At 40.4% G+C, this 57,671-nt stretch carries 47 protein-coding genes and 1 other RNA gene (1 of these 48 running past the window's edge); 33 read left to right on the forward strand and 15 right to left on the reverse strand.

Features of this window, described 5'->3' with window-relative positions; translation table 11 throughout:
* Positions 1 to 127 precede the first annotated feature (127 nt).
* Positions 128 to 979 (reverse strand): aldo/keto reductase, encoded by an 852-nt coding sequence (locus HMPREF1504_RS04895; protein ID WP_038123913.1) that lies wholly within the window; start codon positions 977 to 979, stop codon positions 128 to 130.
* Positions 980 to 1,147: 168 nt separating this feature from the next.
* On the opposite strand from HMPREF1504_RS04895, the gene HMPREF1504_RS04900 reads away from it, so the two are divergent.
* The 5 genes from HMPREF1504_RS04900 (at position 1,148) to HMPREF1504_RS04920 (ending at position 6,263) form a co-directional block, all read left to right on the forward strand.
* The gene (locus HMPREF1504_RS04900) at positions 1,148 to 2,272 is read left to right on the forward strand and encodes an efflux RND transporter periplasmic adaptor subunit (RefSeq protein WP_009660742.1); all 1,125 of its coding nucleotides are present in this window, start codon (positions 1,148 to 1,150) and stop codon (positions 2,270 to 2,272) included.
* A gap of 31 nt (positions 2,273 to 2,303) precedes the next feature.
* Positions 2,304 to 3,248, forward strand: a complete 945-nt coding sequence (locus HMPREF1504_RS04905; RefSeq protein ID WP_038123922.1) for a DUF2156 domain-containing protein — start codon at positions 2,304 to 2,306, stop codon at positions 3,246 to 3,248.
* Between the two features lie 143 nt (positions 3,249 to 3,391).
* A complete protein-coding gene (gene eis / locus HMPREF1504_RS04910) occupies positions 3,392 to 4,585 on the forward strand; it encodes an enhanced intracellular survival protein Eis (protein WP_005379581.1) in 1,194 nt (397 codons plus the stop codon).
* 1 nt (position 4,586) lies between these two features.
* Positions 4,587 to 5,474, forward strand: coding sequence for an RluA family pseudouridine synthase (locus tag HMPREF1504_RS04915; protein WP_005375266.1), 888 nt, complete (start codon positions 4,587 to 4,589; stop codon positions 5,472 to 5,474).
* 426 nt (positions 5,475 to 5,900) lie between these two features.
* Complete coding sequence (locus HMPREF1504_RS04920; RefSeq protein WP_005375251.1) at positions 5,901 to 6,263, forward strand: hypothetical protein; 363 nt, start codon at positions 5,901 to 5,903, stop codon at positions 6,261 to 6,263.
* A gap of 182 nt (positions 6,264 to 6,445) precedes the next feature.
* On the opposite strand, the gene bioB is transcribed toward HMPREF1504_RS04920, so the two are convergent.
* Positions 6,446 to 7,471 (reverse strand): biotin synthase BioB, encoded by a 1,026-nt coding sequence (bioB, locus tag HMPREF1504_RS04925; RefSeq protein WP_005375253.1) that lies wholly within the window; start codon positions 7,469 to 7,471, stop codon positions 6,446 to 6,448.
* Positions 7,472 to 7,655: 184 nt separating this feature from the next.
* On the opposite strand from bioB, the gene HMPREF1504_RS04930 reads away from it, so the two are divergent.
* The 16 genes from HMPREF1504_RS04930 (at position 7,656) to HMPREF1504_RS05000 (ending at position 31,048) form a co-directional block, all read left to right on the forward strand.
* A complete protein-coding gene (locus HMPREF1504_RS04930) occupies positions 7,656 to 8,921 on the forward strand; it encodes an exonuclease SbcCD subunit D (protein WP_038123923.1) in 1,266 nt (421 codons plus the stop codon).
* Positions 8,911 to 11,766 carry an AAA family ATPase gene (locus HMPREF1504_RS04935; protein ID WP_038123926.1) on the forward strand — a complete coding sequence of 952 codons (2,856 nt, stop codon included), beginning with the start codon at positions 8,911 to 8,913 and terminating at the stop codon, positions 11,764 to 11,766. Before HMPREF1504_RS04930 ends, HMPREF1504_RS04935 begins: the two co-directional genes overlap by 11 nt.
* A gap of 140 nt (positions 11,767 to 11,906) precedes the next feature.
* Positions 11,907 to 12,953, forward strand: a complete 1,047-nt coding sequence (gene hemE, locus HMPREF1504_RS04940) for a uroporphyrinogen decarboxylase (RefSeq protein ID WP_038123929.1) — start codon at positions 11,907 to 11,909, stop codon at positions 12,951 to 12,953.
* Positions 12,940 to 13,836, forward strand: a complete 897-nt coding sequence (gene hemH / locus HMPREF1504_RS04945) for a ferrochelatase (protein WP_227068369.1) — start codon at positions 12,940 to 12,942, stop codon at positions 13,834 to 13,836. Before hemE ends, hemH begins: the two co-directional genes overlap by 14 nt.
* The gene (gene hemG / locus HMPREF1504_RS04950) at positions 13,833 to 15,341 is read left to right on the forward strand and encodes a protoporphyrinogen oxidase (RefSeq protein ID WP_005375264.1); all 1,509 of its coding nucleotides are present in this window, start codon (positions 13,833 to 13,835) and stop codon (positions 15,339 to 15,341) included. Before hemH ends, hemG begins: the two co-directional genes overlap by 4 nt.
* 294 nt (positions 15,342 to 15,635) lie before the next feature.
* Positions 15,636 to 16,367: a hydrogen peroxide-dependent heme synthase gene (gene hemQ / locus HMPREF1504_RS04955; protein WP_038123935.1), complete on the forward strand. Its 732-nt coding sequence runs from the start codon at positions 15,636 to 15,638 to the stop codon at positions 16,365 to 16,367.
* Positions 16,368 to 16,724: 357 nt separating this feature from the next.
* The gene (gene gltB, locus HMPREF1504_RS04960) at positions 16,725 to 21,308 is read left to right on the forward strand and encodes a glutamate synthase large subunit (protein WP_038123937.1); all 4,584 of its coding nucleotides are present in this window, start codon (positions 16,725 to 16,727) and stop codon (positions 21,306 to 21,308) included.
* 111 nt (positions 21,309 to 21,419) lie between these two features.
* Positions 21,420 to 21,519, forward strand: an RNA gene (ffs, locus tag HMPREF1504_RS10210) — signal recognition particle sRNA small type.
* Positions 21,520 to 21,698: 179 nt separating this feature from the next.
* Complete coding sequence (gene dnaX, locus HMPREF1504_RS04965) at positions 21,699 to 24,113, forward strand: DNA polymerase III subunit gamma/tau (protein ID WP_038123940.1); 2,415 nt, start codon at positions 21,699 to 21,701, stop codon at positions 24,111 to 24,113.
* 69 nt (positions 24,114 to 24,182) lie between these two features.
* Positions 24,183 to 24,512, forward strand: coding sequence for a YbaB/EbfC family nucleoid-associated protein (locus tag HMPREF1504_RS04970; RefSeq protein ID WP_005377304.1), 330 nt, complete (start codon positions 24,183 to 24,185; stop codon positions 24,510 to 24,512).
* Complete coding sequence (gene recR, locus HMPREF1504_RS04975; RefSeq protein WP_005384103.1) at positions 24,513 to 25,109, forward strand: recombination mediator RecR; 597 nt, start codon at positions 24,513 to 24,515, stop codon at positions 25,107 to 25,109.
* Between the two features lies 1 nt (position 25,110).
* On the forward strand, positions 25,111 to 25,371 hold the full coding sequence (locus tag HMPREF1504_RS04980; RefSeq protein ID WP_038123946.1) for a hypothetical protein: 261 nt from the start codon (positions 25,111 to 25,113) through the stop codon (positions 25,369 to 25,371).
* Between the two features lie 17 nt (positions 25,372 to 25,388).
* A complete protein-coding gene (locus HMPREF1504_RS04985; RefSeq protein WP_038123947.1) occupies positions 25,389 to 27,974 on the forward strand; it encodes a 3'-5' exonuclease in 2,586 nt (861 codons plus the stop codon).
* A complete protein-coding gene (locus tag HMPREF1504_RS04990) occupies positions 27,974 to 28,981 on the forward strand; it encodes an RluA family pseudouridine synthase (protein WP_005379585.1) in 1,008 nt (335 codons plus the stop codon). Before HMPREF1504_RS04985 ends, HMPREF1504_RS04990 begins: the two co-directional genes overlap by 1 nt.
* A gap of 218 nt (positions 28,982 to 29,199) precedes the next feature.
* Positions 29,200 to 30,324 (forward strand): cation diffusion facilitator family transporter, encoded by a 1,125-nt coding sequence (locus HMPREF1504_RS04995; protein ID WP_005379649.1) that lies wholly within the window; start codon positions 29,200 to 29,202, stop codon positions 30,322 to 30,324.
* A 157-nt stretch (positions 30,325 to 30,481) separates the two neighbouring features.
* A complete protein-coding gene (locus HMPREF1504_RS05000) occupies positions 30,482 to 31,048 on the forward strand; it encodes an immunity protein YezG family protein (RefSeq protein WP_005379655.1) in 567 nt (188 codons plus the stop codon).
* Between the two features lie 47 nt (positions 31,049 to 31,095).
* Here HMPREF1504_RS05000 and HMPREF1504_RS05005 read toward each other — a convergent pair whose 3' ends face one another.
* Positions 31,096 to 32,541 (reverse strand): amino acid permease, encoded by a 1,446-nt coding sequence (locus HMPREF1504_RS05005; protein WP_005377297.1) that lies wholly within the window; start codon positions 32,539 to 32,541, stop codon positions 31,096 to 31,098.
* Positions 32,542 to 32,827: 286 nt separating this feature from the next.
* On the opposite strand from HMPREF1504_RS05005, the gene HMPREF1504_RS05010 reads away from it, so the two are divergent.
* Both HMPREF1504_RS05010 and HMPREF1504_RS05015 read left to right on the forward strand, forming a co-directional pair.
* Positions 32,828 to 33,340 (forward strand): pyridoxamine 5'-phosphate oxidase family protein, encoded by a 513-nt coding sequence (locus HMPREF1504_RS05010; RefSeq protein WP_038123949.1) that lies wholly within the window; start codon positions 32,828 to 32,830, stop codon positions 33,338 to 33,340.
* A gap of 235 nt (positions 33,341 to 33,575) precedes the next feature.
* Complete coding sequence (locus HMPREF1504_RS05015; RefSeq protein WP_038123950.1) at positions 33,576 to 34,901, forward strand: hypothetical protein; 1,326 nt, start codon at positions 33,576 to 33,578, stop codon at positions 34,899 to 34,901.
* A 136-nt stretch (positions 34,902 to 35,037) separates the two neighbouring features.
* Here HMPREF1504_RS05015 and HMPREF1504_RS05020 read toward each other — a convergent pair whose 3' ends face one another.
* Entirely contained in the window at positions 35,038 to 36,405 is a 1,368-nt protein-coding gene (locus HMPREF1504_RS05020) for an NCS2 family permease (RefSeq protein ID WP_038123951.1), read from the reverse strand.
* A 145-nt stretch (positions 36,406 to 36,550) separates the two neighbouring features.
* Here HMPREF1504_RS05020 and HMPREF1504_RS05025 point away from each other — a divergent pair, with 145 nt between their 5' ends.
* The 3 genes from HMPREF1504_RS05025 (at position 36,551) to aroD (ending at position 39,158) form a co-directional block, all read left to right on the forward strand.
* Entirely contained in the window at positions 36,551 to 36,970 is a 420-nt protein-coding gene (locus HMPREF1504_RS05025; RefSeq protein ID WP_005377450.1) for an Rrf2 family transcriptional regulator, read from the forward strand.
* A gap of 93 nt (positions 36,971 to 37,063) precedes the next feature.
* Positions 37,064 to 38,296, forward strand: coding sequence for an MFS transporter (locus HMPREF1504_RS05030; RefSeq protein ID WP_038123957.1), 1,233 nt, complete (start codon positions 37,064 to 37,066; stop codon positions 38,294 to 38,296).
* A 67-nt stretch (positions 38,297 to 38,363) separates the two neighbouring features.
* Entirely contained in the window at positions 38,364 to 39,158 is a 795-nt protein-coding gene (gene aroD, locus HMPREF1504_RS05035; RefSeq protein ID WP_038123959.1) for a type I 3-dehydroquinate dehydratase, read from the forward strand.
* A 24-nt stretch (positions 39,159 to 39,182) separates the two neighbouring features.
* Here the strand turns inward: aroD and HMPREF1504_RS05040 are convergent, their stop codons facing one another.
* The 8 genes from HMPREF1504_RS05040 to aroF form a co-directional block, all read right to left on the reverse strand.
* Positions 39,183 to 39,485, reverse strand: coding sequence for a type II toxin-antitoxin system RelE/ParE family toxin (locus HMPREF1504_RS05040; protein WP_038123962.1), 303 nt, complete (start codon positions 39,483 to 39,485; stop codon positions 39,183 to 39,185).
* 14 nt (positions 39,486 to 39,499) lie between these two features.
* Entirely contained in the window at positions 39,500 to 40,108 is a 609-nt protein-coding gene (locus HMPREF1504_RS05045; RefSeq protein ID WP_016476418.1) for a type II toxin-antitoxin system RelB/DinJ family antitoxin, read from the reverse strand.
* Between the two features lie 262 nt (positions 40,109 to 40,370).
* Positions 40,371 to 41,606, reverse strand: coding sequence for a shikimate kinase (locus HMPREF1504_RS05050; protein WP_038123963.1), 1,236 nt, complete (start codon positions 41,604 to 41,606; stop codon positions 40,371 to 40,373).
* A 123-nt stretch (positions 41,607 to 41,729) separates the two neighbouring features.
* Positions 41,730 to 42,869 carry a bifunctional chorismate mutase/prephenate dehydratase gene (locus HMPREF1504_RS05055; protein WP_005379588.1) on the reverse strand — a complete coding sequence of 380 codons (1,140 nt, stop codon included), beginning with the start codon at positions 42,867 to 42,869 and terminating at the stop codon, positions 41,730 to 41,732.
* Positions 42,856 to 43,950, reverse strand: coding sequence for a chorismate synthase (aroC, locus tag HMPREF1504_RS05060; RefSeq protein WP_038123967.1), 1,095 nt, complete (start codon positions 43,948 to 43,950; stop codon positions 42,856 to 42,858). The genes HMPREF1504_RS05055 and aroC overlap by 14 nt, the downstream gene beginning before the upstream one ends.
* Complete coding sequence (gene aroA, locus HMPREF1504_RS05065; protein WP_038123969.1) at positions 43,940 to 45,208, reverse strand: 3-phosphoshikimate 1-carboxyvinyltransferase; 1,269 nt, start codon at positions 45,206 to 45,208, stop codon at positions 43,940 to 43,942. Before aroA ends, aroC begins: the two co-directional genes overlap by 11 nt.
* A 19-nt stretch (positions 45,209 to 45,227) precedes the next feature.
* Positions 45,228 to 46,280 carry a 3-dehydroquinate synthase gene (gene aroB, locus HMPREF1504_RS05070; RefSeq protein ID WP_038123972.1) on the reverse strand — a complete coding sequence of 351 codons (1,053 nt, stop codon included), beginning with the start codon at positions 46,278 to 46,280 and terminating at the stop codon, positions 45,228 to 45,230.
* 74 nt (positions 46,281 to 46,354) lie between these two features.
* Positions 46,355 to 47,368: a 3-deoxy-7-phosphoheptulonate synthase gene (gene aroF, locus HMPREF1504_RS05075; protein ID WP_038123974.1), complete on the reverse strand. Its 1,014-nt coding sequence runs from the start codon at positions 47,366 to 47,368 to the stop codon at positions 46,355 to 46,357.
* A 423-nt stretch (positions 47,369 to 47,791) separates the two neighbouring features.
* Here aroF and HMPREF1504_RS05080 point away from each other — a divergent pair, with 423 nt between their 5' ends.
* On the forward strand, positions 47,792 to 48,208 hold the full coding sequence (locus HMPREF1504_RS05080) for a GNAT family N-acetyltransferase (protein ID WP_038123977.1): 417 nt from the start codon (positions 47,792 to 47,794) through the stop codon (positions 48,206 to 48,208).
* A 76-nt stretch (positions 48,209 to 48,284) separates the two neighbouring features.
* The gene (locus HMPREF1504_RS05085) at positions 48,285 to 48,743 is read left to right on the forward strand and encodes a DIP1984 family protein (RefSeq protein ID WP_038123979.1); all 459 of its coding nucleotides are present in this window, start codon (positions 48,285 to 48,287) and stop codon (positions 48,741 to 48,743) included.
* 232 nt (positions 48,744 to 48,975) lie between these two features.
* On the opposite strand, the gene HMPREF1504_RS05090 is transcribed toward HMPREF1504_RS05085, so the two are convergent.
* From HMPREF1504_RS05090 to HMPREF1504_RS05100, 3 genes are all read right to left on the reverse strand, one after another.
* Positions 48,976 to 49,404, reverse strand: coding sequence for a hypothetical protein (locus HMPREF1504_RS05090; protein ID WP_232203321.1), 429 nt, complete (start codon positions 49,402 to 49,404; stop codon positions 48,976 to 48,978).
* 110 nt (positions 49,405 to 49,514) lie between these two features.
* Positions 49,515 to 50,543, reverse strand: coding sequence for a ribonucleotide-diphosphate reductase subunit beta (locus HMPREF1504_RS05095; RefSeq protein WP_038123980.1), 1,029 nt, complete (start codon positions 50,541 to 50,543; stop codon positions 49,515 to 49,517).
* Positions 50,544 to 50,640: 97 nt separating this feature from the next.
* A complete protein-coding gene (locus tag HMPREF1504_RS05100) occupies positions 50,641 to 52,923 on the reverse strand; it encodes a ribonucleoside-diphosphate reductase subunit alpha (protein WP_038123981.1) in 2,283 nt (760 codons plus the stop codon).
* Positions 52,924 to 53,228: 305 nt separating this feature from the next.
* Between HMPREF1504_RS05100 and HMPREF1504_RS05105 the strand changes: the two genes are divergently transcribed.
* The 5 genes from HMPREF1504_RS05105 to HMPREF1504_RS05125 all read left to right on the forward strand — a co-directional run.
* Positions 53,229 to 53,741, forward strand: a complete 513-nt coding sequence (locus HMPREF1504_RS05105; protein WP_038123983.1) for a flavodoxin family protein — start codon at positions 53,229 to 53,231, stop codon at positions 53,739 to 53,741.
* 117 nt (positions 53,742 to 53,858) lie between these two features.
* Positions 53,859 to 55,031, forward strand: coding sequence for an iron-containing alcohol dehydrogenase (locus HMPREF1504_RS05110; protein ID WP_038123985.1), 1,173 nt, complete (start codon positions 53,859 to 53,861; stop codon positions 55,029 to 55,031).
* 24 nt (positions 55,032 to 55,055) lie between these two features.
* On the forward strand, positions 55,056 to 55,883 hold the full coding sequence (locus tag HMPREF1504_RS05115; RefSeq protein WP_038123987.1) for a hypothetical protein: 828 nt from the start codon (positions 55,056 to 55,058) through the stop codon (positions 55,881 to 55,883).
* Positions 55,884 to 55,924: 41 nt separating this feature from the next.
* Positions 55,925 to 56,791: a hypothetical protein gene (locus HMPREF1504_RS05120; RefSeq protein ID WP_038123990.1), complete on the forward strand. Its 867-nt coding sequence runs from the start codon at positions 55,925 to 55,927 to the stop codon at positions 56,789 to 56,791.
* A 201-nt stretch (positions 56,792 to 56,992) separates the two neighbouring features.
* Positions 56,993 to 57,671: the 5' portion of a dicarboxylate/amino acid:cation symporter gene (locus tag HMPREF1504_RS05125; protein WP_038123993.1), read on the forward strand. Its footprint extends 644 nt past the window's final position; 679 of the gene's 1,323 nt are visible here — the first part of the coding sequence; it begins with the start codon at positions 56,993 to 56,995; its stop codon lies off the right edge, out of view.

Consider the following 57,671-nt stretch of genomic DNA (forward strand, 5'->3'; position numbering starts at 1 on the left):
GTGTTCGTCAAACGACTTTGGCCCTGCGGAGCCCGCAGGGCGGAGTCAGACCTGGCCGGTGGAGGCTTGACGGAAGGGGGATTTCTTTACAATGCAATGAATGATTTCTTAAAAGCAATTCAGCAAGTTATTTTAGTTTTAAAATTCTTTCAAGCCCCGCAGCAGTATGATGATTTTCCAAAAACGCTCTTTGATCAAGTAGCTCCATGAGATCCATATCTGTAATGGATAATTTGAAGTCAAAGACGTCAAAGTTAGACTTCATATGCTCTAAGCTTGTTGCCTTTGGCAATGGAATGATGCCTCGTTGGATGTGCCAACGTAAAATAATTTGGTGCTTACTAACGCCGTACTTTTCAGCCAAGCTCTTGATAATAGGGTGGTCAAATACAGGTTGGCGATCACGAGTAAATGGAGACCACGCCATACCTACTACTTGATGCTTACGCATTAATTGTAATAAGGATTGACGTTGGTTAAACGGGTGGCACTCGATTTGGTTGACCACAGGTTTTACATTGCAGTGGTACAGCAAGTCGATGAGGCGATCTTCGTAGAAGTTAGAGAGACCTAGACCACGCAGTACGTTTTGGTCGTATAACTCCTCCATGGCGCGCCAAGAGCCGTAGTAATCACCTATTGGTTGGTGAATAAGCATGATATCTATATAATTAGTATTTAACTTCGTTAGAGAACTTTCAACAGCGCGCATCGTAGCATCGTAACCGGCATTGGTATGCCAAATTTTAGTGGTTACAATGATGTCGGACCGATTAATACCAGATGCACTCATGCCCTTGCCGACGGCTTCTTCGTTATCATAATAAGCTGCCGTATCGAGTAAACGGTATCCAGCCTGTAAGGCATTCGTTACAGCTTGCTCCGTTTCCTCCGACGTTCCTGTTTTGTAGGTGCCAAATCCGATGGATGGCACAAAGCTACCATTATTTAAAATTCTAAAATCCATACGTTCTTCCATGAGAAACCTCCATGCGTATACTTGTTTATATATATTATAGCAGATATTATTTTTGACTAGTAATATCTAATCATATAGGGAATTAGCTTTCATACAATTCTTATTGATTTTGTGATATACTAAGGTATTGATAAAAATCAATACAATGGATAGAGATAAGGTGAAAGTATGAACAAATTTCGACTTGGTGCTGTAATGGCACTATTGGTCATTGTTGTATGTGCGATTGCAGGTTGTGGTACATCTACAGTATCCGTTGCCGATGTTACTTATAAAGATATGCCGTTACAAATTCATAATGAAGCGAATGTAACAGCTCTTAATAAGTCCACTATTACGCCCGCTGTATCAGGTGCGGCTACGTATGCTGTGAAGGTAGGCGATAAGGTAACACAAGGTCAAGTGGTGGCGACGATTGATACGTCGGCATTGCAACAACAATTAGCGTCCTTACAAGGTCAGCTTAGTGCGGCCCAATCCTATACGCCTGCTGTTGAAACAACGACGACAACGACGGCGCCTACGGTTAGCAGTGCTCAGCTTGAAAGTGCTCGCCAAATGCGCGAGGCTGGTAATATTACAGAAAAGGAATATAATCGTATTCTAGAACGGTCTCGACCTCAAACTGTGACAACCACAACTGGTGGTGGCGGTGGTGGCAACGGTGCTAGTGTTGCTGCTATTGAGGCACAAATTGCTCAGGTGTCCGCACAAATAGCTGCCGCTAATATTACGGCTCCTATAGCTGGTGTGGTGACTGCTATTTACAATGAAGATCGTCAAATGGCGATTGCAGATCGTCCATTTATGTTGATACAACAAGAGACGCCTATGGTAGCATCCTTGAGTATTCCTCGTGATGCGGCTATGAAATTAGCTAGCCCAGAGGCAAAATCAAGTATTAAAGTGTCTTTGCATGTCGGTGATTCAGATATTCCAGGTGAGTTGACCTATATAGATACAAACCAGCCTGAAAATGTACCAAGTGTACTAGTTAAGGCTACTTTCAACAACGAAAAAGGAACTATTAAGGCTGGTGAATTTTATAGTTTGACCATCGAATCTAGTGCTCAAGCTAAGATGCTCGTTGTTCCTGCTGCGGCAGTACGTGAAAATCAAGATGGTAAATATGTATATGTATTAACCGCTGATAATACGGTAGACGTACGTGTCGTTGAAGTAGGGGATGAACAAGATGGGTATGTGTCCATCATGACAGGCCTCAATGAAGGCGAACAAGTTATTACAACCAAGGGAACCTTTGAACTAGGTGAAAAGGTGAAGGTTCAATAAATATCTTATGAGTAGCTAGAAACTAGCAACCATGAATGTTAAAAAGGAGGAGATTATTATTTTAGAATTTAAACGTTTTGAATTAAGAAATAAACCATTAATCGATAAATATTTTGAACAACATCATTACGAAGCGTCGGATAATTGCTTTACTACATTGTATATGTGGCAAGAAGCCTATGGCATTCGTTGGGCTGAAGAAAATGGCGTATTGTACATCCAAGGTGGTGGTAAGCGCGATCCATTCCTATTACCTCCATTTGCTGGTAAGGATGCGAAGTTCCTCGATGGTTTATTGCGTGCAAAAGAATGGTTTGTAGAAAATAAATTACCATTCATTTTCAAAGGTGTTAGCAAGGTTGTGAAAGAACGGATGGAGGAACTATGCCCAGGCCGTTACGTATTCACACCTGACCGTGATAACTACGAATATATTTATAAGTCTGAAGATCTTATTAATTTGTCCGGTAAGAAATTCCGTCAAAAGAAAAATCACTTGAATCAATTCCGTATGCAATATTCCAACTATGAATATGTGCCAATTACAGAAGACATCATTCCATTGTGCCGTGAGACAGCAGCGTCTTGGGTGGAAACTCATCACGAAGAAGGTATTGAAGATGAATTAGTGGCTATTAATTTACTCTTTGATCATTGGGATGTCTTGGGCTTAAAAGGCGGCGCTATTAAGTTGTTTGGTCGCGTAGAGGCTTTCAGTATCGGCGAATTAATGAATGATAGAATGGCTTTAATTCACATCGAAAAAGCCAATCCGGATATTCGCGGTTTGTATCAAGCAATTAATAATGAATTCATCCGCCATGAATTTAGCAATGTAGAGTTTATCAATCGTGAAGAAGATATGGGCTTGCCTGGTCTTCGTCAAGCGAAGGAATCCTATAATCCTGATCATTTTGCAGAAAAATATGATGCTGTATATGCTAATGAAGCAGATAATGCAACGGGCGGTAAATAATCAGGTCAATTTAATAATGAATGTGAGAGTGGTACTGTATGGTGCCACTCTTTTCCGTTATAATAAAGGGTAGAGTGTGTGAAATACATTCTACTACATGAAATATATAGCTCTAGAGCTATTTAGGATAGAAAGGAAATCGTATGGATTTTAGAATTGCTACATCACAAGATACCCCTCAAGTTGAAGCGCTATGGGCGTATTGCTTTGAACCAAAAGAAGATCCCTTCTTTCAATATTATTTTTCTAACTGTTATGAACCGGAGAATACTGTCATAGGTACCCAAGAAGGTCAATTGCTCTCCACTGTTCATTTGCGTCAATACAACATCAATGTGCGCGGAGCTATCTTGCCTACTAGTTATATGGTTGGTGTTGCTACTCATCCAGCTGCACGTCGTGGTGGCGTAGGTGGTGCATTATTGTTGCACTCCTTAGAAGAATTGCGCCGTCGTGGTCAAGGCATTACCATTTTAATGCCTTCTAAAGCGGGATTTTACCAACAATATGGCTGGGATTTGTACGCTCATCAATGGGTACAGACCATGCCATTAGAAAGTTTGCGTCCTTTGACGGATAAAACAGTATCCTTTGGATTGCTAAATGATGTAGAGCAATGGACATTGCTTGATCCTGTTTACAAAGCCTATACGAAGGATTTATGTGGCTATGCGGAACGCGGCGAGAAGGAATGGAAACGTCTATTAGGCAGTTTCTTTGCTGAAGGTGTGAATATTGCGGTCGTGAAAAACGATGAAGGTCAAATCGAAGGTTACGCTGTATATCGTTTGGGGGCCCCTGAAATTCCTGTTACAGAATTTGTATATACAACGCGTCGTGCTCAACGTGGTTTGCTTAATTATTTTTATAACCATCGTTCTCAAGGTGAAAGCATTCGCTGGAATGAAGGGTTGCATGATACGGGTTATAGATTTGTTCCTGATGGAAAAACAGGTCATACAACGATGCCGTATATGATGGCGCGTATCGTAGACGTAGAAACAGCGTTGACTACGGTACCTGTTAATCCAGAAGCCGTTATGATGCCAATTACCTTAAACATTAAGGTTACCGATACATTATGCGATTGGAATAATGGCGTGTTTGCCCTTAGCTTAGGTGAAAGCACTTTACCTAACGTAAAACGCGTTTCTGCTGAATCTGTGGATGAAATCGATATCACTATAGACATTGGCGGTCTAACAGTCCTGTTGATGGGGGCTGTATCAGCTAAAGATCTTGTGTTTGAAGGTAAATTACAAGGCGAATCTCATTGGATTGATTATCTAGATATGGTATATCCTAAACAAAATACATATATCAACGAATGGTGGTAATATGAGCTGGAGAACATATACAGTAAAAGAAGAGGTAGATACAACAGTATCTGCTTATGTAAAAGAGCGATTTTCTTTATCCTCTCGAAATGTGCAGATGATATTCCGTAAGAAACGGGTGAAGGTCAATAGCCGCGTTGCTCATTCCAAGCGTATGCTAAGAAAAGGGGATGTTATTACTATTGAGTTACCACAAGATAAGGATTATGGTGTAGAGGTTGAAAAAGGACCTATAGAGGTTCTCTATGAGGATGAACACACACTTGTGGTGTATAAGTCTCCATTTATGCTAGTTCATCCAGCAGGTCAAACGAAATATCATACATTGAGTAATCTGGTGGCTGGCTATTATGCTAAACGCGGCGAAGTTCATAAAATTCGGCCTGTTCATCGCTTGGATCGAGATACAACAGGTGTTATTATGTTTGGCAAAACCCGTGAGGCAGAACAATATTACACTAAACAGCTACAAGAAGGTCGAATTCACCGTGTCTATCGCGGTCTCGTAGAAGGAAAGATTACATCTGATGGTGTGGTGAATGAACCTATCGGTGTGGATCCGGTATTTGATAATCGCCGCTGTGTTGATGAATTTGGTCAAGATGCTGTAACCGAATATCATGTGATTGAATATGATGATGTACAATCGTTGTTAGAGTTTACATTGCTAACCGGACGAACTCATCAAATTCGCGTTCATATGGCTCATATTGGTCACCCTATCATTGGCGATGCCATGTATGGTATGCGGAAAAAACCGTATACGAGACAGGCCTTACATGCCTATTCGTTGACATTTATACCATATGGACAATCTGAACTGGTGACTGTTATCGCACCTGTACCATCTGATTTAGGTCGTGAACTACAAAATAAAAAGCTGCCCTAGGGCAGCTTTTTGTATAAGTGTATAGGTTTGACAACGAAAAAAGGACTCCTGATGGAGTCCTTTTTCATGTAAGGGGAGTGTTAGTATTAACATCAAATGACCTATGTATTTAAACAAGTAGTAGGTTTGGGGTTAGTATTACTTGTCGGGAGATAAATACATTAAGTAATCAGGGAATATTTACTTATAATTATCATTTGATGTAGTAATTATAAGTAAATACTATGAAGATAAAATGAACTTCTAAAAAATATTTTATGAAATTTAGATGAAATGTAAAATTCGTTTATTAAATGTTGATAAATGCCATACTTCTTGATATGATAATAGAGGAGGATAATATCTTCTCTTTATTTTTTTTAAAAATATTTAAAAAAATCGTTCTAGTTATAAGACTTTTGTTGTTGGGTTAGAAAGGGGGCCACTATGAAGTTGCTTATAGCTTTGATGGCCTTTTTTTGCCTCATAACATATTCGAATACAGCACAAGCGACTGATTGGTACTATGTAAGTCCTGATGACAAAGGTAATCAACTCTTTATAGATAATGATAGTGTTCAAAAAAGCGATTATGATGCTGTTCTTTGGCTAAAGGTTAATGAACCAGGTGGCGATGAACTTCGCTATAAGGTATATATTAGCCGTTATAATCGGACCATGGAAATTCTAGAAGTAGATGCGTATATGCCAAACGGCACTCAATATGATAATGTTGATTATGATAAAGATCCTGAACCGATTGAAGGCAATACAAATGGTCAAGCCATCTATAGATTGTTATGGCAATAAATAGCTTGAATTTAATATTTTAGATATAAATTTAAAAAATTAAATATAAAAATACCTAGCTAGACAGCAACTAGCTAGGTATTTTTTGTGTGTAAATGTATTGTAAACACGCAGAGGTGTTACAGTCTTTGTAGATAGGTAAAATTTAAGATATCCACTAGTGATTGGTAACAACCGTTAGTTTATAGCTGAGCGGCTGTACGGGTTAATTCCAAATCATTAATCATTTGTAAATCGTCTTGCGGGGATCTACCGCCAGTTGTTAAGTAACCGCCTACCATGATGCCATTAAGACCACCTTTTAGTGCGTACGATTGTAAATCACGTAGATTTACTTCTCGACCGCCTGCGGTGCGAATTAATGCATGAGGTAAAATGAAACGAAATACAGCGAAGGTACGTAAAATTTCCATCGGTTTTAACGCTTTGTTATGTTCGAATGGAGTACCCTTAATCGGATTTAATATGTTTAATGGAATGGAATCAATGTTAAGGCGTTTAAGTTCAAACGCCATTTCTACGCGTTGTTCTAGAGTTTCGTTTAGACCTAAGATACCGCCAGAGCAAACGCGAATGCCAGCTTTTTTGGCATTTTCTATGGTAGACATCTTGTCCTCATAGGAATGTGTGGAGCAGATGTCAGGGAAATGACTTGGTGCAGTTTCGATATTGGAATGATAACGAGTAACACCAACTTCTTTTAATTGAAGAGCTTGTTCATAGGTTAACAAACCAAGGGAACAACAAATTTCTAAACCAATTTTTTCGCGAATTTCTTTTAATACGCGTAAGATTTGGTTGAATTCATTAGGGTTGGAAGTGTTGCGACCGCTTGTAACAATAGAGAAGCGAATAGCACCAGCTTCTTTTGCTTTTCTAGCAGCCTCTAAAATCGATTCATCATCCATAAATGGATATTCTTGAACACCTGTATTGTGGTGTGCCGACTGTGCACAGAATTTACAGTTTTCAGGACATTTACCAGAACGAGCATTTACAATCGCGCAAATGTCAACGGAATTATCGTTGAAATGTTGTTTTATTTTATCTGCCATAGCCAATAGAATCATGGTATCTTCATCGGATGTATGGATTAAATCGATGGCTTCCTCTTTAGTGATTTCCCCACCATGTAATATACGATTGGCAATGGTTAATATTTTTTCATAAGAACCCACCTGGGTTTGTTGCTCTACTGGAAGTGCCATTATAGCCTCCTTGTTATTGTTAACTTATAAAAACGAATATATTTACAATGTAATTGTAGTATTCTTGTATACTAATTGTCAACTGTATAAATTAATTAGTTTACAATATGATATCTTACATATTATATAGAAATATATAGTATAATTAGATATTAGTATTCTATAAGTTAGGAAAGGAGACAATATGCAACCCTTTCGTTTTATACATTGTGGAGACCTTCATTTAGGGGCTCCTTTTCAATATGCTATGGGGATGAGTCGGCATGTAGATCGTGCTGTCGCAGAAGCAACTTATGAAGCTTTCAATAATATCATTGAAATCGCTGTGCGCGAACGCGTTAATGCAGTTGTGATTAGCGGTGATGTTTATAATAGTGAAGATCATAATTTAGAGGCTCAGGTCCGATTTGTGCGTGCTATGTATCGCTTGTGGGAGGCGCATATTCCCGTATATATGGTGCAAGGTAATCATGATCCTGCTGAAAGCTGGCGCGCTGGCTTATCAATGCCTGATAATGTACATGTGTTTTCGGATACACAGGTACAACGATTTCCGTTGATGGTTAATAATATTGAAGTTGGTGGTGTTTACGGCATCAGTTGTGGTCATGGCAATGAACAATCTAATTTTGCTGCACAATATAAAGCCTTTGAACGAGATGAGTTTTCCCTTGCTGTCATGCATGGAACAGTTGGATCTAGTGTGGGCAGTGAACATCATGATGTAACAGGGCCTTGTAATTTGACGGATATCATGCAAGGCGCTATGGACTATTGGGCACTAGGTCATATCCATAAATCACAGGTGATTTCAGAAGACCCTATGGTCGTATATGCGGGCAATCCTCAAGGATTACATCGGAAGGAATCTGGCGCTAAAGGATGCTATATGGTCAACGTATCACATAATGGACATTGTGAATTAGAATTTATTGAGACTAGTGCCATTCGTTTTGAAGATATAAAGATTGATATTGCAGGCATACAAACTGAACGTGATTTATTAGATTTGTTGAGCCATAAAAAGCAGTCCTTACGTAAAAAATATAATAAGAATACATTGGTATCGGTCCATTTAGTAGGAACTGGTCCAATGCATCGCTTATGCGTGGATGAGTCCGTTCGAAAATTATGGCTACGGGAGACGCAGGCAGAGGAAAAGAGTAAATCTATTTTTGTTATGCCATACCGCATGATTGCTAAAACGCGTCCTACTGTTAATTTGGCAGAACGCCGTTTATTGTCCGACATGGTAGGCGATTATCTACGTGCCTATGATGAAACCGTTACTGATATTGAGGCCGTACGTCAAATCTTGGTCGATCGTCCTGAGTCTAAACGACTTGGCAGTTATTTAGATTTATTATCAGACGATGTATTGAAACGAGTTATGGAACGCAGTGAAATGGAAGGGGTTACGGTGTTAATGGGGGTAAACGATGAACATTAAACAGATTCGACTCGACTCATTTGGGCCGTATGAAAACTGGACATTTAAATCCGGTCCTAACGGTGTACAGCTTGTATATGGCGCTAATGAAAGTGGGAAAACCTCCTTATTAGAAGGTATGCGTTCTCTTTTATTTGGCGGTAAACATAAAAAATATGGTTATGTAAGTGGATCTCTTGAGCTCGACAAAGAGGGGACGGCTTATCATTTAGGCCGACAAAACAAGAATTTAGATTTTTATTCTCCTGGTGAGCCTAGCATAAAGGACGAGCCGAATCAATTGTGGTGGCATGGGCTCGATAAAAAAACGTATAACCGCATATTCGGCCTTACGTTAGAGGACCTTCAAGGCGTAGATATACTCAATGAAGTAGATGTACGAGCTAGATTCTTTGGCGCCGAAGGGGGCGAGCAACTCGGTGGTGTAGTAAAAAGCATTGAAACCAATGCTAATGACTTACTGGTTGCGTCTGCATCAGGCAAACGCCGCATCAATGTTTTGATAGATCAATTACAAGAAAATAAGGTTCGTTTATCCGCACTGGGTGAACATGAAACGCAATATGTAGAATTACAACAAGCGTTAAAGGCTTCCGAGGATACAGAAGCAGAAATTCAGAATCAAATCAAAGAATGGCAAGATTATCGTGAAGGCGTAGAGATGGTGCTTCGTGCATGGGATACGTATCGACGTAGCGAAGAGGCGCGTCGTCGTATGCAACAGTTTACATCTCCTGATACACTAGATCGCGATGCGTTTTTGAGTATCGATGAGGGCCTTCGTGAAGCTCGTCAGAATATGCAGCTTTGGCTTGATAAAGAAGAAGCACTAAAACCGGAAAATTTTGATCCAAATAGTCCATTTACTACCTATGGCCAAGATATAGAGGATTTGATTCAACAAGGTGCGAAGTGGGAACAATTGCGCCGTGAGTGTGAAGAAGGCGAAGCCTACATTGCTAAGGTTAAAGAGCAACTTGATTTCTCGAGAGGGTTACAATCTTCATGGCGCAAGGATGAATCGGTGCCAACTGATGTGAATTGGTTTGAAGGGGAACGTTTATCCAAACGATTGCGTACCGCAAAGGACCAATTATTATATTGGCAAAGCCAAGCACCATCCTTGCAAAAAGAACCAAAAATAAGTGAAGATAGTTCATCTGTTGACACTGGTGAAAATAGCCCTGTTAACACCTGGGCTCAGCAAGAGTTGCAGGCCGTTATGACCGATATTGCAGATCTAGAGTCTCGACTTGGAGAACATGGTTCCATACGTATGGCCGCGATGCCGATTTGGTTGCAACGTATTGGAGGGATTGGAGCCGTTATTGGTGTATTGATGTCGCTAGCAGGCCTCATTGCGCTGGAATCTGTACTATATAGCATCGGTGGTATTATTCTATTAATACTTGGACTGGGATTGTTCTGGTATGGATGGCGCCTTCGCCATGTAGATGATTCCGATGTAGCTCGGTTGATGCGTGAACTAGAACGCTTACAGCAACGTAAGTCGTATTTAGAAACACAATTGGATGCACCTTTACCTGTGGCGTCAGATGTACCGAACTTGGAAACGGCAGCTATTGAGCAACGTTACAATGATGAAGGTAAACAATTACAGGCTAATTATGAAAAAGCCTTGGCTGAATGGCAAGCATGGATTCCTGAAGGGGCTGCCAAGAGTCTCGATGAAGATGATTTCTTTAGTATGAAGCATGAATATGACCAGTACTCTGAACAATTGCGGACTATTGAAGGATATGAGAAACGCTTAGATGAACATAAGGAATCTTTGCGCCTTATAGAGGACCAAGCTGTTACCTTATGGTATAACCTTGGTGTTGAAGCCCCTGTGTCTCCTACTGAGCTAAAACGTATTTATAACCAATATAAAAACTTTCAACAACAAATGATTCGTTGGGAACAAAAAGAATCACAGCGTAAGAGCTATCGTATGGAGTATGATAATTGGCATCGCAAGGAAAAAGAGCTTTTGCTAGAACAAAAAGCATTGCTTGAAAAAAGCGGATTATCCGGCGCCAATGAATATCGTCAAAAACTCATTGATGAAGATCAGTTTAAGCAATGGGAAACGATTTACAAACAAAGCCAAGTACAGCTTGATTTGTTAACTCCAGATGGTGAAAATAAAGATTTATTCTATCGCCGCTTGCGTGAGGGGAATAAAGAGAATTGGACTGATGAATTAGCCCATGCAGATCAAGAGCTGAATGCGCGCAAGGATGCGATGGCTAACCTCTATGAGAAACGAGGCCAAATCGTGGAAGCTATGCGTGCATTGGGTTCAGATCAGGAGCAACGGGAAGCCATTCAACAACGACAAGAGTTAGAATCTGAATTGGAATCTGCCTTGGAAGATTGGGCCACTCAAGTTGTCATCGCTCATTGTATGGAACGAGCGCAACAATCATACGAAGAAGAGTCACAACCAAAGATGTTAGAATTAGCATCTCAGTATATTAAACGATTAACGAATGGTGCTTATACATTTGATATGTGGGGATTGCAAGACGGTTTAGCCCTTTTGAATGAACGGGGTGAACGATTACCGATTTATCATTGGTCTAGTGGTTTAGCGGATCAGGTGTATCTCGCGTTGCGTTTGGCACTAGCAAAGGTCTTTTCGTACCAAGTGGATGCATTGCCAATCATATTAGATGATATCCTAGTCCGCTTTGATGAAGATCGCCAAAAGAGTGCACTTGAGTTGTTAGCTGAACTTGGTGAACATCAACAAATTTGGTTGTTTACATGTCAGCAACAAGTGTATTACATGGGTCAAGCTATTGCTGGTATAGATACGCATATATTACAACGTGCATAAATTTCTATCCCTAAAAATATAGATAATAAGTGGTTTTGCATATTCATCACTTTTGGGGTACACTTTTAATATAAGCGTGACATTCTAATATAAAATCTTATATACATGTATGGGTGTGTTTTGTAGAAAGGGGTGGAAGTTTGAATACTGCTTATTTAGATATGATTCAGGGCAAGAACCCTGGCATAACACCGGTATGGTATATGCGCCAAGCAGGGCGCAGTCAGGCTGCATATCGTAAGATAAAAGAGAAGTACACATTGTTCGAAATTACCAAACAACCAGAACTTTGCGCACAAGTGACAGAACTGCCTGTTAAAGAATATGGCGTTGATGCGGCTATTCTTTATAAGGATATTATGAGCCCTATGGTGGCTATTGGCGTGAATGTGGATATTAAACCTGGTGTAGGTCCTGTATTTGATACTCCAATACGCCGTATGGAAGATATTGAACGATTATATGCGTTTGATGCAACAAAGGTAGAGTATATTTCCAAAACTATTGAGTTGTTGACTACTGAGGTGCTTGATGTACCTCTTATTGGCTTTTGTGGTGCACCATTCACTATCGCGTCTTACCTTATTGAAGGAGGTCCTACGAAAAGTTATAACAAAACTCGTGGGATGTTAATCAGCGAACCCGAAATTTGGAATAGACTAATGGAAAAACTAGCGGATATGTCCATCGAGTATTTGTCAATGCAAGCGCGCGCTGGTGCTAATGCTTTACAAATCTTTGACTCTTGGGTGGGGGCCGTTAATAGTACAGAATATGAGCAAGCTATTTTCCCTCATATGAAACGTATTATTTCCACAGTAAAATCTAGATTCCCTAACTTGCCGCTCGCTATGAATGGTGTCGGTACAGACCACCTTGTTTCTACTTGGGCTAAATTACCTCTTGATGTTATCGCCTTAGATTGGCGAAGCTCTCTTGGAGCGGCTAAGGATAGAGGTGTTACACAAACAGTACAGGGAAACCTTGATCCGGCTTATTTATACGGGGATACAAAAACAATAGCCAAGGTGGTAGATGAAATCTTAATGGATGGCGTTCGCCATGGTAAACATGTATTTAACTTAGGGCATGGCGTATTCCCTGAGGCAGACCCAGCAAAATTACATTGGTTGACAGACTATGTTCATGAAAAGAGCCGTGAATTGTGGACTCGTGAAAGCCGATAATATGAGGCAGGCTATACTGTTATTATCTTTTGGTACACCTCGTCAACCATCTGATTTATTACCCTATTTGACGAGCATTCGACGCGGAAAAATTCCGACAGAACGAGAATTGAAGGTTCTAACTGCTCGTTACGATGCCATCGGACAATGGGATAATAAGCTGTTGCAAACGATGGGGGAAGATCAAAAGAAAACTCTTAAATCCCTATTGGCAATAGACGCGATGTATTTGGCCTATCTTCATATGCCTAATAGTATGGAACAAGCTGTAGAATCCATAGCAGCTGCAGGATATACTTCTATTTTATGCATTGTCACATCGCCGTTTTATTCTATGGTTGGAACGGGCGCGTATGAACGGAAATTACATTCTATATTACGAGCGTATCCGGATATATCTTGTGAAATTATCAAATCTTGGTGGAATAGACCACAGTTTTTTGAATACTGGCGTTCACAGTTGATGGCCGCGAATCCATTACAAGCTGATACAGCCTGTATTTTCTCTGCCCATAGTGTACCTACTTCAACGGTTGGTAGCTATGAAGATGAAGTCATGTCCGCATCAAATCAAATTGCAAAAATGGTAGGCCTTAATCACTGGTATCAGGCATGGCAAAGTGCGGCGCCCTATGGTGAATGGTTAGGTCCTACCATTGAAAGTGTCATTGAACAGGCTCTTATAGATGGAGCAAAACGGATTGTATGTATTCCTTTTGGGTTTGTTAGCGATCATGTAGAAATTTTGTATGATAATGATATTATTTGTCGGAATATCGTTGAAAATGCTGGGGCTACATATGAACGTCTGCCTATGCCCAATGGAAATACCCTATTTATGGAGGCCATGGCAAAGGCTATACGAGAAAGGATTAATAAGTGAAGGTAACGATTGTTGGTGGTGGCCTTACGGGGCTTACTGCAGCCTATTATTTAGGCCATGCCAAACCAGATTGGCAGATACAATTATATGAACAGGCCCCTCGATTTGGCGGTAAAATTCAAACGCAACAAGTAGATGACTTTGTTGTTGAGTTAGGCCCGGATTCCTACTTGGGCCGCAAAACGGAAATGACGGATCTCATTACAGATCTTGGTCTAGCAGATACGCTTGTATCCAATGAAACGGGGCAGGCCTATGTGTATGACCGCGGTAACATTCACCCAATTCCAGGTGGTTCCATCATGGGCGTTCCTACGGAAATGATGCCTTTTGTGAAAGCGACCTTAATTTCCTGGGCTGGTAAAGTGCGTGCTGGTCTTGATTATTTTAAGAAACCGTATCCCTTAGATGCTCACGGTGATGTATCGATTGGTCATTTCTTCCGCTATCATTTAGGTCAAGAAATGATGGATAAATTAATTGAGCCATTATTGGCGGGTATTTATGGTGGCGATATTTATAAAATCAGTCTATTATCTACGTTTCCGCATTTTATTCAAGTAGAACAAAAATATGGCAATATGGTTAAGGGCATGATTGCTGCTAAGATGAGCCATCAAAAGGCAGGTGTCTCTAAGGCTGCCAAAGGTGCTGTTAATGAAGGCGACGTTCCCCGTGCTGGTAAAGGAACGATGACGGATGCTCAATTTGATAAGAAACAATCTAGTATTCAGCGAACGAATGGAAATCTAAAAGCATCAAAAGGAACCGCATCACAATCCGGTATGTTTAGACAATTAACGGGTGGTCTTGAAAGCGTGGTAAGTGCGATTGTGGAACAAATGCCATCTAATGTTACATTGACTACTAAGGCCCTTGTTCGAGATATATCGTATGCTGATGCAGTGTATCGTTATAATGTGAATGGTCGAGAAGAAACCTCCCATATGTTGGTTATCTCTACACCACCAGCTACGTATAAAGATTGGTTTATTAGAGATACTGGATTTGATGGCGTACGCAATATGGAACAATCCAGTTGTGCTATTGCAATCATGGCCTTTGATAAAGCGACCTTTGATGGCGAACTAAAAGGCTCTGGCTTGTTGATTACTCGTAAAACGGATACACCATTAACGGCGTGTACCATATTAAATCAAAAATGGCCACAAACAACGCCAGATGATAAAATCGTTCTTCGCGTTTTTATCGGTAAACCTGGTAATGATGTGGTGGAGCGCTATAGTGATGAAGAACTTTCTGCATTAGCTCTTAAAGAAATTCAACGTATTATGAACTTTAAAGCTAATCCAGAGTGGATTAAGATCAATCGTTTAATACATTGTATGCCTCAATATAATGTGGGCCATCGTGCTGCTATTGCAGCCGTTCGGGAGCATGTGAAAGAACATTATCCTAATTTGTATCTCATTGGGACACCGTTTGATGGGATTGGGATACCGGATGGGGTGAAGCAGGCTAAGGAACTTGTGCAACGGTTGTAATTCTACGTAGCCGATTCGGTATGGGCGTCAATAGGTTGTTGGTATAAGTACTACGTTGCCGGCGATGGATAAGTCTCCTTCAGCTCCAGCTAGCTTAACGGTCTTCGGCCTAGGGCCTCGACTTACTAAAGTCGCTTCAGAAGGCTTATCCATTGCCTACTGTAGCGGATTTTAGTCTCTAGCTAGTACAAGGTCCTTTAGCCTAGGTTAGAGGAAAACGGTCTTCGGGCTAGGGGCTCGATTTTGTAATTGTAAATTGTGTTTTATATATTTTATGTGAAAAGGAGTGGTATTATGGGTAAGGCAATTCCTACTGTTGAGGGTTGGCATAGTCAACATATGGTGTTTTCCATGGATTTTAGTGCTTGGAATTGTTTTGATGCAGAGGAGAAGGCTGAGGCTCGCGGTGAGTTAAAGGCGTTTTTGGCTGAGTTGGAGTCTATGCACCAAGCTAAAGAAGGCAGTTATGCATTCTATGATGTGAATGGTTATAAGGGCGATCTTTTGTTGTGGATTTTGGCGCCGTCTCTTGAGGATTTGGCGAAATGGGAACGCAAATTCCGTCGTTTAACGATTGCGTCTGTGCTTGTTCAAACGTATTCTTATACGTCTGTAACCGAGGTTAGTGCATATGTGAAAGCTAAGCTTGATACGCCTGAGGTGGATGCGAAATTGTATCCAACTGTACCAAAGGATAAATATATTTGTTTTTATAATATGACGAAGAAGCGTGAAGGCAATGATAATTGGTATATGTTGCCTCCAGAGGAACGCGGTCGTATGATGCGTGAGCATGGCATCACTGGTAGACCATATTTAGAGGTACTATCTGAGTACACTACAGGTGGTGTTGGTCTTGATGATTGGGAATGGGGCGTTACTATTTTTAGTAATGATGACATCCAATTCAAGAAAATTGTTTACGATATGCGCTTTGAAGAAGCGAGTGCACGATATGGTATCTTCAGCGATTTCTATGTAGGAACGTTGATTGATGAAGCACGCTTTGATGAAGTGTTTGCTTAATCTATAACTACCAGTAGTAGTACTGTAAAGGGAAGGGGTTAAAGTTTTGACGCTAGCCATACGAAGCCTTGAGGGCTAAGTAAAATCGGCTGGTGGAAAAATTTTACCCCTTTTTGTTTTCCTATAATGAATCATGTATACAAAATACGCATATGGCTATGATTTTACCGCAAGTTAGATTGCGGTTTTTATATTATCAATTTACAGTGGACTTTGGTATACTGTGTATAGACACTAAATTCTATAGAATTTGAATTTTATATGAATATTGAAATGGAATTAACTTTCACAAGGCTTATATATAATGATTATAGAGGTTGTGAAACATCAAGTGATATGAGAAGGAGTACAAAAGCTATGGAGATGAATGGTAGCGTTATTGATCAACAACGTTTAGATCAGGCTAGACTTGAAGCAAATGGCATGTATAGCAGCCAATTTGAAAAAGATGCCTGTGGTATGGGTTTTGTCGTAAATATTAAGGGCAAAAAATCCCATGATATCATCGATGATGGCTTGCGTATTTTAGAGCGTCTTGAGCATCGTGGTGGTGCTGGTGCAGATAAGGATACAGGCGATGGTGCTGGTATCTTGGTACAAATCCCACATGAATTTTTTAAACGTGAATGCGAAGTGTTGGGCATTAGTTTACCTGCAGCAGGCGAATATGGTGTGGGCATGATTTTTGCGCATAAATATGAAAGTCTTCGCAATGAGCAAAAACGTATTTTTGAAGAAGTAGTACGCGAAGAGGGGCAAGTCGTTCTCGGTTGGCGTGAAGTGCCTGTAGATGGTACTAAAGTTGGTAAGGAAGCGGCTGCTATTCGTCCTTGGATGATCCAAATTCTCATTGGTAAAGGCCCTGATGTAACGAATAATGCGGAATTTGAACGTAAGTTATATGTTATCCGTAAATTGGCGGAAAAACGCATTATTCCATTGAGTAAGGAACTATCTAGCGACTTTTATATTGCATCTTTGTCCTCTAAAACAATTGTATATAAAGGTATGTTGACTCCTGGTCAATTGCGTGACTTCTACCTTGATTTGAGCGACCTTGATTTTACATCTGCATTGGCAATGGTTCACTCCCGTTTTAGTACGAACACATTCCCAAGCTGGGCTCGGGCGCATCCTAACCGTTTTTTAGTTCATAATGGTGAAATTAATACAATTCGCGGTAACGTAAACTGGATTAATGCTCGTGAAGGTAAAGCTGAGTCTCCATTGTTCCCTGATATTAAAAAGGTATTCCCTGTAGTAGATGATAGCGGTTCTGACTCTGCTATGTTCGATAACACATTGGAATTCTTGCACATGACAGGTCGTTCCTTGCCTCATGCGATTATGATGATGATTCCTGAACCTTGGGAACGCAATAAGCTCATGAGCCAAGAAAAACATGACTTCTACGAATTCAATAGCTTTATGATGGAACCATGGGATGGTCCTGCTGCTATGGGCTTCACTGATGGTACTGTTATCGGCGGTGTTCTCGACCGTAATGGCTTGCGTCCTGCTCGTTACTATGTAACAACAGATGACCGCGTTATCATGGCATCCGAAGTGGGCGTTGTGAATGAAAATGCGGAAAATATTCGCGCTAAAGGCCGTTTGGAACCAGGCAAAATGCTTCTTATCGATACGGCAGAACAACGTATCATTTCCGATGATGAAATTAAACAACGCATTGCAACTGAATTGCCATATGATGAATGGATAAAAGAACATGTTATTCATTTGTCTGAAATTACACAAGCTGATGAAAGCGATGTGCCAGCTGTAGAAGATTTATTTAGGCAACAACAAGCATTTGGCTATACTCAAGAAGATTTGGTACGCATGATTGTACCTATGGCAAAGGATGGTAAAGATCCTGTAGGTGCCATGGGTGCCGATGCGCCTTTGGCAATCCTCTCTGAAAAACCACAATTACTATACAACTACTTCAAGCAAATGTTCGCGCAAGTAACAAATCCTCCAATCGATTCGATTCGTGAAGAAATGGTTACATCTACACGCGTAATGCTTGGCAACTCCGGCAACTTAACAGATCCTAATAAGACTGGTACATATGCATTGTCTATGCGTACACCAATCCTTACAAACCAAGAATTGGCATCTATCAAAGCTCTTGCTTGCCGTCGTATGAAATCTGTGACATTGCCAATCCTCTTTGACCCATCTAAGGGTGTAGACGGAATGCGCGAAGCGCTTAAAGAGTTGTGTGAAAAAGCAGAAGAAGCAGCACGTACAGATCAAAACGTATTGATTTTATCTGACCGTGGTGTTGATGCGAACCATGCGCCAATTCCAGCACTTTTAGCTGTGGCAGCTGTTCATAATCATTTGATTCGCAAAGTATTGCGTACAGAAATTGGCTTGATTCTTGAATCTGGTGAACCTCGTGAGGTACATCATTTTTGTACATTGATCGGTTATGGTGTAACTGCTATCAACCCTTATTTGGCATTTGAAACAGTCAAAGACTTACATGCGCGCAAACGCCTTGGTGATATTACATTAGAAAAGGCGGAACAAAACTACATTAAGGCTGCCGTCGGTGGTATTATGAAGGTTATGTCCAAAATGGGTATTTCCACAGTGCGTTCCTATCATGGTGCTCAAATCTTTGAAGCATTAGGTCTTAACTCTGATTTCATTAAAAAATATTTCGTAAATACACCGACACGTATTGGTGGCATTGGTTTGTATGGTGTTACTACAGAAGCGTTGGCTCGTTTTGATCGAGCTTTCAAAAAAGACGAATCTGTTCTTGAACCAGGCGGTTGGTACGGCCCTGTAAAAGACGGGGAAGAACATTTATTCAACCCTAAAACAATTGATCTTTTACAAGAATCTCTTATCAACGGCGACTATGCTAAATATAAAGAATACTCTAAAGCTATCCGCAACGATTACCATGTAACATTGCGTTCCTTGATGGAATTGAACTATCCTGTAGGCGGCGGTATTCCTATTGAAGAGGTTGAACCTGAAGAATCCATCGTAAAACGTTTCAAAGCAGGCGCTATGAGTTATGGTGCCATCAGTAAAGAGGCGCATGAAACAATCGCTATTGCGATGAATCGTCTTGGCTCTACATCTAACTCCGGTGAAGGTGGCGAAGATTCTGCACGTTTTAAACCATTGCCTAATGGGGATAGCATGAACTCTGAAGTAAAACAAATTGCATCCGGTCGTTTCGGTGTAACTGCTAATTACTTGATTCATGCCAAAGAATTGCAAATCAAATGTGCACAAGGTGCTAAACCAGGTGAAGGTGGTCAATTACCAGGTAAAAAGGTATATCCTGAAATCGGTAAGGCTCGTCACTCCACACCAGGTGTAGAACTTGTTTCTCCTCCACCACATCATGATATTTACTCTATCGAAGACTTGGCGGAATTAATTTACGATTTGAAATGCGTCAATAAAGATGCTCGCATTTCCGTTAAATTGACTTCCGAAGCTGGCGTTGGTACAATCGCAGCTGGTGTGGCGAAAGCAAAAGCAGATAATATCTTGATTTCCGGTTATGACGGCGGTACAGGTGCGGCTGGTCGTACATCTGTAAAACATGCTGGTGTGCCTTGGGAACTTGGTTTATCTGAAACTCATCAAACATTGATGCTCAACCGTTTGCGTGACCGCGTTCAATTAGAGGTAGACTCTAAATTGATGACTGGTTTCGACGTAGCTGTTGCGGCTATGCTTGGTGCTGAGTTGTTTGGTTTCGGTACATTACCACTTGTAGCTGTAGGCTGTAAAATGGCTCGTGTATGTAACCTCAATACATGCCCTTATGGCGTGGCTACACAAGATGAAAAATTACGTGCTCGTTTCAACGGCAAACCTGAATATGTAGAAAACTTGATGATCTTCATTGCACGTGAATTGCGTGAAATCATGGCTCGCTTAGGCATCCGTTCCGTAGCTGAACTCGTTGGCCGTATCGATCTGGTTCGTCAAAAATCTCAAGACGATAACTTCAAATTGTCTCGTGTCGATTTGAAACGTATCTTGTTCCATCCATACATCGATGCGTCTGTTGGTCATATGCATACCATCGATCAAGATCATGAATTAGAACGCACATTGGATATGTCCAAACTCTTGCGTATGTGCCGTCCTGCTATCGAAGATCAAAAACCTATTCGCGCTAAATTGGCTATCAACAACATTAACCGTGTAGTAGGTACATTAGTTGGTTCTGAGGTAACACGTCGTTATGGTGAAAGCGGACTTCCAGATAACACAATTAAGTTGAACTTTGAAGGTTCTGCAGGTCAATCCTTTGGTGCTTTCATTCCAAAAGGCATGACATTAGAACTCGAAGGGGATGCGAATGACTACCTCGGTAAAGGTTTATCCGGCGGTACCATCGTTGTTTACCCTCCTAAGAAATCTATTTTTGAAGCTGATGAAAACATTCTTATCGGCAACGTTGCCTTCTATGGTGCTACATCTGGTAAATCCTATATCAATGGTGTAGCTGGTGAACGTTTCGCTGTTCGTAACAGTGGTATTACAGCTGTTGTGGAAGGTGTAGGCGACCATGGTTGTGAATACATGACAGGTGGCGAGGTTCTTGTACTCGGTAAAATTGGTCGTAACTTCGCAGCCGGTATGTCCGGTGGCTATGCGTACATCCTCGATTGCGATGAACGTTATGTAAATACTGGTCTTGTAGAATTACGTCCTGCTAATAATGATGACCTTAAACGAATCAAAGAATTAGTCGAACAACATGTATTGCATACTAATTCCACAAAAGGCCGTCATATCCTTGAAAACTGGAATAACTTTGCAAATAGATTTACTAAGGTTGTTCCTGTAGCATACGAAGAAATGCATGCTGCTATTGAACGATTCAAAGAACAAGGCTTGTCCTTAGAAGAAGCTCAATTGGCTGCATTTAAAGAAAAATATGCAAAATAAGTTCTAATCTAATATAACTTAGAGAGAATGTAATGTAGAATGCCTCTATAGTTTTGACTATAGAGGCATTTTCATGTATAATATTTGTATTGCAATATTGGATCATGGCAGTTCTCGGGCCCGTGCAATGGGGGCCTGTGAATCGTGTCAGGACTGAGAGGTAGCAGCACTAAGCGGTAACCTTCATGTGCCACGGGGAACCCGGGGGCTGTCGTGATCGAATATTGCAAGGCGGCCTTGGGGGCCGCTTTTTTTATTCTATTATTGAAGCTAAAACGGGTATTAGTTACATGCAAAGAGGACGTGAAAGGACGCCCTCTTTTTTGTGTAATATGGTATAATAAAGTATTGCTAATTACGGACTGTTTACAGGGAAAAGGGGGTGTTCCTATGGCATATATGGCGCTATATCGTAAGTATCGTCCGCAGACGTTTACCGATGTGGTTGGGCAACATCAGGTATCAGATACGTTGATGCGCGCTATTCGCGAGGATAAGGTGGCTCATGCGTATCTATTTGCCGGCCCGCGCGGGACTGGTAAGACAAGTATGGCTAAGATTTTTGCACGTGCCATTAATTGTGAACATGGCCCTACCGACCATCCTTGTAATGAATGTAGCGTATGTAAATCGATTTTGAGTGGTCAGTCTATGGACGTCCTCGAAATTGATGCGGCGTCGAATCGTGGTATCGATGAGATTCGTGCTTTACGTGAAAGCGTAAAGTTTATGCCTGTAGAGGGGCGTAAAAAGGTATTCATCATCGACGAAGCCCATATGCTTACCAATGAAGCGTGGAATGCCCTATTAAAGACGATAGAGGAACCACCAGATCACGTGATGTTCATCTTTGCGACCACTGAGATTGAAAAACTGCCTGTTACCATCGTATCTCGTTGCCAACGATATACATTTAGACGTATCACATCTGATGATATTGCACAGCGGTTACAATATGTTGCGGATAAAGAAGGCTTTGCCTTAGAAGATAATGCAGCACGTCTCATCGCGGTTCATGCGGATGGTGGCTTGCGCGATGCGTTAAGTATTCTCGATCAATGTGTGGGCATGGCCAGTGGCGAGATTACACCGGCCGTTGTAGAGGAACTCATTGGCCTCGTTAGTAAGGACTGGATTATTAAATTCCTATCTGCCTTGCATAATGGAGATGGCCCAGCTGTATTGAAATATATTCAAAATGCACTCAGTGAAGGGCGTGATGGGGCTCAAATTATGGAGGCCCTTACGCAACACTTACGGGCTCTATTGATTGCTAAGGTCGCTCCTGATGCGGAGGAATTAAAGGTATATGATTCGTTCCGCACTGAATTCTTAGAACAAGCAAAAGACATTGAGTTTGGTACCATCAATCAATATATTAAACAGTTACAATCCATCATGAGCGATGCGAAACAGGTAGATAATCCACGCACGGTTATTGAAATGGGCCTATTGGTTTTATGTGCAGGCGTATCCAAGGCTCATGACGATGTGGAGGACCGTTTGGCTGCATTAGAACAGTCTGAACGCGAGTCACGTGAAGGCGTACTCAATCGGCTGGCCAAATTGGAACAACAAGGTCCACCGATGGCGGCGCCATCTATTAATTTTGTGGCTACACCTAATGCATCAAGATCAAATGTGGTAGATGATGATTTCATTCCACCGCCTATGGAGGAATACGAATCTGTTACGATTCATGAGGTGCCAACAAATTATAAGCCTTCACCTATTGTAGCGGAATCGAAACCTAGCGGTAGTAATCAAACGGCTACTATAGGTTTGACGCCGCCACCTATGCATGGTGTTGGTATGACTCCACCACCGATGAAGAATTCTGGTGCAGTACAACCTAAGACTGGTACGTCTCGAACGACGAGACATACGGGCCGTCAGAAGAATACAGGTATTAGCCAAGTCGCTGTTATCGGTGAAACCATGGTGGACTCTGGGGAATATAGAACCATTCAGACTACTGTGATAAAATATCTAAAGGACAGCGATAAGGGATTAGCATATAATATTATTGGTCAAGGCCAAGTTATTTATGTAGATCGTGAAAAAGCAGTAGTAGCTTTTAAAAAGGGAATATCTCTTACATTGGCTACTAATGAAGCAAATCGCAAGGAAATTGCATTAGCGTTCCAATATGCGTTGGGCTATTCCGTGTCTTTAGAGATTGTCGATATAGAGACAGATGTTTATAAAGAATATATGATGGCTAGCGGAGCGCGGTCCAATCGAGCTGTACAGCCTAAGAGGCCACAGCCTACACCGGTTGTTGAGGCCCCGCTACCACCGGTAGAAACAGACTTACTTGATAATGGTGAAACAATATCCTCTACGCCTATAGCGAATCAGGATACTGAAGAGAAGTCTGGAGCTACTATACAATCTGAAACCCAAGATGTATCTGGTGGTGTAAAACCGCCAGAGCCTATAAGCTCCGAAGCTCGCAATAATGCTAGAGAGGCTGCGTTAGCTGCTCTTAAAGCAAGAGGTATAAAACCACCGAGCAGTAAGGGAGATGAGGATTCATCTGCTAAGAAAAAGACGGCTCATGATGACGGTGGTATACCCGTTATGAGTTTAGACGGAACACAGGTAATGACCGATGATGGTGAAGTTATCAATCGGCCTATGGATAGCGGTGCCACCGTGGAGGTAGAAGCCGTCCCAAAGCGTGAATACCAGTGGGACCCTGAACATATGGGCGTTGAAGAACAACAAAACCCACTGTTGGCTAAAACATTAGAGAAACTTTCAGAAGACCATGACATTTATGTAGAGGTCATAGAAGAGTAAATTGCAATTTTCAGTATATAGTTAATTTATTTTGCAAGGACTTTCATAGTCCTATAAGGAGGAAATACAATGTTCGGTAAAGGTATGGGCAATATGGCAGGCATGATGAAAAAAGTTCAAAAAATGCAAGCTGACATGAAAAAAATGCAAGAAGAGTTAAAAACACGTACGGTAGAAGCATCCGTAGGTGGCGGTGCTGTTACCGTTGTTATGAATGGCGAAAAGATGATTGAATCTTTGAAGTTGAATCCGTCCGCAGTTGATCCTGAAGATGTGGAAATGCTTGAAGATTTGGTAATGGCTGCTGTTAATGAAGCAAGCAAAAAAGTAGATGACCTATTGTCTCAAGAAATGGGCAAGGTAACAGGTGGTCTTAACTTGCCAACAGGTTTATTCTAAATGACAAACGCATTAGAACGGCTCGTAGAACAGTTGCGCAGATTGCCAGGCATTGGATCAAAATCTGCCCGTCGCTTGGCATACCATCTTGTGGAAATGCCGCAAGAAGAGGTGGACCGATTGGTCAATACCATTGTTGAAGCTAAAGGGGCAACCCGCCATTGTTCTATCTGTTTTAATCTATCTGCGCAGGACCCTTGTGAATTTTGCTCTAATCCTAATCGGGATCAAACCACGATTATGGTGGTTGAAACGTCTCGTGATGTGATTGCCATTGAACGCAGCGGTGATTACAAGGGGCTCTACCATGTCTTAGAGGGGGCGTTGTCACCTTTAGAGGGCATCGGTGCTGAAGACATTCGCGTTAAAGAGCTGATTGCTCGTTTGCGTGATGGTGTCGTACAAGAGGTTATTCTCGCAACGGACCCTGATGTAGAAGGGGAGGCGACGGCCTTATATTTGGCACGTCTACTAGCGCCGACTGGCATCAAGGTAACGCGTATTGCCCGCGGTGTTCCTGTAGGTGGAGATATCGAATATGCCGATGAATTGACCTTGGGCGGTGCCGTTGTAAACCGCCAGGAGATGAAAGGATAATATGAACGTATTACTCGCGCCATTATTGGCAGCGCCTATGACTGAGGCGATTATATCTGTATTGGTCATTGTTATCGCCTTGAAACTTGCTTTTTTTACTATTAAAAAGGTAGCTCTAAATGTAGTATTAGGCATTGTGACATACATGGTATGTATCTATGTATTGCATATACCAATGGATATTGGCTTTGGTGTGTGGGCTTTGACCGTACTATTTGGCCCCATTCCGATGGTACTGGCCGCTCTATACTACGGCTTATAAAATAAGGAGAGGATATCATGGTTATCAATAGCGAACAACAACGCGTCATCGATGAACTAGATAGAAATATCCTCTTGTTGGCGTCCGCTGGGACGGGAAAAACGAATACACTGGCTTATCGAGTGGCCCATATTATTGAAAGTGGCCGCTGCGAGGCGCATCAGATTTTGTGCATGACCTTTACAAATAAGGCAGCACAAGAGATGAAGTTGCGCATCGAATCCCTCGTTGGCCAACCTGCAAAGGCTGTGGAGATTAGTACGTTCCACAGCTTTTGTTTTTACGTTCTTCAACAAGAGGGCAAACGAGATGAGTCGCTCTATACAGATGTGACCATATTTGATGAAGAGGATTGTAAAGAACTATATTTGCCATATAAACCGAGAAATATGCGGGATATGAACTTTGCTAGCCTTATAAGCATGGTAAAGGAATATCGCTCTGTGTATGAATTCTATTCTGAATCGTTGATAGATGATTACAAACGAACGATACAACGTTTAGAGCGGGAGCAATCTAAGCAAATAGAGAAATTATTTTACAATTACAATACTCTTGCTACTGAGGACTTGTCGGACTTTTGGGCTCATGGTCATGAATGGATTGCTCGTTATGATGAAAGTTTACAATCTGTTCACGGCGTTGATTTTACTGATTTAATCTGTGGTGTGCATCGACTATTTCAAAATCCAGATATTCGAGAACGGTGGCGTAGTCACTATCAATATATTTCCGTTGATGAAATGCAAGATACGGGCTCATTAGAATATAAGGTTATGGAAATGCTATGGGAAGGCAATCACGTTCTTTTATGTGGCGACTATTTCCAAACTATCTACGAATGGCGCGGCTCAGATCCGTTCTGTTTATTAGAGGCATTTACCCGTGATTTTAATCCTCTAAAAATCATATTCTATAAAAACTATCGCTCTAATCGCACTTTGTTTACAATGGCTTTTAAAACATTGCAGAACATGTTTCCTCAACTCGTTGGAACTGTGTACGATGAAATGCCAGAGGCTAACAGTGCTAGTGATGGGGCACCTGTCCTTGTGAAAGATTGTCGTAATGAATATACGGAATCAAAATTTATTTATGACCGTATTTGCGCGCTTCCAAAGAATGCATCTATCGGTGTGTTGGTTCGCGATAATCGCAAGGCACAGCGTTTAAGTGAACAGTTTGAACGATATAATCAAGACAAGCCAGAATCTGAACGTCGTCCGTTTATGATTATTGATGAATATAAATTCTTCCGCCGTCAGGAAATCAAGGATATCATGGCGTACTTTAAGCTCTTGATGAATCCTAATGATGCGGTTAGTGCGAAACGCATTATTAAACGCTATGTATCGGGCATTGGCGACGCGCGTATTCGCGATATTGAAAGTCCAAAAAATCGCAGTGTAGGGCTAAAATTGACGGATTTTATGGATATGCCTATCTTTGAAGCTGAGCCATATGCCAAATTGGTAGCTGGTCTTGAGGTGGGGGAAGTGGTGGTGTACGATGTAGAAAGCACCGGTACTGATACGACACAAGATAGAATTATACAAATTGCGGCAATGCGCATTGATAAAGATGGCAATGAAATAGAACGGTTTGAACGGTTTATCAATCCTGGTAAATCGGTAGGTACCTCTCAACTCGTTCATGGCTTTACGGATGCATATTTAGCAGAGCATGGTGAAAGTCCAAAGGTCGTACTGGAGGCTTTCAAAGAATTTTCTAACAATCGTATCATTGTAGGCCATAATGTAAATTATGATATTAGTATTTTGAGCCACGAATTAGCGCGCCATAATTTAGGCGAGCCTCAATTTAAGGCCGTATATGATACACTAGATATCTTTAGACGGTTCTATCCAACACTGGAAAATCATAAGTTAGGATTTTTGTCAAAATATTTTCCTATCAATCATACGCCTACCCATAATGCGATGGATGATATTATCGCTACGGGCCAATTATTAATCTACGCAGTCCGTGAAAATATTATGCCCACAACGACGGATCGCATGGTAGCCATTAATCAATATAAGGCGGCTTTCACAACGATTGCGTCTCAAATGGCAACCTTGCGCAGAAAGATGCATACCGATAATCCTACGGAATTATTGGCCTATATTATGAATCAAATGGGCGTACTAGACTATTATAAGAGTCATGGCGAAATGGCCAAGGTTGAACATATACGAGATTTGTATCGTATTATGGAATCATTAGATAAGGAATATGAAGGTACAACGGGATTAGCTCGTCTCAATCATATTTTGCAATTAGCTGCCTTGACGGCTGGTGAGCCACAACAGATGAGTAAACAATCTAAGATACCGATTATTACGGTTCATCAAGCAAAGGGTAGTGAGTTTGACCATGTATTTTTGGCAGGTATGAATCAAGGGACCTTTCCTAGTTTTATGTCCTTACGCGAGGGCAATGAGGATGAAGAAAAACGCTTGTTCTATGTGGCCATTACGCGACCAAAACAGGAGCTGGTTATTACCTATACCAATGAATCACAACGGGGCCAAGGCACAGCGCCAAGTGCATTTCTTGATTATATGCCAAGGGATGTAAAACTCGTAGAAAGGAGTATGTAATGGCACGAAAAACGCATAGACCAGATGATATTTTTTGGTCAGTTACTACCCAGGATATAGAATCCATACAACATGCAACTACAGATGCTATAACATTAGGGCAACTGTTAGATACTAAATATCCAAGAAAAGCGATGGTAAAGTTATTTGATGAGAAATTAATCCATGTAAATGGTCACAAAGCAACACCTCATACAGAGGTTGCCGTAGATGATGAAATTTGGATAGCTATGGCCAAAGAGAAGATTGATCATGAGCCAATTGCAATGGATTTACATATTCTCTATGAAGATGACGATTTGCTCATTGTGGATAAGCCTGCCGGTGTTACGGTAAACTCAAAAGATCAAGTATCCCTTGCTAATGGCATTGCCCATTATTTTATGGAACATGGTATTAAGCGAAAAGTACGTTTTTTGAACCGTCTTGACCGCGATACAACAGGCTGTATTGTAATTGCTAAAAGCGGTCTAGCCCAAAGCTTATATCAACAACAAATGGATGATAACACATTTGAAAAGTGGTACATGGCTATTGTTGAAGGCCTTGTCGAATCAGATTCGGATTCGTTGGTGCTTCCTATGGATAGAAGTATTGATGGCATTCATTACGAAGTAAATTCTAAGGGGAAAGAAACACGGACTGATTTTACCGTTTTACACCGATATCCGGATGGGGCTGTGGATAACTCTGTGCATAACCTACAAAATATTGTGGATATATCCCATGAAAATGTGGACAGCACAGTGAATACTGTGGATAAACAGGGTGGAATTGTGGATAATTCTGTGCATAACTTAGAAAATCAGCCTTGTACAGCAGTGGCAGTTCGCTTATATACAGGTAAAACACATCAAATTCGAGTGGCCTTCAGTCATATAGGTCATCCTTTGTTAGGGGATACATTGTATGGGGCGAAATCTACGGGAGAACCATTTGCACTACGTGCAATGAAGGTTGTTTTTACACATATGCGTTCTGGAGACCGTATAACCGTTCAAGCTTAATTAGAATGGGCATTCAGTAGTAGAATGAGTTCTTAACTATATAAAAGTTTCTAATTGAGAAATGAGAATGACTGATAAGTTCAGTAAAATCAATGGATTTCGTGAAAATATATTGAAAATTATAGTGACAAATGATAATCCATAAGCTATAATACAAATAAACGTACACATATAAATTATTTAATATTGTACATATAGTATGTAAGAGGTGTAATAGTATGATTTTACAAGATAATAGTGCTGAACGTAATCGGGGTATTACGCTCGCCAGTATCAAGGGCATTATAGGCAATGTGGTGCTTGTCATTTTTAAGATGATAATAGGATTGGCATCGAATTCCATCGCCATAATCCTTGATGCAGTAAATAACTTAACAGACGTTCTTTCGTCGGTGTTGACGATTGTCGGTACAAAACTGGCTGCAAAAGGGGCCGATAAGGAACATCCATTTGGACATGGCCGTATAGAATATATGACTACCATGGCTATTGCTTTCATCATTCTCGGTGCAGGCATTGGGTCCCTTAAGGAGTCGATAGATAAAATTCTTCATCCAGAGGTATCCACATTTGATATTCCAAGCCTTGCTATCATCGCTGTTGCTATCGTTGTAAAGGTTGTGATGGGGCGATACATTAAGTCTCAAGGTGAGAAATATAAATCTGATGCCCTCGTAGCGTCTGGTATTGATGCTCTTTTTGATGCGGTGATTACCTTTGCTACATTGGTGTCTGCAGGCCTCGTATATTTCTTCAATGTAGATATTCAAGGCTATGTAGGGGCTTTAATTTCGCTATTAATTTTGAAAGCAGCCTATGAGATCTTACGGGATATGTATAATCATTTGCTTGGTGTTCGGGCCGATGATGATCTTATTCGAAACATCAAAGAAACTATCGCGCAACATCCAAATGTAGGCGGTGTATATGACCTAGTGCTAAATAGCTATGGACCAGGTGAAGTGATTGGTTCTGTTCATATTTCGTTGCCAGATACGATGACAGTGGGTGAGGTCCATCCGTTAACTAAAGGAATCGCAGTTCATCTTTATAAAAAGTTTGGCATTAATATGACTGTCGGCGTATACGCAGAAAATCAACCAAGCGTAGAAGTTCTTGAAATCAAAAAAGCGCTTGATCAAGTTATCAGTTTGTATACTAATGTAGTCCAACTCCATGCTTTCTACGTACGAGAAGATAAAAAGATTATCTATTATGATATTATCTTTAACTTTGACGAAGAAGATCCACATGGTACATTAGAAAAGATTAAGGCGGAACTTCATAATCGTTATCCAGATTATACACAATTTGCTATTGTGGATACGGATTTTAGTAATTAGTTTTATATAAAGAATAACCGATATGTATCCTTGTATGAGGAACATATCGGTTATTTTTATGGGGCTGGATCGTCACTTGATAAATACATTATTTATGCCTATAATAAATTGTATAAAATATAGTTAGTCATATATTATATATAGTATGGAGAGAACTATGAATAAATTGGTATTATCCACATTAGCAGTTATGACTGCAGTTAGTATCTGTGGCATGCAACCTGTAGATGCTAAACAAGTTAAACCAGACCCAACCATGACTATGCTTCAAATGCCGACGAATGATGAAATCTCGGTAGGAAATGGTACTACACAAGAAATCAATAAACAAACACAAACATTAGTGAATAATGTAGCCGTATCTACTAAATCGATGATTAAAAAGAATTGGAAAACTATCTATATTAAGGCGATACCATCTGACAATACAGTTTATTTCTACTATACGGATACGATGGGCCAAGTATATAGTGGTCAAACTATTAAAAATACTGGTTTATCTAAGGGAAAATATAGAACAGAAGCATTACGTCAGGCTCAGGCGTTGCAGGATTTGTATATGTATCTACAACAAACGAATCAGGAAATTCCTTCTTCTATAGATATTATCGTTACCAGTCAAGGTCGTCGGATTCGAACCATCATGAATTACGATGAAAATATAGGAGATAGTTCAATCTATCAACAAAATTATGAACAAATTAATTTCCCAAATTTGAAATAGTTTGGATATAGTGAAAGCCCCTACCTCGGTGAGGTAGGGGCTTTGTGTTAAATTACATAATCATCGTGATCATCTGTTGTTTGTTTTTTAGCTTGCTTTTTAGCACCTGCTAGGTCTAATAGTTCTTCTTCAAGTGTATCTTCGTCGCCTGTATTGAGCATGGAGTAGAAGGCCCACAAGATAATGAACCAAACTGGTGTGAAGAATAAGGCAACTCTTGTGTCATCATTCAAGGCCAAGATAATGAGGATGAACGCGAAGAACGCAAGAATTAAATAGTTCATCACTGGATATAGAGGCATTTTAAATTTAGATTTTGCCGCCAATTCAGAATTTTTTTTGCGATATTTTAAATGGCAAATAACCATGATAGCCCAGATGAAAATGAAGCAGAATGTAGAGATAGATGTAATCATAACGAAGACTGCTTCTGGCATGACATAGTTAAGTACAACTGTAATAAGTAGTACGGCAGCAGAGAAAATAGTCGCTTGATATGGCACGCTACTATGTGTTAAGCGACGCATTGATTTAGGTGCGTGACCGCGTTTTGCAAGGGCATAGATCATACGACCTGTACTAAAAATACCAGAGTTTGTAGCTGATGCGGCAGAGGTAAGCACAACAAAGTTGACGATACCTGCTGCTGCGGTAATACCAACTGCTGTAAATACGGCCACAAATGGGCTGGCTGCAGGGTTAACGGCTGTCCATGGGTAAATACTCATGATGATGGCCAAGGAACCAATATAGAACAAAATAATACGCAAAGGAATATTATTGATGGCCATTGGAATAACCTTTTCAGGGTTTTCAGTTTCACCTGCTGTCAAACCTACAAGTTCAATGCCGGTGAATGCAAATACAACCATTTGGAAGGATAAGATAAAGCCCATCGTTCCATTCGGGAACCATCCGCCGTAATTCCATAAATTACTAAAGGCGGCAGCAACACCAGCATCGGTACTAAATCCAGAGAAAATCATGATTAAGCCGATGATGATAAGGGACACAATGGCAATAACCTTGATCATGGCAAACCAGAATTCCATTTCACCAAAGTGCTTTACGGCTGTTAAGTTCATGAGTAATAGAGCTATTAAGACGACGAGGGCTGGTACCCATTGCGGTAGCCATGGTATCCAGTATTGCATATACAGTCCGACGGCCGTTAAATCGGCCATGGCTAGTGATAGCCAACAGAACCAATATGTCCACCCTGTGATGAACGCAGCGCGATCACCTAGATAATCCTCTACAAAATCGATAAAGGAATGATGATTAAGATTAGATAATAATAATTCCCCTAACGCTCTCATTACAAAGAAACATATAAGACCAGTAATGAGATAAGCAAAAAGAATGGATGGACCTGCCAAATGGATGGCCCGACCGGAACCTAAGAATAAGCCTGTACCAATGGCACCGCCGATGGCGAGCAATTGTACGTGGCGATTCTTAAGGCCCCGCTCTAACTGATTCGTATCAGACATAGTAAAGACCTCTTTTCTACAAACTACCTATAAATACAAAAAGCCATGGATGACCATAACTTTCATAATCTATAGAATATATAAAACTATTTTCTTATAATACAGTATCTATTATAAAAAGTCAAATGTATTTTTACAGTAGACACACCCTGTGAATAGTATTATTAACATACGAATAAAAGAAAGCGTATTCATACTTTTAAAAGCATACTATGCGTTAAAAGGTTTTCATAATTTGCTATAATAATTGATAGATTATCTTTTACGTAAAGTCGTGGAGGTTATTATGAGACGACAAGACAGAAGAGTTACAGATATAGAAGAAATTAAGGGCATTTTAAATAGCACTCGCATCATTCACCTAGGCATGATGGATGGTGACTACCCTTACGTGGTGCCCTTACATTTTGGTTTTGAATTTATAGATGAGGTGCTTTATATCTATGTGCATGGGCATCATGAGGGAAAGAAGTTTGACTTGGTTAAAGCAAATCCTCATGTATTTATCGAAATTGATGGCAGTGATGAAGCCCTTGTTTCTGGTGGTGATATTCCTTGTACATATAGTTCAGTTTATTCCAGTGTGATGGGCCGTGGAGAGGCTACCTATTTAGAGGCTATTGATGAAAAGTCTCATGGCTTACAAATATTGATGAAACATCAGACAGGTCGTGAGTTTACTTTTACGGAAGCCATGGTAAACTCTGTGGGCGTAGTTCAAATTAAAATTGTCGACTATACGGCCAAAAGACGAAGACAACTTGAACAAGATGTTATTATGCCGCCATTAATTAAATAATGATACAACAATCCTATTGAACTCTATTATGATATAGCGTTCAGTAGGATTTTTTTATATCGAACCTAAGCATTAGATACATTATTTGGTTGTGTCGATACTTTCACAAAAGGAAAGATAAAAGTTTTATGAAGTAGCTAGAGCTACAGAAACGGTAGCTTGATTTTGATATAAATAAGAAAATATATCATTATATGTGTGGAGTATATTATAAATTTTTGTAATAGGAGAGAATATGAAGAAAATAATAACATCTGCTGTTTTATGTGCCGCGATGGCTACTGCAGTAAGCACCTTTGGCGTGCAGCCAGTTAGTGCTACACACCCATTAATAGATAAAAATGGTAATACCGTTCCTGTTGAACGAGATGTAGATAATAAAAAGCTCATCGATGATAATAAAAAACTCGCTGATCGTTATCGGTGGTATGATCAAGTTGATGATTATGATTTAGTTAAAACTAATATTGAGAGTACCGCGCAGGAATTTGGCTATCCTATACAAGTTCCGTCTTATATGCCTAAAGATTATGCCGTACGTGATGTAAAGGCCAAGGATTATGACGTATTAGAAATTGTATATACGGAAACGGGTCGTGATGGAGAATATGGTCCGAAGCTAACCTTCTCTAATACAGATATTGTATATCGTATGGGATGGGCTATCGATACAGTGGTAACACCTATATTAGAAAAGACAAAGTACAACGCTAAGGATGCAGTTAGCTTTACTACCCCTAATGGGATCGCTGTACATACGTTAGGTTATAGTAAAGACGCTATTCAAATTGCTTACTGGAAAAAAGATAATAAAGTTTATATGCTCTACTTTGCTTCTTTAAGAAATCAAAACTTTGTAAGCAAAATTGTAGACTCTGTAGGTCCTGTGAGTAACGTAGCCATTGATGATAATCGACTACGTGGTGACCGAAATGATAAGCAAAATGTTGAAGAAAACGATGCAAAAAAGGTTAAACAAAATGATGATCCGGATTGGCCTCCTTATGAAACGATTGGCTTGCCATTGCGTACACATACGAATTCTGTGTGGCCTATACTTACCAGCAAAACCATCGGTTTACCTAGCGGTGTAATCGATGCATCTCATAAGATGTCTTATGACGTATCTGTACCAAGTTATTTACCTCTTGGCTATACTTACTATGCTACACATTTTTATGACAATGATGTATTAGAAACGGTATATTGGAAGCAAGGTGAAGAGTATCAAGAGCGCAGTGGCCGTTGGGTAACTCATACTATGGTCTTCCGCATGAGCTACTCTATGGACACCGTATGGCCTGAAGAATATATTCCAATGGAGTACCATGACGTACAATGGAGTGACTCTACTCCAATAGGGGAGGTTCACTATACAGGGGATGTAGATAAGGGCTTAGTACGCAGTGTTACGTGGTACAAGGATAATATGGCATATTTCTTGTTCTTCCAAGTGCCTGTGAAAGCCTCTGAAGCAGACTTTTATAGAGATCATGTAGTGCCGTTAAAAGATATCAATCCAAGTCGTACAGACTTAATTGGTGTGAAAACGATTCGTTAATACTAAATAGCACTAAAAAAAGAACCTATCCATTAGATATCAAAGTGAACCGACCTCCTTAACGTTAAGATTTTTGGTCTAACATTAAGGGAGCGGTTCAGTAATATCTTTTGAGATAGGTTCTTTTAGCTATTAATTAGAAGAATACGTAACGGATGATAACGAGTACCGCTAATACGTACATAATCCAGTTAACTTCTTTTGCACGACCTGCAATGATTTTGAGTAGAGGGTATGCAATAAGACCTGCAGAGATACCATTAGCAATGCTGTATGTGAACGGCATCAAAACGATAACGAGGAATGCAGGAAATCCTTCTGTCCAATCATCGAAGTCGATATTGCGGATAGCACCTAACATGAGGGCACCAACGATGATAAGAACAGGAGATGTGGCTGCATTTGGTACCAAGGATACCAATGGAGCCAAAAATAAGCAGATTAGGAATAATATGCCTGTTGTGACAGCTGTTAAGCCTGTACGGCCACCAGCACCTACACCTGCTGCACTTTCAACAAAAGCAGTGATCGTAGATGTACCGAGTAATGCGCCAGCACTAACGCCGATAGCGTCAACAGTCATCGCTTTACCAAGACCTGGGAATTTACCAGATTTTGGATCCGCAATTTTCGCCTCTGTAGCAGTACCGATTAACGTACCCATAGAGTCGAACAATTCTACGAATGTGAAGGAGAAGATAATCGTAATCAAGCCCATGTGGATCGCACTAGGAATATCTAATTGAAGAAATGCGGCTTTTGAGAAGTCAGGCACTGCCAATACTGTGAAGTTCTCAGGCATTGTAGATAGTCCCGTTACATAGGACACAATTGTTGTTACCAACACACCAATCAAGAGTGAACCTTGAATCTTACGAGCCATTAATAGAGCGGTAAAGATGAGGCTGAATAGGGCTAACAATGTTTCGCCACTGTGCAAGTTACCTAGTGTTAACAATGCTTCAGATGCTGGAGGTACTAGATTGCCATGTGTTTGTATAACTTGGCCTAAGGTGTTAGGAGATAAACTGATGGAAATCGCCATTAAACCGGATAGTTTTAAACCGATAATGGAGATAAATAGCCCAATACCAACGGTAATAGCGACTTTCATAGAAGCCGGTATACCTACAACAATCATTTGTCGTATCGATGTCAGCGTTAGGACGAGGAATACGAGACCGGAAATGAACACCGCACCTAGTGCCGTTTGCCATGATACACCCATACCGAGAACTACGGTAAAGGAATAAAAGGCTAAGAGGCCAACCCCTGGAGCCAGTGCGATTGGATAGTTAACAAATAAACCCATAGCAATCGTTACGAGGCCACCACCTAAAGCTGTAGCGATGAGGACGGCATCCTTGTCCATGCCAGCAAGACTCAAGATATTTGGCGCCAAAAATAGGATGTACGCCATCGTGATAAACGTGGTAATACCCGCTAAAATCTCGGTTTTAACGGAGGTACCTCGTTCATTGAGTTTAAATAGTTTATCTAACATTAGATAAATCCTCCCTGTATGAAATTATAAATCATATCAAATAAAAATATTTCGATATACCTATAGTGTATCATATTTCCCACCATTTTTTGTATGAATTTATGTTATACTATACATATATTGTGAATGACTTAGAGGTTAACTTATGAAAATATCTACAAAAGGGCGGTATGCCTTGCGAATCCTAGCGGATATTGCAGAACACGGGACGGAAAAAAATGTGCCTATCCGTGAAATCGCAGAACGCCAAGGGTTTTCAGATAAATACTTAGAAGGAATTGTATCTCGCTTGTCCTCTGCAGGCCTCGTTAAAAGTGGCCGTGGTAAATACGGTGGATATCGCTTGGTTAAAGATCCTGCTGAATATAATGTATATGAAATCTTATATGCTGCAGAGGACTCTATTGCTCTTGTGTCCTGTTTAGAGGATGATGTAGAGCCATGTCCTATGTTTAATGATTGTTTGACTGCTCCTCTATGGCAGTATTTACAAGATGAGTTTCGCCATGTAATGGAGCGCGTTTCCTTGCAAGATGTAATGGATCACAAGTTTCCAGTGGAATAATTGAGAGAGTCGCGTTTTATATGCGACTCTTCTTTATATAATTTTGTAAAAGCATATTTTTATACACTTTTATATGTGGAAAGAAGGCGAAAGATGAGTACAATCGCAGATGATACTCGTGGTGGCATGCGCAATGTATGGATTATTACGGCTGCCATGACTGTATTAGCTATATGCTACACCATGATTATTCCTTTTTTGCCTATATATCTCTTGGAATTAGGTGTCCCAAAAGCCGATGTAGCCCTTTGGTCGGGCCTTGTCTTTGGGATTACATTCCTCATTGCGGGCATTATGGCTCCAATTTGGGGAAAAATCGCCGATAATAAAGGGAAAAAACGGATGGCCTTGCGCGCTGGCTTTGGCATTGCTGTCTGTTATGTATTAATTGGTTTAGTTACAGACCAATATCAACTACTCATGGGGCGGGCCCTCGTTGGATTTGCCAATGGGTTTTATCCCGCGGCAATGACTATGGTATCCCTCAGTGTCGATGAGAAACAGGTTGGTCGAGCTTTAGGTATCTTCCAGACAGGGCTTATCTTGGGGAATGTCATCGGTCCATTCTTAGGTGGTGCTGTTGAAAGTGTAGTAGGGATGCGTCCTGTATTTTATGTATCTGGTGTTGCTGTACTGATTGCGACCTTGGCTGTATTGTTCTTTGTGAAAGAACCAAAATTACATGCTGTAGGTACTGATGGAAAAGAACAGCCGGCTCAACCTACTAAATCTACATCCTTACGTGAAGACTTTAAAGCAGTTCAACAACAACCTGTACTAGTACGGTTGCTTGGGATTTTCTTTTTTATGCAATGTGTCATCATGATGCTACAGCCTATCTTGGCCCTTTATGTAGGGGATATGCAAGGCACCATGGAAGGGGCCGCCATTATTTCAGGTACTATCCTAAGTATCGGCGGTTTAGCAGGCTCCTTAACGACTAATCTATGGGTTCGCCTTGGTGAACGTCGTGGTTATTTTAAGACCATTTCCTACTGTATGATGGGTAGTGGTATCGTTCTATTGCTGCAAAGCTTACCAGTGGGTATATGGTGGTTTGGTGTTTTACAGGTTATAATTGGTTCATGCATTGTAGGGATTAACCCATCCTTGAGTGCAGCAGTAACCCTTAATACAGATCCAAGCTTTAGAGGTCGTATGTTTGGTATGACGACGACAGCTCAACAATTTGGTTCTATGGTAGGGCCTGTATTTGCTAGTATTGTATCGACCTATGTGGGCATATCCTACGTATTCAGTATTACTGGATTGTTATTGTTATATATGGGCTTTCAGTCTAGAAAATTATCTAAAAAACATGAATAGCACTATGATGAGTCATAGATAGTATTAAGGGAATCATTTGTTTCGTATGAGATGCAAAGGAGTTGTTATGGTCCGTATCGGTCAAACTGTACTTGGAGAAAAGGGTACAAAGATATGCGTGCCTATTGTGGGCACAACGGTAAAAGAAATTCTAGATGCTACTGCGGTGGCATGCAATACACCTTGTGATGTGGTGGAGCTACGCATTGACTATTACGAACGAGCTCATTCTATTGATGCTATTATTGAACTATTGATGCTCATGAAACCTCAATTAAAAGGTCGTGCATTGCTCTTTACATGGCGCACGAAGGGTGAGGGGGGCGAGAAATCTATCTCCTCACAAGATTACTTTACAATGTTAGAGCGCCTTATCCCAACGGGCTTGGTAGATGCTATTGATATTGAGTTATTCTTTGATCAAGATAGAATGGTCAAAACCATAGAATTCGCCAAGGTTCATGGTGTAACAATCGTCATGAGCAATCATGATTTTAATGGTACACCAAGTAGAGATGTTATTGTAAATCGACTCATTCAAATGAAAGGATTTTTAGCGGATGTGCCAAAGATAGCCGTTATGCCTCATACAACAGGTGATGTATTAACACTTCTTGAAGCGACGTCTGAGGTGAAATCCTTATATCCATCTGACCCAATCATTACGATGGCCATGGGGCCATTGGGGGCTATTACACGTGCTTCAGGAGCTTTATTTGGCAATGCTATGACCTTTGCTTCAGCGGGCAAAGCATCGGCACCAGGTCAAATCGATATACATGAACTAAAACGTATCTTAGATACTCTTGATGTAGATGGTATATTTGATGAACAACAACATAAACGCGTAAAAGTACATTAAAAAAGTCGGCGAGAGCCGACTTTTTTATATGTTTTGTATCTCCTGTAATATATTCATTTTTGAAGGCCGAATATAGAAAATATAGATGTAATTACCTATAACTTTATATAGAATGAGATACTTTTTGTGTGATAATTTTCTGTATTTTGTCTCACTATTTATAATAGGGTATCGTTCCGGAAAGGTCGTTAGTGAAGATATTTTTTTATAGATTGATTCTAATTCTTTTTTGATGACGGTTTTTGCTGTAAGTCGCTGTTCTAATGAAAGTTTGAGACTTACCATGTCAGATTTAGCTGTAGGGGTCAAAATTATTGTATATCTCATTTTAACCTCCGAACTTATAAATCCTTAAGGAGCTCATTAAAGACTTTTTCAGCAGGTTCGCCAATTCCCTTTTTTGCTTGATTAAGTCCTATCTCTATTCTTGTGCTTAAATCTTCTTTAGTCCATAAATCATCATTTATAGCATCAATCCATTCTGGGCGATGGATAGTGGAAGGAATATCGTTAGTGAATTGTATTTGTTTTGATACAAGTGTAACAGTTTGTGATATAGTTAATCCCATCTCTTTTAAGATAGCTGTTGTTAGTGTCTTAACTTTAGGATTAATACGGATATTGAGTATGCCTGTTTTATCAATTTTATCAAAGGATATTTCAACCTCGTTTGTGGTTGATGTTCCGTACGAGCTAGTAGTATCTGATGCCTTTAATGTGATTCGGGGTTGTTCGTAGGTGCCGTCATTGTTGAGTGTACTTGGCGTTGGTGTTTCATCTGTAGATGTTGTTGGTAATGCAATGGCAAATGGGATACGGCGTTCTTTTATAATTTGACGGAATAGTGCGTCAAGCATGGAGGTATAGGATAGGCCCTGTGCCTTTAATATGCTAGATACTTCTTGTTTTAGATCTTCGTTGATGCGGACTTGTAGGTTTACGGTTTTCATAGTATCTCTCCTAATATTCTTTTGGATTATGACTATAATACTTTGGTCATGTTGTTGATTTTATATTAAAAGTATTTAAGTTACTCAACTCTATTTGTAATTACATTGTAATTGCAAGCGTGAATTTTTACAAATACATATAAAACATAGCGAATATAAAAAAGCAGTATTTATCTTAGGGATAAATACTGCTTTTAGTACTATATCTATGAAGTTAAGATATGAGTTTTAGTTTTATCTAGAAATACAGATGTAAATCTTCTTACAATAAGTTTGCTTCAAAATCTTCTAGGATAGTAGACACTGTTTCTGGTGCATTACGGTTATGTTCTACGATGCATTGGGCAAAGCTTTCATACATTGGTGTACGAATTTCTTCGAGTTCGCGTAAGCGTTCGATACCACCACTAGAGAGAACCCGACCGGATGTAGATAAGTTTTCTATAGGTTGGGTTAATTGGTAGATACGACCATTTTGGCGTAAGTGTGCGTAGTTTTTAGGCACTGTTACACAGCCGCCACCAGTGGAGATAACAAGACCTGTTTGAGTGCCCAGTTTCGCAATCATTTCCGCTTCTTTTTCACGGAATGCTGGTTCCCCTTGTTCTGTAATGTATGTGGAAATGTCTCCAATTTCTTTTTCTAACTCATGATCCACGTCAATGCAGGTACGGCCCATTTCTTCACCGAGCGCTTTACCGACTGTAGTTTTTCCTACGCCAGGCATGCCGATGAGGATGATGTTTTCCTTTTCGCGGCGCATATCTCGCAAGATTTGCTCGATTTCCTTTGTACCAAAGCTTTCACCTTGGAAATGGTTAGCCGCCTCAACGCCTTGAGCCACGAGGAATGGCAAGCCATCACAATGAGGAATTTCCATCATTTCTGCTTGTAACAACAAAATCGTACGGCGTGGATTGTAGATGAGGTCTACAACGCCTTCTAATTTGGAGAATTGTGTAATATCGATGAGGTTAGCTGGATTATGAGGATACATACCGATAGGTGTGCAGTTAATAATAATCTGTGCTGTTTCGTAGTAATTAGGCGCATCACCATAGAATGGTGCGGTCTTACGAGAGAGGTGAACTATGTTCTTAGCTCCTAAGTCTTCAAGAGCTACGTGAACAGTAGCGGAGGATGCGCCATCGCCAAGGATAATACATTCCTTGCCAGATACATCAATGCCAGCATGTTGTAGAGTAAATACGAAACCATCGTAGTCTGTATTATAGCCGTGCCATTTACCATCTTTGCGAACCATCGTATTCACACAACCGATGCGTTCAGCACGAGGGTCTACTACATCACAAACTTCAAGGGCATTTACCTTGTAAGGGATAGTGATATTGATACCTTGCAATTCTGGATCTGCGAAGAACTCTTGCAATTGGCTCGGTTCCCGTTCAAATAATTCATAATTTGTATTCCCTAATGCACTGTGAATGCGAGGGGAGAAGCTATGGCCTAACGTACGGCCAAGTAAACCAAATTTCATAGGACCTCCTAGGTCAATATACATAGAATGGCTAATAGGCTGGTACCTATTAGCCATTGAAGTTTTATAACTATATGTATTGTACTATATATGTTCTTATAGAGACTAGTACATATAAGTATATTAGTTTTCAGGGTAATTGCCTAGTAAGCGGAATTTATCTTGTGATGTGTGTAGCTCTGCTAGAACAGACAATACCTTAGGATCTGCTAGGGATGCTTCTAAGTCGAGGTAGAATAAGAACTCAAAGTTATGACCTACAATCGGGCGAGACTCAAGTTTGGTAAGATTTACGCCGATGTTTGCAAACTTGGTAAGTAATGTACCAAGGCCACCTGGAGCATGGCTTGCTGTAGTTACCACGGAGATTTTATTAGCTCCTGGGTATACATGGAAGTCCTTGCTGATGCAGATAAAGCGCGTATAGTTGTTATCGCTATTTTGGATATTGCGCATCAATGGAGATAAATTGTATAAGTCGGCACATTGAGGAGCTGCAATAGCTGCCACACCTGGGTCGTCACTAGCCGCTACGAGCTGGGCTGCACGAGCCGTGTTATCGAAGGAGCGCAATTCTACGCCTTCTAATTTTTCTAGGAAGTGACTGCATTGGCCCAACGCTTGAGGATGGGAGATGATAGTGTGAATATCTTCTAGTTTTGTGCCTTTTTTCACGAGTAAATCGTGAGAAATCCATAGGCGAGTACCGCGTACGATATAGCATTTACGATCTTCTAGAAGGTCATATACTTCTTTTACAGAACCATTGGAGCTGTTTTCGATAGGTAATACGCCGAATTGACATTCTCCAGACTCAACAGCGTCGAATACAGCACGGAAGCCTGTTACATAGTGAATTTGGCTGAGTGGTAATAATTTATCGCACGCCACTTGCGCATTACTACCGAAGACGCCCGCACAAGCTACGCTGCCACGTTGTGGAGGTAGTGTAGGGGACTGCTCAATAGCCTTTTTCATTTTAACAGTGAACTCATTATCTTGGAATAATTGTTCAGACTGATATGTACGGCTCAAGCTGAATAATGCTTCGAAGAAACGGCGTGCGTATAGGTCGAGGTCTGGGCCTGCATCTCGAGTTACTTTGTCGAGGATATCTCGTTCTCGTTTGGCATCGTAAATAGCCTTGTTCATTTCTTTTTTCGCTGCCGCAACATCCTTGGAGAGTTCCATGCGCTCTTTGAAGAGGGCGAGCATTTGGTCGTTTATATCGTTAATCTTAACGCGTACTTCATCTAAGTTCATGGTCAATATCTCCTAAGAAATCAAGAATAACAAGGGCCGTAACAGCTTCGATTACAGGTACTGCACGAAGCGCTACACATGGGTCGTGACGACCTTGGATTGTGAGCAATGTGTCCTCTTTTTGTGAAAGTGACACAGAATGTTGTTCTTTATAAATAGATGGTGTTGGCTTGATGCCCACTTGCATAACGAGTGGTAAACCATTGGTAATACCACCTTGGATACCACCGCTATTATTCGTTGTCGTTGTAATCTTGTCGCCGTCCATGGTGAAAGCATCATTCACTTCGGAACCCAGTTGTGCACACATATCGAAGCCACCGCCAAAGGATACGCCTTTGATGGCAGGAACACCAAAGATTACGCGAGCTAAGCGGTTTTCGATACCGTCAAAGTTTGGGTTACCAAGGCCAATTGGTAGACCTGTAGCAATGACTTCAACGATACCACCTGTAGAGTCCCCATCTTTTTTGAGGTTTATAACAAGGGTTTCTACTTCGTTACGTTTTTGTGGATCAACCATAGCAATTGGATCTGTAGCGATGCTAGCTAATGATTTCATATCTGGGTAAACCATGTTGATAGGAGCATCTTGAATCGTTCCCACTTGTTTTAAATGGCCGTGGATTTCAATGCCTTTTTCACGTAATAGTTGTAGAGCGATGCCACCAGCTACGCAAAGCGGAGCTGTAAGGCGCGCTGAGAAGTGGCCACCACCGCGCATATCTACCTTATCGCCGTAGCGCATACGAGCTGTAAAGTCCGCATGAGATGGGCGAGGGATATCGCGTAAGTTGTTATAATCGCTAGAGTGCTGCGATGTATTGCGAATCATAAACGCCAATGGAGAACCACTGAGCATGCCATCCACCAAACCTGCTAAAAACTCAGGTGTATCGGCTTCCTTACGCTGTGTTGTCAATTGATTTTGCCCTGGTGCACGGCGCTTTAAAAAGGCTTTTAACTCATCGATATCGATGGTATGTCCACAAGGTAGACCTTCAACAATACCGCCGATAGCGTATCCATGAGAGGCGCCAAAGGTAGATACTTGTATAGTTTTACCGAAATTAGATGCCATGAGCATCACCTCCTAATAAGTTCCAGTCCTCGAAGAAATCTGGATAGGATTTTGTGATAGCTTCGCTATCTTTTAAGGTAACAGGATTTTCACTGATGAGGGCCATCAATGTGCCGGCCATAACGAGGCGATGGTCATTTACGCAATCACCTTGACCGCCTTTAAGTATACCATTACCGATGATATATAGGTCATCGCCTTCTTCACGCACTGTACCGCCTAAGTCTTTTACGAGATTAGCAACAGCTATGAGACGATCGGATTCTTTTAAGCGTAGGCGAGCACCCTTAATAAAGGAGCTTTCACCAGAAATAGAGCAAGCAAGGGCGGCCATAACAGGCAACATATCCGGCATTTGCTCAAGGTCGGCATGGATTGGCTTGGAAGCACGACCTGTGACCGTTATATTCATACCATCCCATACAACATCACAACCCGCATCAATCATAACCTGCATGATGCGGCGGTCAGCTTGTACAGAGTTTTTGTTCATGCCTGTAATCGTAATTGGTTTGCCCGTCATACCGGCCGCCACCATCCAGATTGCTGCATTAGACCAGTCACCTTCGATTTGGTAATTATCACGGCCGATAAAGGACGCACCAAATGGGACTGTGAAAGCCTCGTTGATGTTTGTGCTTGGTAAGGTATGTTCAACTTCGACACCAAAATCACGCATAGTTTCCGTCGTTAATGTTACATAATCACTAGATTGTAGTGGGGTAGTAGCCGTGATAGTAGATAGGCCGATTTGAGGGGCTGCCAACAATAATCCAGAGAAGAATTGGCTGCTTACATCACCTACCATGGAGAAATTACCGCCTTGGAGACGACCTGTCATAGTAAATGGCGGTTTATCTTGGGAGAATGTTACGCCATGCGCTTTCATTTCGCTGAGCATAGGTTCGAGAGGGCGATCTGGTAAACGACCTTTGGCATCTACGTCTACATCGTTACAGATGGATGCAGCTACAGGTAATAAGAGACGTAATGTAGTGCCTGATTCGTGAGGTACTACATTGCCCTTTGTTGGGACAGGACCTGGTGTAATAGTGACAACTTTATTTTCATATACTACGTGAGCACCTAAGCCTCGCAAGGATTCCATAGTAGCATCGATATCTTTAGAGGTACGGCTTAGTAGTATAGTAGATGGAGAGTTAGCAAGGGCTGCACAAATTAATGCGCGGTGTGCATGTGCCTTTGCTGGGATGGACGCAATCGTTCCTGTAGGAATGGCGTTCGTTACGGAATGCATAGAAATCTCCTTTTACGTCTTAGTCTAAATAGGTGGCAAGTTCTTCGTGGGTAACAACCTTAAGTTCGCTGTGGCCATAGCTTGTTGGTACTACAATTTTAATAGTAGCGCCTTCGCTTTTCTTATCGTGCTTAGCAGCTGCTAGGATTTCTTCCTTTGTTACAGTCGTTGTAGTTGGTAAATGATGGGCTTCGATGAGGGATTTTAACTTATCTAGAGCCTCAATATCTAGTTCTCCATGTTTTACCGCACCCTGTGCCATGAGTACCATGCCAATAGCAACCGCATAGCCATGATGAACCTCAAAGTGACTCGCTTTTTCAATGCCGTGACCAAAGGTATGGCCTAGGTTTAAGAGGGCGCGGACGCCAGATTCGCGTTCGTCTTGTTCTACGATATCCGCCTTTGCTTGTACGCATCGCGCAATGACAGCACTAACGCTATCGCGGTGTGTTATCAAGGGCTTATTTTCTAGCTGAGTTAATAAACCTGGTACATCGAGGAAACCATATTTGATGATTTCGCCGCACCCATTTTTCCATTCCATGTCTGGCAATGTATTAAGTGTTTCTGGATCACAGAGGACAAGAATGGGTTGTTTGAAAGCACCCCACAGGTTTTTACCTGCTTCAAGATTGACAGCTGTTTTACCGCCTACAGAGGAGTCTACCGCCGCTAATAGGGAGGTAGGTACCTGTACATAGTCAATGCCACGTAAATAGGTGGCCGCTGCAAAGCCTGCCATATCACCTACGACGCCACCGCCAAGAGCGATGAGAAGGTCCTTGCGTGTTAACGATTGAGCTGCCATATATTCCACTAAATCGATGAGTTGATGAGCGTTTTTTGAGCTTTCACCAGCAGGGAAAACATAATCACAAACCGTATAACCCGCATGCTCCATATTCGCTTTCACAGAACTCAAATAGTGCGATGCTACATTGCTGTCGCTGACGATGATAACACGACAATTTGATTTTAATGGTTTTATATAATCGCTGATGCGTTGTAAAGAACCGTTTTCGATGACGACGTCATACGGCGTGGATGCGTTAATATGGATGCGAGTCATAATAATTCCTTTCTTAAACGAATAAGCTAGTATCTATTATAACGGATACTAGCTTATTTGTGTGATATTTAAGATTATTTAGTGCATTCTACCAATGCTTTACGCAATGCGAATACTTCTTTCATAAGACTAGTGAATTGATCTGGGCGTAATGCTTGAGGGCCATCGCACAATGCTTTGGATGGATTATTGTGAACTTCAATCATAAGGCCGTCTGCACCGCCGCCTACGGATGCAAGTGAAAGTGGGCGAACCATACGGCTCATACCTGCAGCATGGCTAGGGTCCATGATGATTGGCAAGTGAGATAGTTCGTGCATCATAGGAATTGCTGTTACGTCTAATGTATTACGTGTTTTAGGTTCGAATGTACGAATGCCACGTTCGCATAATACGATTTGATCATTGCCTTCAGACATGATGTATTCAGCAGCCATTAACCATTCTTCGTATGTAGCAGATAGACCACGTTTCAACAATACCGGTTTTTTCAATTTGCCCACTTCTTTTAAAAGTGTGAAGTTTTGCATGTTACGAGCACCGATTTGAAGCATGTCTACATTGTCGAAGTATTGCAATTGGGAAATATCCATAACTTCGGATACGATAGGAAGACCAGTTTCTTTTTTAGCTAATTCTAAAAGTTTTAAACCTTCAGGGCCCATGCCTTGGAAGGAGTATGGGGATGTACGAGGTTTGAAAGCGCCACCGCGAAGGATTGTGGCACCTGCATCTTTACATGCTTGGCAGGATGCGAGTACTTGTTCTGGTGTTTCAACGGAGCAAGGACCAGCCATTACAGCGAAGTGACCGCCACCGATAAGTGCACCGCCTACATTGATAACAGAATCTTCTGGGTGGAATTTACGGTTTGCTTTTTTGAAAGGCTCTTGAATACGTGTTACTTTATCTACGAAATCAAGAGATTCAATTTGACGGGAATCAAGGGATGCTGTATCGCCGATAAGACCTAAGATATTATAGTGGGCCCCTTCTACTGGATGGATAACAAGACCTTTTGCTTCTAATTCATTGCGTAATTTTGTTACCTCTGCATCTGTAGCTGTTGTTTTTAATGTGATAATCATAATAAGTCCTCCTCAAATAACAATGCGAATAGTGGGGCCAACCATACGGGATAGCAAACAAAAAAGGGCTACCCGTAGTCTAATACGGGTAGCCCTTTTACTATTCTAAGCAACGATTGATGATTTCTAAATTAGCGTAGCTCAAATAGTTCCTTACCCGTACGTTGGATAAAGAACCAATAAAAGTATTGTTTTGCTACTGTGCTAATTTGGTTAGTCATCTTATTGTTGCTCCTTTCTAAATTTGATGTGTACAGTATAAACCCATTTGAGAATTTTATGCAAGTACTTTTTTTTAAAAAGATACAAAATTCTATAGAAAAAGTTATTTTAACATTACTTTGCCTTTATACTCATGGTAAAATTAAAGGTAGAAAATGCTAGCAATATAAACGTTATAGAACATAATCGGTAAGGAGAGTTATGATTATTCAAATTTTAAATACAATTAACGATGATATTAAACAAATTCGCACAGATGTGTTCATGAAAGAACAAGGCTTTGAAAATGAATTTGATGAAATTGATGAAACCGCAAAATTCGTGCTTTTATTTATAGATGGAAAAGCTGTTGGTACTTGTAGATTTTTCCCAAGTGATATAGCAGGGGATGCTCATATAGGACGTATGGCGGTACGCAAATTATATCGTGGTCAGAATTTGGGCTCAAAAATTATGCATGCTGCAGAAAATGGTATTCGGAGAGATGGATTTAAAACGTGTTCTTTGTCTGCACAGGTACAGGCTAAGCCATTCTACGAGTCTCTTGGATATGTGGCTGAAGGGGAGGAATACCTTGATGAAGGGTGTCCTCATGTGATGATGAGGAAACAGCTATAATATTGCAGTTTAGTATTATTAGAAATATAATCAAGATAAAGGTATGTATTGATTGATATTCGCAGGAGGTGTAACCATGAAACTTGCAGAAGCATTACAGGAACGAGCTGATTTAAATAAGAAAATTAGTGACTTGAGAGGTCGTTTAAATCAAAATAGTTTAGTACAAGAAGGGGAAAGACCTAATGAAGACCCTACCGTGTTGATGCAAGAACTAGAAGCGGTAATTGCTAGACTTCAACAACTTATTAAAGATATTAATCTTACTAACTGTGCAACTATTGTTGAAGGGCGCTCTTTAACGCAAATTATAGCGGAAAAAGAAGGTGCAATTATGCGTTTATCTGCATATCGTGCATTAGCAGATAGCGCAAGTGCTATTAATTATCGTGCCCGTGGTTCGGAAATTAAAATGATAGCAACTGTAAATGTTAGCGAGCTACAAAAAACAGCAGATATAATCTCCAAGGAGATTCGTACTTTAGATAATTTATTACAATTCACTAACTGGACTGTTGATTTAATAGAGTACTAATCACAAGTTGGTAATCAAGATAGGGTGGATACAAAGCCACGATTGCTTAATTCGTAAAAAGATGATATTCCATTACATGTATGGGGCGCTGAAGATATGTATCATGTAAGCCCTTATTGCGTATAAATGTATGGTTATTTTTTATAATGTATTACCATGTATCAACTGTTTTGGTGAGGGTGGCGTTGGGGATAATAAAAAGGGATGCTTTCTATGAAAGCATCCCTTTTTATTATCCTGCTGTATATGGACTAAAGCGTCCTGCAAATAGGTAAGAACCCATTTTACCGAGTTTGGCGGCAAATATAGATCCAATGATACCTAGAATAATCATAATCCACGCATTTTCTGCGTTTACACTGTGAGCTATGGTCATATAGGATTGAATACAGGAAATGATGAAGTAGATAATTGTTAGGTAGATTTTTTGTTTCGGGTATTTTGCAGTTGCCGTTTTAAATCGTAACTTACTGCCAATATATCCTGAAATACCACCAAGAATTACAAGTGCTGGCAGAATCATTGTTACTAATGTGACAACATGGAACAATGTGGCTGCAATAGATGGAATCAATAATGCGATAATAGGAACAAAGAAGGATCCTGTTGTTCCAACGATTGGAAAATGTACACAAATTGGGTGTAAATGAAGGTTTAACATCTTTTCCCGTTTAGGGCTGAGACGACGTGGTTTATATTCCATCCAAACCGTAGGCGGAAAACCACATGCTGGGCAAGGTTGATCCTTTTACATATATATTTAAGTTTAATCTACTCTAAATCATCAAAATCAAATGCCGCTGCCTTTGTATAGTTTGTAACTTTTGCTTCGAAGAAGTCAGTTTTCGTGCTATTCAAGTTGGAGAAGCTTTCAATCCATTCCATAGGGTTTTCCTTGATTTCAGGATATAGATGAGGCAAGCCGATTGCTTCTAAGCGGATGTTCGCAAGGTATTTGATATAGCGTTCGATAAGAACGTTGTTAAGACCGAGGATTTTATCATCAGTGATGTATTGTCCCCAAGCGATTTCGTTCTCTGCACCTTGGCGAATCATGTCAGTAATTTTTGCTTCTAGTTCAGGTGTGAACAAGTCAGGGCGTTCACGGCGTAACTCACGGATGATGTTTTGGAATAATACAAGGTGAGTTACTTCGTCGCGGTTGATATATTTGAAGATTGTAGATGTAGCTGTCATTTTACCTTGGCGTGCCAATGTATAGAAGAAGCTAAAGCCGGAGTAGAAGTAGATACCTTCTAAGATATAGTTAGCAATGATTGTATGAATAAGGTTTGCTTCGCTAGGATCATCGCTGAAACGTTGGTATGCATCGGCGATGAAGCGGTTACGTTCAAGCAACGTTTTATCTGTACGCCATTCGTCATAAATTTTGTCACGTGTAATAGGGTTTGTTACTGTGTCCAAAATGTAGGAATAACTTTGGGCGTGAATTTCTTCTTGGAATGCTTGAATATTCAATAAAGATGCCACTTCAGATGCTGTAATATAGCGGCTTAAGTTAGGCAAGTTTTCAGATTGAATAGAATCAAGGAAATTCAAGAACGCAATGATTTTATCGAATGCGCGGCGTTCATAATCTGTTAAGTAGGGGAATTGCTTAACGTCTTCGTTCAAGGAAATCTCTTCAGGAATCCAGAAGTTGTTGAGCATTGTACGGTACATTTGGTTTGCCCAGTCGTATTTGATACGGTTCCATTCGCGAAGGTTTGTTGTGTTACCGCCAATCATAGATTGCGTGCCACGTTCACCATGTTCGTTGAAAATCAGTTTTTTATCCATAGTAGGACTCCTCTTTATACAACGATGCGACCTATATTGCTATAGGCCGTCATCAGATTTATAGTTTGTGTAAATTATAGCAATGATATTTTAACTATTACGAAGAACAGCTAGTACATTCGTCCATTTCGAGGGATTGGTTACGAATGTAGTAAATCGTTTTAATCCCTTGTTTATATGCCTCAACATACAGGTCGAGAATTTCTTTTGCTTTCATTTGAGGTGTGATATACAAGTTGAAAGATTGTGCTTGGTCAATATGACGTTGACGTACGCCACAAGCTTTGATGGACCATTGTTGGTCGATTGTATGAGCCTCTTTGTAGAGCCAGAATGTTTTGTCGTTTAAATCTGGTGCAGTTTTTGGAGTGAAAGAACCTTTCTTCTCTTCGATGAAGAATTTTTTGAAGATAGGGTCAATACCAGCCGTTGTGTTCGCAATGTTGGAAGTAGAACCAGTAGGAGCTACGGCCATCAAGTAACCATTGCGGATGCCGTATTTAGCAACGTCTGCAGCCAATTGTTTCCAACGATCGGATGTATAGCCACGACGCGTGAAGTATTCACCGGTTTCCCATTCGGAACCTTTGAACGCTGGGTATGCACCTTTTTCTTTTGCTAATTCCATGGAAGCTTTAATAGCATAGTATGCAATGTTTTCAAACAGTTTGTCCGCTGTTTCGATGTGTTCATCGGATTCCCATTGGATATTGTGGTTTACAAGGTAGTGGTGGTAACCGGAAGTACCAAGGCCTATAGCGCGGTATTTGTCAGAGGTCATGCGGGACTCTGGTACTGGTGCTTGGTTAATGGAAATAACATTGTCTAGCATACGAATTTGAAGAACTATGTTTTCTTCTAATTCTTCGTCAGTAATGCGACCCAGGCTGATGGAGTTCAAGTTACATGTAACCATGTCGCCTGTATTTGTTTTCGTAGTAATAGTGCCATCTTCGTTGATGATTTCTTCTTCAAGATTTGTGAAACCAACGTTTTGTGCGATTTCGTGGCATAAGTTGGACGCGTAAATCATACCGGCATGTTTGTTAGGATTTGCAGCATTTACTGTATCGCGGAAGAAGATGAACGGAGTACCAGTTTCAACAGCGGAGCGCATGATTTTTTTCATCATGTCTAGTGCTGGAACTTCAATGCCGTGTAAGTTAGGATCTTGTTCACATTCGAGGTAACGTTTTGTGAACTCATTATTGTCATCCGTATCGTAGTAGTCCTCTAAGGCGTAGCCTTTCACAGTCAAGACTTCGTGAGGGTCGAAGAGGGTGAAGTTTTCACGGGCAATCATGCGTTCCATGAAGATGTTTGGAACAGAGATAGCAGGGAAGATATCGTGCGCTTTACGACGGTCATCGCCATTGTTTGTACGAAGCTCTACGAATTCGTAAAAGTCTTTGTGCCAAATATCGAGTGTTACTGTAGCGCCACCCTTACGTTTGCCCAATTGGTCAACTGCAACAGCAGTATCGTTGTACAAGCGAATCCAAGGGATAACGCCACCGGAGGAATTTTTAAACCCGCGGATATCGGAGTTCAATGCACGAACCTTGCCAAGGTAAATACCAAGGGCACCACCGTGTTTGGATACGCGGGAGAATTTACTGTTTACGTCGTAAATGGACCATAGGTTGTCATCTACACCAGAGATGAAACAAGAGGACAATTGATGGAATGGTGTACCTGCATTTGCCAATGTAGGTGTAGCTGTTGTCATCTTTAATTGGCTCATCAAATCATAGAATTTTTTAGCGTATTTTACTTTGTTTTCGCCTTCTACCAATGCCAAGTGCATCGCGATAGCCATGAAACGTTCTTGTGGTAATTCATAGATTTCTTTATTGAAGCCTTTTACTAAGTAACGGTCAGCCAACAATTTAAGGCCTTCGTAGTTGAAGAGGTAGTCACGTTTAGGTTTGATGTAATCACCTAACTCTTGTAATTCGTCAGGAGTATATTCTGTAACGAAGAAGTCAGCGTATTTTTTCTCTTCTACAAGCATGTGTACAAGATTTGGAAAGTTCCCATATCCAAATGCTTTATAACGGCGTGTGATAGCAGCTTCTTTGTAGAGATCGAACAAGAAAAGACGAGCCGCTACGAACTGCCAATCTTGGTTCATTTTGTTAACTTGGTTGCCGAAACCGTCGTCTTTCTTAGAGATAACCTTTTCGATAGCTGTTTGTACCAAAGTTTTTTGAATTTCCTTAGTCGTCATGCCATCGACGAATTGTAATTTCGCATCCATTTCCAATTCTAGTGGATCACAAGAATCTAACCCCAAGCATGCGAAGGCAATCATTCGTTTCGTTTTCTCTACGGATAGCGGTTCAAAATGGCCATCCCGTTTCTTGATCATAATCTCCATTATGGTTCCCCTTACATCGTAAATTTATCTAAAATCATCTGTAGAATTTGCGTAAATCATATATGGAACTTTTACGCTACATCTAATCAGAAAAATAAGAAAACTACTATATATTGTAGTTTTCTTATTTGTTAAATACATTATGTAATGATTATAGCGAAAAAAATCTATATATTCAATATTGACTTTTTTGAATTTATCAATATGGTTAGATTAAATTTATCGATATAGTTTGTGATTAATTTTATTATAGATAAATACTATATGATTTATAATAAATATAGCTTTACAATAGGAGGTTAGCTATGAAATCTATCGTTATATATTCGTCCCTTACGGGAAATACTAAACAAGTGGCAGAGGCTATTACTAGCGTATTGCCAGCAGATACACTTTGCGTATCTATGAAAGAGTTACCACCCGATGTAGCATCCTATGATCTTGTATTTGCAGGATTTTGGGTGGATAAAGGGACAGCTAATAAGGAGGCCCGTGATGTACTAGGTACATTACATAACCCTCACATTGCTCTGTTTGCCACGGCAGGCGTACCACCGCAAATGGCACATGCTAAGGAGAGCTTAATTAATGCAGCAAATTGTTTACCCGATGGCGTAGAGCCTGTAGGAACCTTCATCTGCCAAGGTAAGGTAGATCCTAAGGTTATAGAAATGATGTACAAGATGTTCCCGAAAGGGCATAGCCACGGTCAATCTGCTGATCGCGATGCACGTCATAAGCAAGCCGCAGTCCATCCAAATGAGGATGATTTCAAGGCAGCAATGGAATTTGCTAAGCATGTATTAGACTCCATTTAAATCAATAAACAGCAGTGTTACACATGGCACTGCTGTTTTATTTTTATATATATTGACGAACGTTTTTAGGTACATTACGATAAGAATATAATGATGTAAAGAAAAGAGGTCGATTACATGGAATTCTCATACTTTTTACCTGTAAATATCCAATTCGGTTGGAATAAAGTAGATAATGTTGCTGGTTTTGCTGCACCGTATGGCAAGAAAGCACTTATTGTAACTGGTCGTACTAGTGCCAAAAAATCTGGTTTATATGACCGGGTGGTAGCAAAGCTTGATACGGCCCATATTGAACATGTTCTTTTTGACCAAGTGGATGCCAATCCGTTGACTACGACTGCCTTAGACGGCGCTGCTTTAGCTAAATCTGAGAGCTGTGATATGGTTATTGCCATCGGCGGTGGGTCTATTATGGATTGTGCAAAGGGCATTGCTTTTATGGCTGTGAATGATGGCGACATTAATGATTATATCTTTAACCGTAAAACGAGTGATAATGCGTTACCGCTTATTGTGATTCCAACCACTTGTGGCACGGGTTCTGAAGGCAATGGTTTTGGTGTTCTTACTAATCCTGAAACAGGTGATAAGAAATCTTTGCGTTGTAATGCCATCGTGCCTAAGGTATCTATCGTAGACCCTGCTGTAATGGGGACTATGCCTCCTCATGTGTTGGCATCTGTTGGTTTCGATGCATTGTGTCACAATATCGAGGCGTACACATCTAAAACTGCGCAACCTTTCACCGATGCACTAGCTCATTATGCAGTAACATTACTAGCACAATATCTTGTACCCCTATATAAACATGTGAAAGCGATTGCTAATGATCAAGAACCTATACTTAATGAAAAACAATTAACGAAAGCATGGGAGTCCGTTACATTGGCTAGCACTATTGGCGGTATGGTTATCAATACAGCAGGCGTCACACTTGGTCATGGTATGGAACACCCTGCTAGTGGCCTTAAAGATATTACCCATGGTGTTGGTCTTGCAGTTATTGAACCTGTTGTAGTGGAATACACATGGAGCGCTAACCCTGAAAAATTTAATGCATTGGCACGTATATTTAACCATGGTGATGGTTCTGAGCTGGGGGAAGCATTACGTCTAATCGTACATGACCTAGACCTTACTACAAACCTTACAAAATTAGGATTTAAGAAAAAAGACATTCCATGGCTCGTGGATAATGTATATGTTGTAGCTACAGGCAATATAGCTAATACAGTAGCTAAAATAAGCCGTGAAGATATAGAAGTGTTGTATAAGAAAATGTTTTAGTAATAGTAGTATAGGGAGAGAGTTTTGGTTCGCATATTTTATGGCTTATTAACTGCATATATAATTATATTGTTTATAGTAGCAATGCTATTTAATATAGCACCTATAACATATATTGTATTTGGCATAGCAATAGTATTGAGTTTATTACTACAATATGAGTGGTTTAAGAAACATGCTTTATCTGAAAAAACACATGTTAAATTGATTTGCTGCGTATTTATTATATTTAATTTGTGTTTAGCTGGACTTGTTGCGGATTGGCTTAAATATGATATTAATACAAGCTTCGATCAAATTGAGGATTTTGAGTATAGTACAACTGATTGGAAAAGGGGTTGGCCTAACAATCGTGAATTACCAGAGGGACTAAAATCTCCTGAACAGCTTCCGGAAGGTATTGATAAGGTATCTATGGTACGAACGGATGTGGCCTGGGCCACTGCGTATCCTTATCGTTATGTAGTGTTAGAAGGGAATCCTAAAGTAATTGCGCAATATGAGGCAATTGCAAAACAACATGCATCCTATATGGCTAAGATTGATAGATATTATAGGTTACTAGATTTAGAAAGTGGGGAGGTAAAGCGTTTTATATCTCATCCTGATAGTTATTACGTTATAGATAGTATCGAGGAAGAACCTCTAAATTTATCAAAAAGGAATTTTATAGAGTGGTTGCGCTTTGCACCTCGAAAAGAAACAAAAACAGTAGTTAAGGATACATATAATTCTACTCAGGATCATAGACTATATGTATTTGTTGATGATGGTAATACAAAAAGGCCTCATTTTGTGGAACTTTTAATTAGTAATGATGGAACACGAGCTATATTTTATCAGTCTAAGTAGGCCAATAAGGCCTTGGATAAATTTGGTTGTGGAGAGAGTAAATGCGACAGTGTGTAATGTATCTAAAGGAATTATTTTTAGGTGCGCCTTATAGAAAGAGCATATGGTTTTTTATAATTCTATGGATATTAACATTTTTATTATCGGATTATATCTCATACTCTGGGTTATACTATCTGATTTTATTAATAGCTACGATTGTCTTATTGCTTGAAAAGTGTGGAGTGCTTGATAGTGAGGCAGCTATACGAAAAAGATTTTTAACATATTTTTATGTAATCTTTTTTCTATGTATGCTTCCTACATTAGCTGTTACTTTAGTATTTTCTGCTGTGGGGATATCCCATTATGATACACAACGATGGCACTCTACATGGCCCTCATCTAAGGCGGGGTATATTCCGACTCCATTACAAACACCTAAGTCTTTACCGGAGAGTTTGAAAGTGATTTCTTCTGCAGAAGTAATTGGAATAGGTGGAAATCAAAGCTGTTTAGTATTAGATGGTGATAAGGCTACGATTTCACAGTATGAGGAATCTGTTAAATCTAATGCTTGGTATTCGTTTATAAATGGTAGGGAAAAAGATACTACAGTTAAGTTGCTTCGTGAGTTCAAGCAGCCGAAAGATAGAAGTGTATTATTTAGTGATGTGGACGATTACTATAAGGTTATTACCATTCGACGACAAAACTGGAAATTATTTCCATGGTTAATTAATGGTACACAGAGTGTTGGTGATGATCCTGACTCAGATTATTATTATAGTACTCGGATGTCAGCAGAGAAATACGTGGTATATGTTGTTTACCATAATTTTGATCAGGATCAGCCCAGAGTCATTTATTTTATGTTTAATCCAGAGCGAACCCGTATGATTACTATGGATATAGACTTTTGGCACTAGATTTTACTAGAGCATCTATATAAAAGTAGGAATAATATTTGAACATATTACAATATATTCACATATTGTAATTGACATATTTAAAACATATCTTTATAATGGGTTTTACAAAGAGACTCGGATGTGATTAATTATCCCAGCCCCTAGGGCTGGGGTTTCTTTATTAGTCTCTAGTAGTTTTATTAGTAGAGAGGTGTTTTTATGGCAGACCCAAATAACAAAAATGTTGATGCCTTAGCGCAAGAGATTACCTTGAAAAGTCGTGGTCAAGGCAAATTACGTCAATTTATTTTATGGATGGGTGCACTTATCATTGGTGCTATCTTAGGATGGCAACATATTCCTGTTCTTAATGACTTATTTAATTTCATTGCTGCAGTGTTTACACATTTATTTCAATTTATCGCAATACCTACTGTGTCACTAGCAGTTATTACCACATTATCCATGTTGGGTGCTAAGAAGGATACAGGACGTATCTTTGGTCATGCAGTTACTTATACATTGTTAACAACAATTTGTGCGGCTGCCGTTGGACTTGCTTTATTCCTTTGGATTGCGCCAGGCAACTTACCACTTGATGTAATCGGTGCCGGTGCAGCGCAAGTACCTGAAAAATTAGGTCACGTAACATATTACGACCATTTCTTATCTGTTATTCCTAACAATATCTTGAAACCGTATTTAGAAGGTAACGTATTGTCCGTTATGTTCATTTCTGCTTCTGTTGGCTTAGCGTTTGCTTTCATGCCTCGTACAGAAGGCCGCGAAGCAGTATTGAAGGTGTTATTCGGTTTACAAGAATTACTATTCACATTGATTAGAGGTTTACTCTACGTTTTACCAATCGGTATCCTTGCTTTTGCAGGCCAATTATCTG

Source organism: Veillonella sp. ICM51a, from assembly GCF_000524355.1.
Classification (GTDB): domain Bacteria; phylum Bacillota; class Negativicutes; order Veillonellales; family Veillonellaceae; genus Veillonella; species Veillonella atypica.

Bases quoted from the DNA above. Each gene is read 5' to 3' on its own strand.
- HMPREF1504_RS04985 (WP_038123947.1), top strand. From the start codon at position 25,389: ATGGTTATCAATAGCGAACAACAACGCGTCATCGATGAACTAGATAGA.
- HMPREF1504_RS04905 (WP_038123922.1), top strand. From the start codon at position 2,304: ATGAATGTTAAAAAGGAGGAGATTATTATTTTAGAATTTAAACGTTTT.
- HMPREF1504_RS04895 (WP_038123913.1), bottom strand. From the start codon at position 979: ATGGAAGAACGTATGGATTTTAGAATTTTAAATAATGGTAGCTTTGTG.
- HMPREF1504_RS05000 (WP_005379655.1), top strand. From the start codon at position 30,482: ATGAATAAATTGGTATTATCCACATTAGCAGTTATGACTGCAGTTAGT.
- gltB (WP_038123937.1), top strand. From the start codon at position 16,725: ATGGAGATGAATGGTAGCGTTATTGATCAACAACGTTTAGATCAGGCT.
- aroD (WP_038123959.1), top strand. From the start codon at position 38,364: ATGGTCCGTATCGGTCAAACTGTACTTGGAGAAAAGGGTACAAAGATA.
- aroB (WP_038123972.1), bottom strand. From the start codon at position 46,280: ATGACTCGCATCCATATTAACGCATCCACGCCGTATGACGTCGTCATC.
- HMPREF1504_RS05005 (WP_005377297.1), bottom strand. From the start codon at position 32,541: ATGTCTGATACGAATCAGTTAGAGCGGGGCCTTAAGAATCGCCACGTA.
- HMPREF1504_RS05090 (WP_232203321.1), bottom strand. From the start codon at position 49,404: ATGTTAAACCTTCATTTACACCCAATTTGTGTACATTTTCCAATCGTT.
- HMPREF1504_RS05110 (WP_038123985.1), top strand. From the start codon at position 53,859: ATGGAATTCTCATACTTTTTACCTGTAAATATCCAATTCGGTTGGAAT.
- HMPREF1504_RS05095 (WP_038123980.1), bottom strand. From the start codon at position 50,543: ATGGATAAAAAACTGATTTTCAACGAACATGGTGAACGTGGCACGCAA.
- HMPREF1504_RS05030 (WP_038123957.1), top strand. From the start codon at position 37,064: ATGAGTACAATCGCAGATGATACTCGTGGTGGCATGCGCAATGTATGG.
- HMPREF1504_RS04970 (WP_005377304.1), top strand. From the start codon at position 24,183: ATGTTCGGTAAAGGTATGGGCAATATGGCAGGCATGATGAAAAAAGTT.
- bioB (WP_005375253.1), bottom strand. From the start codon at position 7,471: ATGGCACTTCCAGTAGAGCAACAAACCCAGGTGGGTTCTTATGAAAAA.
- HMPREF1504_RS05025 (WP_005377450.1), top strand. From the start codon at position 36,551: ATGAAAATATCTACAAAAGGGCGGTATGCCTTGCGAATCCTAGCGGAT.
- aroF (WP_038123974.1), bottom strand. From the start codon at position 47,368: ATGATTATCACATTAAAAACAACAGCTACAGATGCAGAGGTAACAAAA.
- recR (WP_005384103.1), top strand. From the start codon at position 24,513: ATGACAAACGCATTAGAACGGCTCGTAGAACAGTTGCGCAGATTGCCA.
- HMPREF1504_RS05045 (WP_016476418.1), bottom strand. From the start codon at position 40,108: ATGAAAACCGTAAACCTACAAGTCCGCATCAACGAAGATCTAAAACAA.
- aroC (WP_038123967.1), bottom strand. From the start codon at position 43,950: ATGGCATCTAATTTCGGTAAAACTATACAAGTATCTACCTTTGGCGCC.
- HMPREF1504_RS05055 (WP_005379588.1), bottom strand. From the start codon at position 42,869: ATGAACTTAGATGAAGTACGCGTTAAGATTAACGATATAAACGACCAA.
- HMPREF1504_RS05120 (WP_038123990.1), top strand. From the start codon at position 55,925: ATGCGACAGTGTGTAATGTATCTAAAGGAATTATTTTTAGGTGCGCCT.
- HMPREF1504_RS05105 (WP_038123983.1), top strand. From the start codon at position 53,229: ATGAAATCTATCGTTATATATTCGTCCCTTACGGGAAATACTAAACAA.
- dnaX (WP_038123940.1), top strand. From the start codon at position 21,699: ATGGCATATATGGCGCTATATCGTAAGTATCGTCCGCAGACGTTTACC.
- eis (WP_005379581.1), top strand. From the start codon at position 3,392: ATGGATTTTAGAATTGCTACATCACAAGATACCCCTCAAGTTGAAGCG.
- HMPREF1504_RS04995 (WP_005379649.1), top strand. From the start codon at position 29,200: ATGATTTTACAAGATAATAGTGCTGAACGTAATCGGGGTATTACGCTC.
- HMPREF1504_RS04935 (WP_038123926.1), top strand. From the start codon at position 8,911: ATGAACATTAAACAGATTCGACTCGACTCATTTGGGCCGTATGAAAAC.
- HMPREF1504_RS05080 (WP_038123977.1), top strand. From the start codon at position 47,792: ATGATTATTCAAATTTTAAATACAATTAACGATGATATTAAACAAATT.
- HMPREF1504_RS04915 (WP_005375266.1), top strand. From the start codon at position 4,587: ATGAGCTGGAGAACATATACAGTAAAAGAAGAGGTAGATACAACAGTA.
- HMPREF1504_RS05100 (WP_038123981.1), bottom strand. From the start codon at position 52,923: ATGGAGATTATGATCAAGAAACGGGATGGCCATTTTGAACCGCTATCC.
- HMPREF1504_RS05015 (WP_038123950.1), top strand. From the start codon at position 33,576: ATGAAGAAAATAATAACATCTGCTGTTTTATGTGCCGCGATGGCTACT.
- HMPREF1504_RS05010 (WP_038123949.1), top strand. From the start codon at position 32,828: ATGAGACGACAAGACAGAAGAGTTACAGATATAGAAGAAATTAAGGGC.
- HMPREF1504_RS04900 (WP_009660742.1), top strand. From the start codon at position 1,148: ATGAACAAATTTCGACTTGGTGCTGTAATGGCACTATTGGTCATTGTT.
- HMPREF1504_RS05050 (WP_038123963.1), bottom strand. From the start codon at position 41,606: ATGAAATTTGGTTTACTTGGCCGTACGTTAGGCCATAGCTTCTCCCCT.
- HMPREF1504_RS04990 (WP_005379585.1), top strand. From the start codon at position 27,974: ATGGCACGAAAAACGCATAGACCAGATGATATTTTTTGGTCAGTTACT.
- HMPREF1504_RS05085 (WP_038123979.1), top strand. From the start codon at position 48,285: ATGAAACTTGCAGAAGCATTACAGGAACGAGCTGATTTAAATAAGAAA.
- HMPREF1504_RS05020 (WP_038123951.1), bottom strand. From the start codon at position 36,405: ATGTTAGATAAACTATTTAAACTCAATGAACGAGGTACCTCCGTTAAA.
- HMPREF1504_RS04920 (WP_005375251.1), top strand. From the start codon at position 5,901: ATGAAGTTGCTTATAGCTTTGATGGCCTTTTTTTGCCTCATAACATAT.
- HMPREF1504_RS04980 (WP_038123946.1), top strand. From the start codon at position 25,111: ATGAACGTATTACTCGCGCCATTATTGGCAGCGCCTATGACTGAGGCG.
- aroA (WP_038123969.1), bottom strand. From the start codon at position 45,208: ATGCATTCCGTAACGAACGCCATTCCTACAGGAACGATTGCGTCCATC.
- HMPREF1504_RS05040 (WP_038123962.1), bottom strand. From the start codon at position 39,485: ATGAGATATACAATAATTTTGACCCCTACAGCTAAATCTGACATGGTA.
- HMPREF1504_RS04930 (WP_038123923.1), top strand. From the start codon at position 7,656: ATGCAACCCTTTCGTTTTATACATTGTGGAGACCTTCATTTAGGGGCT.
- hemQ (WP_038123935.1), top strand. From the start codon at position 15,636: ATGGGTAAGGCAATTCCTACTGTTGAGGGTTGGCATAGTCAACATATG.